Origin of the sequence: Streptomyces chattanoogensis (genome assembly GCF_001294335.1) — a bacterium.
In the GTDB taxonomy this organism is placed as follows: domain Bacteria; phylum Actinomycetota; class Actinomycetes; order Streptomycetales; family Streptomycetaceae; genus Streptomyces; species Streptomyces chattanoogensis.
The window spans coordinates 56,241-112,234 of the sequence record NZ_LGKG01000024.1 but is presented as its reverse complement, the minus strand read 5'-3'; the positions used below and the strand labels follow the sequence as shown (position 1 = coordinate 112,234).

Below are 55,994 nucleotides of genomic sequence, written 5' to 3'. Positions count from 1 at the left end.
GGGCCCCGCCCGTCTAGGCTGGCGGCGAGGGGGGTACCGCCCAGCGTCAGCTGGGGGAGGGTAAGGGGTTGAGAAAGCGATGTCGGCGATCCGGCTGTTGGTGTTGGGTGCCGTGCGGCAGCACGGGCGGGCGCACGGCTATCAGGTGCGCAACGACCTGGAGTACTGGGGCGCCCATGAGTGGTCCAACGCCAAGCCGGGCTCGATCTATCACGCGCTCAAGCAGATGGCGAAGCAAGGCATGCTGCTCGCCCATGACATCGCGCCCAGTACGGCCGGCGGTCCGCCCCGTACGGAATACGAGCTGACCGAGGCGGGCGAGGCGGAGTTCTTCGCGCTGCTGCGCGCGGCGCTCTCGCAGCACGACCAGAAGGCCGATGTGCTGAGCGCCGGTATCGGCTTCCTTCTCGATCTGCCGCGCACCGAGGCGGTGGCGCTGCTCAAGGAGCGGGTGCGGGGCCTGGAGGAGTGGCGGAGCGCGGTCACCGAGTACTACACCCCCGAGGGCGGGCCCGGTCAGCTCGGCCATATCGGCGAGATCATGAACATGTGGGTCCACTCCGCGGACAGCGGCGCGGAGTGGACCCGGGGGCTGATCGAGCGGATCGAAGGCGGGGCGTATGTCTTCGCGGGGGAGGGCGAGCCCTTCGTGGGGGTGCTGGCGGAGGGGCAGGAGAACCCGTACGCGACGAGGGCCGTGCATCCCGAGGATGACCGTTAATCAAGTTTGACTAGCGAGAGGAGCGGCGTTACCTTCGCTCGGCAAGTAGTCAAACTTGACTAGACTTCTGGAGGGGATGTCGTGAGGGACCGCGATCACGCGAAGCCCGCGATCGTCGTCGAAGAACTGCGCAAGAACTACGGCAGGAACAAGGGGGCCAAGGCGGCTCTGGACGGCCTTGATCTGACCGTCGGGTACGGCACCGTGCATGCCGTCCTCGGCCCCAACGGCGCCGGCAAGACCACCCTCGTACGGATCCTGACCACGCTGCTGCGGCACGACGGCGGCCGGGCCGAGGTCGCCGGATGCGATGTGCTGGGGCAGCCGGACGAGGTGCGGCGGCGGATCGGGCTGCTGGGGCAGCACGCCGCCGTCGACGAGGAGCTCAGCGGGCGGCAGAACCTGGAGATGTTCGGCCGGCTGTTCCACTTGGGCGCGCGCCGGGCGGGCGAGCGCGCGGAGGAGCTGCTGGCGCGCTTCGGGCTGGCCGATACGGGGCGCAAGGCAGTGGGCAAGTACAGCGGCGGGATGCGGCGCCGCCTCGACCTGGCGGCCGCGCTGGTGCTGGCGCCGCGGATCCTCTTCCTCGACGAGCCCACCACCGGGCTCGATCCGCGCGGCCGTACGGAGGTGTGGCAGGCGGTGCGGTCGCTGGTCGACGGCGGTACGACGGTGCTGCTGACCACGCAGTATCTGGAGGAGGCCGATCAGCTGGCCGACCGGATCTCCATGGTGGACGGCGGCCGGGTGGTCGCGGAGGGCACGGCCGACGAGCTGAAGAGCGCGACCGGCGGTGACCGGCTGGACGTGGTGCTGCGGGACGCCGCTCAACTGGGCGCCGCGGCCGGGATGCTGGGGTTCCTGCCCGCCGTCGTCGCGGCCGGCGGCGCGGTCGCGGTGGCCGCGGACGAGCGGCGGCTGAGCGCGCCGGTCGCGGACCGGATGGCCGCGCTGACCGAGGTCGTACGGGTGCTGGACGGGGCCGGGATCGAGGCGGCGGACATCGCGGTGCGGCGGCCGACGCTGGACGAGGTGTTCCTGCATCTGACGGGGCCGGAGGGCCGCAAGGACGCGGACACGGTGGCGGCGGACGAGGAAGGGGCGGCCGTATGACGGGCGTGATGTGGGCGGTGACCGATTCCTGGACGATGACGCGGCGCGGGCTGGCGCACTGGGCCCGGCGGCCGGGGCAGGTCGTGGTGGGCCTGGTCTTCCCGGTGATGATGCTGGTGATGTTCGCGTACTTCCTGGGCGGCGGGATGGCCGTACCGGGCGGCGGCGACTACAAGGAGTACCTGCTCCCGGGGATGTTCGCGCTGACCATGGCGTTCGGGCTGGAATCGACGATGGTCGCGGTCACCCAGGACCTGGGCAAGGGCGTCATCGACAGGTTCCGCTCGATGCCGATGGCCTCGTCCGCGGTGCTGGTCGGCCGGAGCGTGCTGGACATGCTGCAGTCCGCGCTGAGCCTGCTGGTGATGATCGGCGCCGGGCTGGCGATGGGCTGGCGCTGGCACGGCGGTACGGGTCAGGCGCTGGGTGCCGTGGGGCTGTTGCTTCTGCTGCGCTTCGCGATGCTGTGGATCGGCATCTATCTGGGGCTGGTTGCGGGCAGACCGGAGATGGTGCAGGCCGCGCAGATCCTGGTCTGGCCGGTCGGCTTTCTCTCCAACGCCTTTGTCTGGGCCGGGTCGATGCCCGGCTGGCTGGGCGCCGTCGCGGAGTGGAATCCGCTGTCGGCGACGGCGGGTGCGGTGCGGGAGCTGTTCGGCAACCCGCCTGTTACGGGCGGAAGTTGGGCGTCCGGGCACGCCGGGATGCTGGCGGTGGTGTGGCCGGTGCTGTTGCTGGCGGTGTTCTTCCCGTTGGCGGTGCGGAGGTACGGGCGGATGGGGCGGTAGAGGCTGTGAGGATGATCACGCGGGGGGCGTTTGTCCGGTGTGCAACCTTCGCGGGAATGCGCAGGTCACGTACGTGTACGCGTGCGGCTGTACCGCGCAGAACCCCTCGCGGTGGCCGCTTGGACTCCTGAGGAAGGCCTCAATGAAGCTTCACCGCACTCTGGCGACCGCAGTGGTCACGGCCGTCATCGGACCCGTGGCGCTGCTCGCGGCCCCCGCCGCATGGGCGGCGGGGGAGGCGCCGGCGGCCGGCGGCACCCCCGCCGCGTCCGCCGCCGCCACGCCGGGGGGCGAGCCGGCCGGGCCGAGCGCTCCGGAGGCGGGCGCACCGGCGGCTTCCGCATCGGCCACGCCGGCCGGCACCGAGTCGGCCGCGCCGAGCGGGACGCCGTCCCCCGCCTGGACCCGCCCGGCCTTCTGCTCCCCGGTCTTCGACGTGGACCGCGGCAAGACGGGGCTGCGCGGCCTCCCGAGCAAGATCGTCGCCGGTTCGGGCTGGCACGCGTTCGCCTACCGCGTGACCAACGTATCCAAGATCACGGTGATGGAGACCGACATCTCCCTCTCCCTCGGCACCGGCGACCCGAAGATCAAGGACGTCTCCGAACTGGCGGTCACGGTCCAGTGGTTCAACCCGGCGACCGGCAAGTGGAAGCCGATCGAGGGCGAAGGCGCCAAGTTCCAGGACAACGACGACTTCACCACCGTCAAGCGCCTCGCGCCGGGGGAGCACGCGGACGCCAGGATGCGGATCAAGATCGGCAAGAAGGCGAAGGCGGGAGCCGGTTACTTCTTCACGACGGGCTACTCGTACGCCGAGGACGGCACCTGCGGCTTCGACAAGATCAGCCAGTTCGACTTCAAGGTGCTGTCCGCGGGCAGCAAGCCCGGCAAGGTCGCGGACGCCAAGGGGAAGCCGGGCAAGCCGGGTACACCGGGAATGCCGAACAAGCCGGGGATGCACGGCGGTACGGGCGCCGCCGGGAACAAGCCCGCGGCGCAGGGCACTCACGACGCGGTCCCGGCCACCGGCAAGCTCGCCACGACCGGTTCCTCCTCCGCGCTGCCGACCGTCGCCGCCCTCGGTGGCGCCGCGGTCGTCGCAGGTGCCGGGGCGGTTTTCGTCGTGCGTCGGCGTAAGACCGGTTCCGGCGCGTAAGGCCGGAGGCGGGATCAGCGGGATCAGCGGGAGTCGCCGGTCCGGGCCCGACGGGCCCGGACCAGCAGCACGCCGGTCGCGCCCACCGCCAGCGCCCCGGCGCCGCCACTGATGACCGCCACGGCCGGAAAGCCCCCGTGATCGCCTTGCTGACCAGGCGTGTTGCCGTGGTGCCCCGGCGCCGCCGTCACCACGAGCCGACTGCTCCGCTTGACCCGCCCGTGGTGGCTGACGACCGTCACGGGGTAGCTTCCGCCGTCCAGGCCGGACCGGATCCTGGCCAGGCCGTAGTAGCGCGGGTCAGAGCCGTCGGCGGCCTTGCTGTCGTCCCGCTTCAGCCGTACCGGCTCCTCGAACGCCGGGGAGGTCGCGGTCAGCCGGTTCTCCTCCCCGGCGTCGGGCGTGGCGTCCTCCCACAGCACGTGCATCCGGCCGCCGGCCCTGACACGGAAGTGGGGCGTGGCGCCGAGGTCGCCGCGCTTCCCGAAGAACTCGGGGCCGTGCACCTTGCCCGTGTAGTCGTAGTCGCCGGGCCGGGAGGCCCGTACCGTGAGCCGGCGCTCGGCGATCCGCCGCCCGTCCGGGCCGGTCAGCACCACCTTGTACGTACCGTCCGCGGCGTCCGGCAGCACGCTCGGCACCGCCTCGAACATCCGGGGATTGTTCCAGTACCCGCCGTGGTCGTCGTGCCGGAGCGGGACCGGCGCCTTGAACGCCTTCGAGTGCACCGTGAAGGAGCTGCCGGTTTTCCCCGGATACAGGTCGTCGAAGGACAGCCCCACCGACTCACCGGGGCGCACACCCTCCACGGAACCGCTCACCTCGAACGACGGCCGCTGTGACGCCACCACACGGACCGTTCCCCGGTCCACGACGCGCCCGGCGATCTCGACCGTGAGCGGATACGAGCCGCGCCCGGCCTTCATCGAGATCGGGCCCCGTGCCTGGTAGCTGAGGCCCCAGGTGGGTTCCGCCATCGGGTCCCTTTCGTAGGCGAGGCGGACGGCGTGCGCGAAGGCCGGGGATTTCACGACGACCTTCTCGTGCCGCGTGGCGATGCCGATCACCTGGAGGCCGGCGAGCTGCCCCGGCCGCTCGCCGTCGGACTGGAACAGCAGCTGCGGCTTCTTCCTGGCGCGGCCGCCGTCGTCGGCCGCTGCGCTGCCGGACGCGCCGACGCCGCACACCACCATCCCGCCGCACACCGCGACGGCCGTGCCGATCGTGATACGTGACCAACCCACGGCGCTTCCCCCTTGACGGCCTTTATCGCAAAGAGGGGATTGGCGCCCGATGGGTTGCTTTGAGGCTGCCGTGCTTGCCGGTGGCGGGCGCTCAATGATGGAAGGCCGTCGCCACGCCTTCCGGCCGCTGCAAGGGGCCGGGCTGGTCGCGCAGTTCGGGCAGGAGTTGCTCCAGGTCGGTGAGGAACATGTCCGCGAGGTCGTGGGAGAAGCCGTTGCGGCAGACGATGCGCAGGACGGAGAGGTCCTCGCGGTGCGGCGGGAAGGTGTAGGCGGGGACCAGCCAGCCGTGCTCCTTCATCCTGCGCGACACGTCGAAGACGTCGAAGGCCTTCACGTCGTCCGCGGTCGTGAAGGCGAAGACCGGCAGCTCGTCGCCGCGGGTGAGGAGGCGGAAGTCGCCCAGCGCACCGATCCGTTCGGCCATGGTGCGGGCCACGTCGCGGGTCGCCTGCTGTACGGCGCGGAAACCGGCCCGGCCCAGCCGCAGGAAGGTGTAGTACTGGGCGGCGACCTGGGCGCCGGGGCGGGAGAAGTTGAGGGCGAAGGTCGGCATGTCGCCGCCCAGGTAGTTGACCCGGAAGACCAGCTCCTCGGGCAGCGCCTCCTGGTCGCGCCACAGCGCCCAGCCGACGCCGGGGTAGACCAGGCCGTACTTGTGCCCGGAGGTGTTGATGGAGGCGACGCGGGGCAGCCGGAAGTCCCACACCAGGTCCGGGTCGAGGAACGGCGCGATCATGGCACCGGACGCGCCGTCCACGTGCACCGGGACGTCCCAGCCCGTCCGTTCCTGCAGCGCGTCCAGCGCCGCGCAGATGCCGGCCACCGGCTCGTACGACCCGTCGAAGGTCGAGCCGAGCACGGCGACGACACCGATGGTGTTCTCGTCGCAGAGGCCGGCGGCCGATTCCGCGTCCAGGTGGAAGCGGTCGCCCTCCATCGGGACCAGACGCATCTCCACCTCCCAGAAATTGCAGAACTTCTCCCAGCAGACCTGGACGTTGGCCCCCATGACGAGGTTGGGCCGGGCCGCCCCCGGATACCGGTCGCCGTTCCGCTGCATCCAGCGCCGCTTCAGGGCCATCCCGGCCAGCATGCACGCCTCGCTCGACCCGGTGGTCGAACAGCCGACGGCCGACGACGGGTCGGGCGCGTGCCACAGGTCGGCGAGCATCGCCACACACCGCTTCTCCAGCTCCGCGGTGCGCGGGTACTCGTCCTTGTCGATCATGTTCTTGTCCCGGCACTCGGCCATCAGGACGCCGGCCTGCGGTTCCATCCAGGTGGTGACGAAGGTCGCCAGATTCAGCCGCGCATTTCCGTCGAGCATCAGCTCGTCGTGCACGAACTGGTAGGCGGTGTGCGGGGAGACCGGGCCGTCGGGCAGCGCATGCCGCGGGGGAGAGGAGGAAAGACCGGCGACCGGGTCGGCGTCCCCGTAGAAGGGGTTGACCGGGCGGCGGGCCTCCGCTCGCCGGTCGCCGTCGGGTGCCCCCTTGTGCAGCGTCATGAGTGCGTCGCCCTCCTCTCCTCAACCGGCCTGCGCCGGACCTGCCTTGATGGCCCTGGTGAATTTCACGACCCGCCGGGCCTGGACGCGGGCGGCGGTGCGCGCCTCGTCGTCCACCGGGGTGTCCGGCCCGCCGACGTGGGACGTCCCGTACGGATTCCCGTCGGTGAACTTCGACGGGTCGGTGTACCCGGGGGTCACGAGGATCCCGCCGAAGTGGTGAACGGTCTGATAGAGCGCGAGCAGGGTGGACTCCTGGCCGCCGTGTTTCGTGGCGCTGGCGGTGAAGCCGCTGTAGACCTTGTCCTGCAGATGGCCCGCCTGCCAGTGGCCGCCCAGGGTGTCGAGATACTGCTTGAGCTGCGAGGACACATTCCCGAAGCGGGTGGGTGTGCCGAGGATGACGGCGTCCGCCCAGAGCATGTCCTCGGCGGTCGCCTCCAGGATGTCGGCGGTCGCCGCGGCATTGGCCGCCCACGCCGGATTGGCGTCGATCGCCACCTGCGGCGCCAGCTCGGCCGCCCGCCGCAACCGGACCTCCGCCCCCTCGTGCTCTGCGGTGTCCGCGATCACCCGGGCGAGCTCGGCGATGGTGCCGGTCGACGAGTAGTAGATGACGGCTACGTGCACGGGCGGAGGGTGGGGCGGGGGCGGGTCTGGGGACATGGACGTACCTCCTCGCCGCCGACAATAGGGGCATAAGGGGTGTCGAGCCTCCGGGGTTCGGCCAGAGGGAGAGTCGGTTCCCTCCGTCGCGCATATGGACGGCGTCAGGGTTGGATCAAGCGCAGCAAAATTCGGCGATCTCCCCCGAGGGGGCCTCGTAGCGTTCCGCCCGTCGCTCATGTTTTCGAATGCAGTGCGGGCGATGACGACGATGCACAGATGGGGGAGTGGCATATGGCGGCCGGGCATTTTCAGGCGCATCCGGACGGATTACGAGAACTGGCAGCGGATTTTCAATCCGCCGCCGATGAACTCGCCGGGTGCATCAAGGACTTCCAGGGAAGCGTCATCGAGATCGGAGAGGCGTTCGGGCTGCTGGGTGCGTGCACTGGAGTGACCTCGCAGTACGTGGAGATGGTGGTCCACACCGGTGAAGGCCTGACCGAGCTCGCCCATCTGCTCTACGCCAACAGCTCCGGCGTGCACCAGTCCGCCGGCAACTACGAGGGCGTCGACCAGCACGTCAGCGCGACGATGGGGGCCTGACCGATGAGCGTCAACAGCTTCATCGTGGACAAGGTCGTCCCGGTCCTCGAACTTTTCCACATCCCCTGGCCCGGCGGTGACCCGGCCACCCTGCGCACCATCGCCGGCCGATGGCACAGCCTCGGCCAGGACCTCCACCAGACCGCCGAGCACCTGAACAACCGGGTCGACGCCGTCGTGGGCGTCACCTGGCGCGGCGATGCGGCCGACGCCTTCAAGGAGCACTGGAAGCAGCAGTACGACGCCTTCCAGGCCACCGCGAAGAACTTCGCCGAGGTACAGAAGGAGCTCGACGCCTACGCCGACGAGGCCGAGGAGATCGTCAAGGAGATCGTCGAGATCGCCCTGGAGATCGCGGAGACAGAACTCGCCGGCGCCGTGCTGTCGGTGGTCACGGCGGGCATCTCGGAACTGGTGGCAACGGCCGCCGCCGGAGCCCGGGTGGCGAAGCTCCTCACCTGGGTGGAGAAGTTCACGGCCCTTGCGGAGAAGGCCGAGAATGCCGTCCTCAAGCTGGTCAAGGGTTCCAGGACCCTGATGCGTATCGTCAAGGCGCTGTCCAAGCTGATTCAGGACGGTCTCAGGAACTCCGCGATGAACCTCTTGGGCACCGAAATCACCAAGCGGGCCACCGGCCAGGGTGACGTCGACATGCATGATGCGAGGAACGCGCTGATCGCCGGCGGCGTGGCGGCGGCTCCGGGAGCGCTGGGCAAGGGCCTGGGCTCGCTGGGCCGGCACGGTGCGCCCAACGCCTTCGAGAAGGTGCTGGCCGGCGACGGTCTGACGGGTGGCGCCAAGAAGGTCCAGAGTGTCGTCTCCGGTGCGGCTACCAGCGCGGCCGGTACATGGGCGGCCGAGCACGACGACCCGAATGCCTCGGTGGGTGCCGATACCGCGACCAGCTTCGTCACCGGCGGTGCGGGCGCGCACTACGCGGGTCGGTTCCGAGGCGAACACGTACCTGAGGCGGCGCGGCCGGCGATGCGTAACCTTCATGAGATCGGTGCGAACGGGGCCGTCTACGGGGTTGGCGGCATTCACGAGGGAACGGTCAAAGAGCATTGGCCGGAGGCGGGGGACGCCGTCACGGACGAAGACGGTGCGGTGCGGCTTCCCCGTGAATAGCCGTGGAGTCCCTCAGCCAGATCGCCTAGGGGGCGGCCGCGATGTGGCCTTTCGACGGTAAGAAATGGGAGGGCACGGGCCGTCGGAGGCGGCCCGCCGGGGATCCTCGGCCCGATCCGGTCACGCTCCGGGAGTCGGAGGAGGACTGGGACAACGTTCGTCCGGACTGGCGAGCGGTGCGGAAGTTCAACGCTCGCATAGACGTGAAACGACGGCTTCGCGGCCAGCCGGTGAGCGGTGGCGGAGTTTTCCGGTACGCCACCGTCGGCGAGCTGGCAGATCCGGGCGGCACTGATGAGCGCGCAGAGGTGGTGCTCTGGCATCTCAAGCAGTCGTTCCCCAGAGGCAACTCTTCCTACGAGGTCCTGTCGTCCGGGGTGGCCTTGTTCTTCCCCCGGACGCTTCCTCTCTTCGGCTTCTACCCCAAGAGCGAGCACTGGCAGGCGACACGGTGGGACTTCGCGTCGATCCCCAAGCCATGCTTCTGGTTGTCCCCCAGGGAGAAGCGTCGTCGCAGGCATCTCGTGCGCGAGTACCACGCGCTTGCGGCGCTCGGTCCGGACCACGGGGGAACGAGAGTGCTGGTCGCCGAAGATTGGGTTTTCTCCGCACTCGTCAGACCGGACGTACTCCAACGCGCCCAGCTGACCGGCAGGCACGTGCGTCTCGACGGCAACGTCGCGATCGCCTGGTCGGAGGGGCGCACCGCCCCCAAAATGCTCGAAGTGCTCGCCGTGGAGCTGTACGAACTGGTCAACCTGCTCCCCCGCGGCTGAGAGCGGGGGAGCGGGTCGGCTGTCCAACGAGTGTCAGGCGTCCGGCAGTTCGGCGTCCTTGACGGCGGTGACGAACGACGACCAGCTGGCGGCCGGGAAGACGAGCGCCGGGCCGTGCGGGTCCTTGCTGTCGCGGACGGGGACGAGGCCGGGGAGGTCGTCGCGGACCTCGATGCAGTTGGCGCCGTCGGGGTTGCTGTGGCTGCTCTTCCGCCAGGTGGCAGAGCTCAGGTCAAGCTTGTTCTTGGGCTTCATCTCTGTATCCCCTTGCGGCTTCCTCGATAAGGGCCAGGGACGCCTTGGGTGGCAGTGCGGCGGCCCTCAGCAGATCGTACGACCTCCGATGGTCCGTCACGAGGGGTGGATAGTCGATGGATTCGCCGTTGAATGTGCCTTCGACCCAGACCACCGGTGGGGCGTCCGAGAAGGTCATCACCCGCACTTCGCCGCCCATCATGAGGGGGTAGCCGATGGTTGTGTCCGGGAGGATCTGCAAAACGCTCTGCGTGGATCGGATCACTTCGACGATGTGCTTCAGCTGCTCGGCCATCTGCTCGGGAGGAAGCAGCGGTTTGCGGATCAGGTCCTCGCGAAGGATCACCCAGTACGTAGGGCGGACCTTGCTCTTCCAGAGCTTCGCGCGCTCTATGCGCGCACGAACCTTGTGTTCGGCATCCTCGGCCTCCTCCCACGGTTTCGCCACCCGGATGAGCTCCCGGATGTACGCCTCCGTCTGCAGCAGGCCCGGGATGACGAAGGGCGCTCACTCCTCGATCGTCGTCGCCTGTTTCTCCAGGTCCGGGATATCCGCGAAGTACGAGGGATGACCGGTCCGCCGTGCCTTCTACGCATCTTCACAGCGACGCTGGAAGAACCCGTTCGTCTTGAGCACCGTGTCGCAGTGGATGGCCAGATCCAGCGGCATTCCGCGCTCGCCCCGCTCGATCTGGCTGAGGAACGAGATGCCGCGAAAGCTGCCGTCCGCTAACTGTTCGAGAGTGAGGCCCGCTTCTTCCCTCAGGTAGCGCAACTCGGCGCCGTAGAAGCAGGGGACGCTTGCTGATGCGTCGGGATCTTTGCGAGGAGGCATGGTTCACCACCTGGTTTGCCGGATTGTCGTGCGCAACCCAATTGCCTTCCACGCTACGCCCGGTGACGTCACGCTGTGAGGGATTCGTCACCAAGCGCAAAGGAAGGCGTACGACACATGCCCGACCACCACGACGACGTACACGACAGCGCCGCCGCGCTGCACGCCGCGCTCCGGGCCAACGGCATCACCCTGCCGTCGCTCGGCGTCGACCTGCCGAGCTTCGCGGGCCGTTACGGCGTCCCGCTCGTCGCCCTCGGGAACTGCAACGTGGCCACCGCCCGGAAGCTGGCCACGGCGCTCCGCAAGGCAGCCGAGAAGAGTTGACGACGTGATCGGCCTGATCCAGATGATCTTCGAATCGCTGCTGCGATGGTTAATTCCCGGCCGTGGCCAGCATCGGGCACCGCTCAACGAGCCGACCACCGGCGCCACTTGGCGCGTAGCGGCGCCGAGCCCGCAGCGCCGCCACCTGGTGTGCGTACGCCGCGTACCGTCCGCCCTCCACCTGATGTGCAGCGCGGACGCCCGCGCCGTCAGGCCGTACGTCCTCACCCCGGAGGAATGGGCGGAGCGCCGGGCGGTCCACGCCCGGCGCGCGGCGCTGGCGGCGGACGTGCGGCGGCTGAACAGGTGGTCGTCCAGCGGGGGCGGCCGGCTCTGACGCGTCAGGAGGACTTGGCGCCGTCCTGGATCCGCGGCACCGTCTTCTTGATCGCGGCCGCCAGATCCATGAGAGCGCCCACGTCGCCGTACTTCGCGGGAAGGGTCAGCTCCACGTAGGCCTTGCGCAGCGCGGTGGTGCACCGGTGGCGGCCGTCCGGCGAAGTCTGCAGCAGCCACCGCACCCCGCGGATCTCGCCACCCGCCGCCTTGGTGTCGAGCATTTCCGCCGGGCGCGGTACACCGCAGCGGAGAACGATCGCGGAATCGCCCCATGCCGCGGTGAAGGGCGATGAGGGTTCCGTATCCCGTCGCTCGAGGCCGGCCACGGAATCGGGCAGGGCATCGGCAAGCGCGGTGCACATCCCGCGGACTTTCGCCTCCGGAGCGGGCGGTGCCACCTGCACCGCGTTTCCGGAGACGAGGAATGTCGCCGCGATGACCAGAAGAGCTACCACCGATACACCGGATACCGCGAGGCGACGAGGAGTCATGCAGGGACGATATCCCCCGGTCCGGAGGCCTAACTGCTCGCGCTCGCCAGCGACAGTTTCGCGGCGAAGCCGAGGAATGCCGCCCCGGCGCCCGCCGACAGACCGGCCGTCAGCTTGCGGCGGCGCCGGAAGGTGGCCGCCAGGAACGTACCGCTGAAGATCAGCACCGACAGATACGTGAAGCTGAAGAGCTGGGCCCAGGCGCCGAGGGTGACGAAGGACAGCACCGGATGGGCGTAGGACGGGTCCACGAACTGCACGAAGAAGGAGATGAAGAAGAGGATCGCCTTGGGGTTGAGGAGGCTGATCACCAGGGCCCGGCGGTACGGGCGCTCGACCGTCTCCCTGGGCTCGGCCGGCTCGCCCGCGGGCTCCGCCCGGCGGGCCTGGCGGCCGCGCCACAGGGACCAGGCACCGCGCAGCATGCCGATCGCCAGCCAGGTCAGATATCCCGCGCCGGCGAATTTCACGATGGCGAAGAGGATCGGGGTGGTCTGCAGCAGCGAGGCCACGCCGCCCGCCGACAGGGTCATCAGGACGGCGTCGCCGCAGAGCACGCCGAGCGCGGCGCGGTAGGCGACGCGCGGGCCGCGGCGGGCCGCCACGGAGACCACGTACAGCGAATTCGGTCCCGGCAGAAGAATGATCAGCGCGAGGCCCACCAGATAGGTGGACAGATCCGTTATCCCCAGCATGTGGGGAAGGGTCTCATCCGCCGGGAGACCCCTTCACGGGTTTTCACCATGCGGACATGTGCGCATGCGGACGTGTGCAGAAGAACGGTGCCTGCGGGCTTGCACCTCACGCGGCGTGAGGACACATCGTGGAGTGCGTACCGAAGAGGAAGGGCGCGGAAATGAGCTATTCGGTGGGACAGGTCGCCCGGTTCGCCGGTGTCACGGTGCGGACGCTGCACCACTACGACGAGATCGGGCTGCTGGTGCCCAGTGAGCGCAATCACGCCGGGCACCGCCGCTACGGCGACGACGACCTCGACCGGCTGCAGCAGATCCTGTTCTACCGGGAGCTCGGCTTTCCGCTCGACGAGGTCGCGGTCCTCCTGGACGATCCGGACGCGGACCCGCAGGAACATCTGCGGCGCCAGCACGACGTGCTGAAAGCGCGGATCGGCAAGCTCCAGGAGATGGCCGCCGCCGTCGCATACACGATGGAGGCACGCAGGATGAACGTACGGCTCACACCGGAGGAGAAGTTCGAGGTCTTCGGGGACTTCGACCCGGACGACTATGCGGCGGAGGCCGCGGAGCGCTGGGGCGGTTGCGACGCCTATAAGGAGTCGCAGCGGCGGACGGCCTCGTACACGAAGGAGGACTGGAAGCGGCTGATGGCGGAATTCGACGCCATTCACCGGAAGATGGCCGATCTGATGGCGCAGGGCGTGGCGGCGGATTCCGAGGCGGCGATGGACGTGGCCGAGGAGCACCGGCAGTTCATCAGCGGTGGCTACTACGACTGCAGCTACGAGATGCACACCGGGCTGGGGGAGATGTACGTGGCGGACGAGCGGTTCACGGCCACGTACGAGAAGATCCGGCCGGGGCTCGCGGTCTACATGCGGGACGCGATGCTGGCCAACGCCGTCCGGCAGGTGTGACGGCAGGTGTGACAGCGGGTGGGTACGGGGTCACGGGTCAGGCCTGCGGGACGAGGACCACGGCCGTTCCGTAGGCGCAGACCTCCGTACCCACGTCCGCGGCCTCCGTGACGTCGAAGCGGAACATCAGCACTCCGTTGGCGCCGCGTGCGCGGGCCTGCTCCACCAGCCGCTCCATGGCCTGGTTACGGGTCTGGACGAGGGTTTTGGTCAGGCCCCGCAGCTCGCCGCCGATCATCGACTTCAGGCCGGCGCCGATCTGGCTGCCGAGGTGCCGGGAGCGCACCGTCAGGCCGAAGACCTCGCCGATCACCCGTTCCACGTGAAACCCCGGAACGTCGTTGGTCGTGACCACCAGGACGTCGGACTGGGTGTGCTGTCCGCCGCCGTACTCCTCGATGCCCATAGGGGTGCACCTCCGGTAGCTCCTCGCCGCATGGCGCCTGCCGCATTTCTCCTGGTTTCTGTGGCCAGGATCACCCGGGGCGGGAGGGGCTGCCAGCCGTGGAACCATGACCGGGCACCCGCCGTTGATAGCTTTGGGCCGCACACAGCGCCTGCATCCCCGTCGTACCCCGTGCCGCGCACCCCGTGGCGCACCGCACGATCCGGCGCCCTCGACCCTGGAGCCTTCACCCCGTGAATACTCTCGCGCTCGGCCCGCAGTGGCTGGACCCGGACTTCCTGATCAAGACGTTCGGCCTGCTCGGCGTCCTGGTCATCGTCTTCGCCGAGTCCGGTCTGCTGATCGGCTTCTTCCTGCCGGGCGACGCCCTGCTGTTCACCACCGGGCTGCTGGTGACGACGGGCAAGATGGACCAGCCGCTGGCGCTGGTGTGCGGACTGATCTTCGTCGCCGCGGTGCTCGGCGACCAGGTGGGCTATCTCTTCGGCCGGAAGGTCGGGCCCTCGCTCTTCAAGCGCCCGGATTCGCGCCTGTTCAAGCAGGAGAACGTGGAGAAGGCGCATGAATTCTTCGAGAAGTACGGGCCCAAGTCGCTGATCCTGGCTCGTTTCGTGCCGATCGTGCGCACCTTCACGCCGATCATCGCGGGCGTGAGCCGGATGAACTACCGCTCCTTCATCACCTTCAACCTCATCGGCGGGCTGCTGTGGGGTGTCGGGGTGACGGTGGCCGGGGCGCTGCTGGGCAATATCGCGTTCGTCCACAAGAACGTCGAGGCGATCCTGATCGGCATCGTGCTGGTGTCCGTCGTGCCGATCGCCATCGAATACCTCCGCGCACGGGGCAAGGCCAAGAAGGAGGCCGCGGCGGGCGTGCCGCGGCCGGCCGCCGGACCGGTCGGGGAGCGGCCGCAGGGGGGCGGCGCGGAGGGGCGCCGGGGACGGCACGCCAAGCGCTGAGGCAGACCTCCGCGGGCTCCCGCTCACGGCATCAGGCATTGTGTCCCTGACGGTCGGCAGGAGGCGTAACGAGGAGCGTAGAGAGTGGCGTCGGACCCACAGCGTGGCCAGCGTGGCACGGACGGCCCGAAGGCCGGCGGCGGCAGCCGTACGGACCAGGGAGCGCCGGAGGAACGCAAACCGCAGTCGGACGAGGCGCACAGCGCCTTCACCCCGCCGCTGGGGGTGCCGTATCCGCCGCTCCCGGAGGATGAGCACCCGACCTCCGAGTTCGCGCTGCCGTCGGGGCTGAAACCGGAGGCGCCGCCCGAGCACGAGGGGTCGGCGTTCGCGCCGCCGGGCAGCACGACCGGGCAGACCCCGCTGCCCGTCGGCGCCACCGCCATGAGCGCCTTCACCCCGCCGCACGGCATACCCACCATCCACCTCACCAAGGAAGCCCCTTGGCAGGACCGGATGCGCACGATGCTGCGGATGCCGATCCATGAGCGGCCGGTGCCCGAGCGCATCGAGCGCGCCGACGAGGAGGCCGGCCCGGCCATTCCCCGTGTGCTCGACCTGACCCTGCGTATCGGCGAGATCCTGCTGGCCGGCGGCGAGGGGGCCGAGGACGTCGAGGCCGCGATGTTCGGCGTGGCGCATGCGTACGGGCTGGAGCGGGTCGAGCCGACCGTCACCTTCACGCTGCTGTCGATCTCGTACCAGCCGTCGCTGGTGGAGGACCCGGTCACGGCCAGCCGGACGGTACGGCGCCGGGGCGTCGACTACAACCGGCTCTCCGCCGTCTTCCGGCTCGTCGACGCCATCACCTCCGACGGCATCACCCTGGAGGAGGCCTACCGCGGCCTCGCCGAGATCCGCCGTAACCGGCACCCCTACCCGAGCTGGGGGCTGACGCTGGCCTCCGGGCTGCTGTCCGGTGCCGCCTCGATGCTGGTCGGCGGCGGGGCGCTGGTGTTCTTCGCGGCCGCGGTGGGCTCGATGCTGGGCGACCGGCTGGCGTGGCTGGCGTCCGGGCGCGGGCTGCCGGAGTTCTACCAGTTCGTGGTCGCGGCGATGCCGCCCGCAGCGGTGGGTCTCGCCTTCGGCCTGGCGCACTCCAACGTGCAGGCCTCCGCGGTGATCACCGGTGGGCTGTTCGCGCTGATCCCGGGGCGGGCGCTGGTCGCCGGCGTCCAGGACGGCCTGACCGGCTACTACATCACCGCCTCCGCCCGCCTTCTGGAGGTCGGCTACCTGGTCGTCGGCATCGTCGTCGGCGTGCTCTCCGTGCTCTACGTCGGGCTCCAGCTCAACCCCGCGCTCAAGCACGTCAACCCGGAACAGGCCTTCAAGCTCTACAACCAGCCGCCGGTGCAGATCATGGCGTCCATGCTGCTGGCGCTGGCGTTCTGTGTGCTGCTCCAGCAGGAACGTCACACCGTGGCCTTCGCGACGATAAACGGCGGGGTCGCCTGGGTCGTCTACGGAGCCCTCGCGGTCACCGCCGACTTCAACGAGGTGCCCTCCACCGCCATCGCCGCCGGTCTCGTCGGCCTCTTCGGCCAGCTGCTGTCCCGCTACCGCTATGCGTCCGCGCTGCCGTACGTCACCGCGGCCATCGGCCCGCTGCTGCCCGGTAGCGCCACCTACTTCGGCCTGCTGAACTTCGCCCAGGGCCATCTGATCGACGGCTTCTCGTCCCTGATCAAGGCGGCCTCGCTGGCGCTCGCCATCGCCGTCGGTGTGAACCTCGGCGGCGAGGTGGCCCGGCTGTTCCTGCGGGCGCCGGGCGCCGAGGAGGCGGGCGGCCGCCGGGCGGCCAAGCGGACGCGCGGGTTCTGACGCCCCGTCGTACGCGAACGGGCGGCACCCACTCACATGGGTGCCGCCCGTTCGTGTGTTTTCCGTACGACCTGCGGGTACGAAAATCAGGGCCTGACGGCAGGCGTACGAGGGCCCCGGAAGGGCCGCCGACGGCTACCTGCCGGACTGCCTCAGTGGGCGCCGCCCTGCGCCTCCAGGCGCTTGTACGAGGCCTCGATCTCGGCCTCGGCGTCCGCGCGGCCGACCCAGTCGGCACCCTCGACGGACTTGCCGGGCTCCAGGTCCTTGTAGACCTCGAAGAAGTGCTGGATCTCCAGGCGGTCGAACTCCGAGACGTGGTGGATGTCGCGCAGGTGCTCCACGCGCGGGTCGGACGCGGGCACGCACAGCAGCTTGTCGTCGCCGCCGGCCTCGTCCGTCATCCGGAACATACCGATGGCGCGGCACTTCACCAGGACACCCGGGAAGGTCGGCTCGTCGAGGAGGACGAGCGCGTCCAGCGGGTCGCCGTCCTCACCCAGCGTGCCTTCGACAAAGCCGTAGTCGGCCGGGTAGACGGTCGAGGTGAAAAGGTGGCGGTCCAGTCGGATGCGACCGGTCTCGTGGTCCACCTCGTACTTGTTCCGCGAACCCTTCGGGATCTCGATGCAGACGTCGAACTCCACGGGTGGCTCCTCCATGATCAGCACATACTTCTGGTGATTAAGTGTCCCTCACGCAGGTGTGTGATCGCGAAAGGGGCTGGTCCGAGGTGCCGGAGACCAGGTCGTGGCAGGTCAGGTGGGTCGGCTGGGGCCGGTCCGCGGTGCGCGGGGCAGCCGGCGCGGGGCGGGCTGCCGCGACGTTCGTGGCCGATGAATGGTTCTTCGCCCGCCAGTGGTGGCGGCGGATCCCGCTGCAGCGGCGGCGGACCTGGCAGCTGACGGCCGGTTCCGCCGTGGCCGGTCTCGCGGTCGCGGCCGGTGCGGTCGCGGTGGCCGGTCCCTGGGAGGCCGGCCAGCGTACGGCCGAGCGGACGCTCGCCGCCGCCGCGGACGGCGCGGGGGGCGAGACGCACGCCCCGGCCGCGCGGCCCGTGCCCCACGCGCCGCCCGTACTGCCCGCGCTAGGGGGCCCCGTGCCCTCCGGCCGCGGCGCCGCGCCCGCACCCACCGACGCCGGACTGGCCGACGCGCTCGCCCCCCTGCTCAAGTCCCCCGAACTCGGCCCGCTGCGCAGCGCCTCCGTCGTGGACGTCGCCTCCGGCGCCGAGGTCTTCGGCGCCAAGCAGGGCACGCCCACGACCCCCGCCTCCACCGTGAAGCTCGCCACCGCCGTGGCGGCGCTCTCCGTTCTGGGCCCCGACCACCGCATCGACACCACCGTCGTCGCCGACGGCAAGCGCATCGTCCTCGTCGGCGGCGGCGACCCCACCCTCACCGCACGCGCCCCCCGGCAGGGCCCCGGTGACCACCCCGCGAGCCTGCGCACCCTGGCCGACGAGACCGCCCGCGCCCTCAAGCACCGCAAGATCACCAAAGTCGCCCTCGGCTACGACACCTCGGCCTACTCCGGCCCGGCCCTGCACCCCATCGGCCGCAACGAGAACCTCGCCCCCGTCACCCCCCTGATGACGGACGAGGCCCGCCTGGACGCCTCCGACCACGGCACCGCCCCTCGCGCGAGCGACCCGGCAGCGGCCACCGCCCGTACCTTCGCGGGCCTCCTCCACACCCGCGGCATCACCGTCACCGGCACCCCCAGGTACGCCAAGGCCCCCAAGACGGCCGACCGGATCGCCACCGTCGCCTCCCTGCCCCTCGCCGGCCTGGTGGAGCGCATGCTCACCTACAGCGACAACGACATCGCCGAGGCCCTGGCCCGCCAGACCGCCCTCGCCGCCGGCCGGCCCGCGAGCTTCGCGGGCGCCGGCAAGGCCGTCCACGAGGCCCTCGCCGCCCAGCACCTCCCCGTCGCCGGCGCCGCCTTCAAGGACGGCAGCGGCCTCAACCGCGACGACAGGGTTTCCGCGCGTCTCCTGTCCCACCTCCTGCTGGCCGCCTCCGCCCCCGACAAGCCGACCCTGCGCCCCGTGGTCACCGGCCTCCCCGTGGCCGGTTTCACCGGCACCCTCAGCGGCCGCTACGCCCGGACCGCGGGAGCGGGCGCCGTACGCGCGAAAACCGGCACCCTGACCGGCGTGAACACCCTCGCCGGAACGGTCGTGGACGCCGACGGCCGCCTCCTGGTCTTCGCCTTCATGACCAGCGGAACCACCAACCCCCAGGGGGCGCAGCAGGCCCTCGACAGGCTGGCCTCGACGGTGGCGAACTGCGGGTGCCGCTGAGGCCCCCCGCCCGCCGCAGGCGCAACGGCGAGACGACACCGCGGCGCCGCAGACAACAACGTACGGAGAAACCCCAAGTCGGCTACCCCCAAGTGGAACGTCCCCGTACGGTGAACCCATGACGAGCATCGGTGGAACCGAGATGGTCGACTGGAATCTCGCGGTGTCGACCGCGACCCGCCTCGTACGCCCCGGCCCAGAGGTGAGCCGCGACGAGGCCCGTGCGATCGTCGCCGAACTACGCAGGCACGCCAAGTCCTCCGAACTGCACGTCCGGGAGTTCACACGCCTGGCACAGCCGGGCGCGGCCGACGGCGCGGCCGACGATGCGCCGCATGACACCCCGGTCCTGGTGGTGGACCGGCCCGGCTGGATCAAGGCGAACGTTGCCGGCTTCCGGGCGGTCCTCAAACCGCTTCTGGCCAAGATGGAGGACCGCCGCGCCACCGTCCCCGGCGGCGCCGTCCTCGGCGCGGTCGGCGGCAAGGTGACCGGTGTGGAGCTGGGCATGCTGCTGTCGTTCCTGGCGTCGCGGGTCCTCGGCCAGTACGAGACCTTCGCCCCGGCCTCCCGCGACCTGCCGGCCGCGGCGCAGGGCGGCCGGCTGCTGCTCGTCGCGCCGAACATCGTCCACGTGGAGCGGGAGCTCGAGGTGGACCCGCACGACTTCCGTCTGTGGGTCTGCCTCCACGAGGAGACCCACCGCACCCAGTTCACGGCGGTGCCCTGGCTGCGTGACCACATCGAGGGCGAGATCCAGTCGTTCCTCGGCGAGACCGACATCGACCCGGGCGCCCTCCTGGAGCGGCTGCGCGAGGCCGCCCAGTCGCTGGCCGGTGCCCGGCCCGAGGGCGAGGAGGGCGACGACGGCCACTCCCTCGTGGACCTCGTCCAGACCCCGGCCCAGCGCGAGATCCTCGGCCGGCTCACCGCCGTGATGTCGCTGCTGGAGGGCCACGCCGACTTCGTGATGGACGGCGTCGGACCGGACGTGGTGCCCTCGGTGGCCGAGATCCGCGAGAAGTTCCAGAAGCGCCGGGCCAGCGGCGCGGGCCGGCTCGACCAGGCGCTGCGTAAACTGCTGGGGCTGGACGCCAAGCTGCGCCAGTACCGCGACGGCGAGCGGTTCGTGCGCGCCGTCGTCGAGGAGGTCGGCATGGACGGTTTCAACCGCGTGTGGACGTCGCCCAACACCCTCCCCACCAAGCAGGAGATCGCCAAACCGGCGGACTGGATCGCGCGGGTGCATCGCAAGTCGGACGGGGCACCGTAGGCGAGCCGCGTCGGCCGGGCGCGCCGTGCGGCAGAAGAGCGCCCCTTCAATCACCCGTCTGAGGGACCGTGGTCCATGGATAGGCGTGCAATGCTCGGGGAACCTCCCGCCTCTGTCACCATCTAGGCACTCTGTGTGATGGCGACGGCGTGACCCACACCATGACGCCGCCGCCGTCCGCCTCCGAGGCTCCAGCTGAACGATTGGAAACGGACATGGGTCCCCATCCAGCGGTCGCCGCGATACGCCTGGCGGTCCGCCGCGTACTCCACGACGTACTGAACCACCACCTCGCGCAGGACCGGCACGACCCGCCGCTCGTGCTCGTCGCCTGCTCCGGCGGCGCCGACTCCATGGCGCTCGCCTCCGCCCTGGCCTTCGAAGCCCCCAAGCTGGGCGTACGGGCCGGGGGCGTCACCGTCGACCACGGCCTCCAGGAAGGCTCCGACCTCCGCGCCGCCGAGGTCGCCCTCCGCCTGCAGGCCCTGCGGCTCGATCCCGTAGAGACCCTCACCGTGCAGGTGGGCAAGGAGGGCGGGCCCGAGGCCGCCGCCCGTGATGCCCGCTACGCCGCGCTCGACGCCGCCGCGGAACGGCACGGCGCCGCCGCGATCCTGCTCGGCCACACCCGCGACGACCAGGCGGAAACGGTGCTGCTGGGGCTGGCCCGCGGCTCCGGAACCCGCTCGCTGTCGGGGATGGCCGCGACCAGCGGCACCGACGGCCGCTACCGCCGCCCGTTCCTCGACGTGGACCGCCAGACCGCCCGCAAGGCCTGCCTGATGCAGTCGCTGCCCGTCTGGGACGACCCGCACAACACCGACCCCGCCTACACCCGCTCGCGGCTGCGCCACGAAGGGCTGCCCGCGCTGGAGAAGGCGCTGGGCAAGGGCGTCGTGGAGGCCCTCGCCCGTACCGCCCAGCTCTCGAGGGACGACGCCGACGCCCTGGACGCCTGGGCCGCCGACGCCGAGGCCGCGGTGCTCGACGACGCCGGCACGCTGGACGTCGCCGCGCTCTACGCACTGCCCCCCGCCGTACGCCGCCGGGTGCTGCGCCGGGCCGTCGTCGCCGCCGGTGCGCCGGCCGGTTCGCTCTTCGCCCGCCACATCGAGGAAGTGGACCGGCTGATCACCGCCTGGCGGGGTCAGGGGGCCATCAATCTCCCCGGGCGGGTCGGTGTCCGGCGGCAGGGTGGCAGACTGGTCATCCGGCAGGGCTGAGCCGCAGCACGCTGCCCAGCTCCATCGGTCGCTGTATGAGCCGTACGACAGCCGTATGACGGCTGTTCGGCGGATCATCGACCGACGCAGGGACCGACCGGTCAGGAACACCGAACCGAGCGAGAGTGGCACGGGTGGACGACAAGGACATGGGCACCGACCTTCAGTCGGTACTCATCACCAAGGAAGAGATCGACGCGAAGCTGGCCGAGCTGGCCGCGAAGATCGACGCGGAGTACGCGGGCAAGGACCTGCTCATCATCGGTGTCCTCAAGGGCGCGGTGATGGTGATGGCGGATCTGGCGCGCGCGCTGTCCACCCCCGTCACGATGGACTGGATGGCCGTGTCCTCCTACGGCGCGGGCACCCAGTCCTCCGGCGTGGTCCGCATCCTCAAGGACCTCGACACCGACATCAAGGGCAAGCACGTCCTGATCGTCGAGGACATCATCGACTCCGGCCTGACGCTGTCGTGGCTGCTGTCGAACCTCGGCTCGCGCGAGCCGGCCTCCCTTGAGGTCTGCACGCTGCTGCGCAAGCCCGACGCGGCGAAGGTCGCCATCGATGTGAAGTGGATCGGCTTCGACATCCCCAACGAATTCGTCGTCGGTTATGGCCTCGATTTCGCGGAGAAGTACCGCAATCTGCCGTTCGTGGGTACCCTCGCGCCACACGTCTACGGCGGCTGATGCCGGCTCCCCTGGCCCGGCGGGAACCCTTCGGGGCCTCCCGCCGTTGGACCAGGGAGAACGGATTCCCCGGCCGCATGTTCACTGTCGGCGCAGGCGACGGGTGACAATGCTGGGGTACCGTCCGAAGGCAGTTCTTTTTCGGGCCAGTAATACACCGTACGCACGACCAGCCCTCCCGAGGGCGTTGTGCCTCACTGTGGCAGGAGGGACGGGGCCGCAAACGGCTCCGTATGGATGGACGTGAAGCGATACTTCCGTGGGCCGGTCATGTGGATCGTGCTGGCCGTCCTCGCCGTGGTCGTGTTGATGCAGGTCGTCGGCTCGTCCGGCGGCTACAAAACGGTGGACACCGGTCAGGTCGTCAAGGCGATCGCTGACAACAAGGTGAAGTCCGCCGAGCTGACGACCGGTGACGAGAACAAGATCAAGCTCGAGCTGTCGGGCTCCAACAAGATCGAGGGCTCCAACAAGATCCAGGCGAGCTACATCGGCGACCAGGGCGTCGATCTGGCGAAGAACCTGCAGGCCAAGTACCAGACTGGCGACATCAAGGACGGATACACGGTCTCCCCGGAGAAGCAGAATCCGTTCGTTTCGATGCTGATCTCCTTCGTCCCCTTCGTCGCCATCGTGGTGATCTTCCTGTTCCTGATGAACCAGGCGCAGGGCGGCGGCTCCCGGGTGATGAACTTCGGGAAGTCGAAGGCGAAGCTGATCACGAAGGACACCCCCAAGACGACCTTCTCGGACGTCGCGGGGTCGGATGAGGCGGTCGAGGAGCTCCAGGAGATCAAGGAGTTCCTGCAGGAGCCGGCGAAGTTCCAGGCCGTCGGCGCCAAGATCCCCAAGGGCGTGCTGCTCTACGGCCCGCCCGGCACCGGCAAGACGCTGCTCGCGCGCGCCGTCGCCGGTGAGGCGGGGGTCCCCTTCTACTCGATTTCCGGCTCCGACTTCGTCGAGATGTTCGTCGGTGTCGGTGCCTCCCGGGTCCGTGACCTCTTCGAGCAGGCCAAGGCGAACGCCCCGGCGATCGTCTTCGTCGACGAGATCGACGCGGTGGGCCGTCACCGCGGTGCCGGTCTCGGCGGTGGCCACGACGAGCGTGAGCAGACCCTCAACCAGCTGCTGGTCGAGATGGACGGCTTCGACGTCAAGGGCGGTGTGATTCTCATCGCCGCCACGAACCGTCCGGACATCCTCGACCCGGCGCTGCTGCGCCCCGGCCGTTTCGACCGGCAGATCGCCGTCGACCGCCCGGACATGCAGGGCCGTCTGGAGATCCTCAAGGTCCACCAGAAGGGCAAGCCGGTCGCCCCGGACGTCGACCTCACGGCCGTCGCCAAGCGCACCCCCGGCTTCACCGGTGCCGATCTGTCGAACGTCCTCAACGAGGCGGCGCTGCTGACGGCCCGCAGCGACTCGAAGCTGATCAACAACCACTTCCTGGACGAGGCGATCGACCGCGTCGTGGCCGGTCCGCAGAAGCGGACCCGGATCATGTCCGACAAGGAGAAGAAGATCACCGCGTACCACGAGGGCGGACACGCCCTGGTCGCGGCGGCTTCCCCGAACTCCGACCCGGTCCACAAGATCACGATCCTGTCCCGCGGCCGGGCCCTGGGCTACACCATGGTCCTGCCGGACGAGGACAAGTACTCCACCACCCGCAACGAGATGCTCGACCAGCTGGCGTACATGCTGGGCGGGCGCGCGGCGGAGGAGCTGGTCTTCCACGACCCGACCACCGGTGCCGCCAACGACATCGAGAAGGCCACCGCAACGGCCCGCGCGATGGTCACGCAGTACGGCATGACCGAGCGGCTCGGCGCGATCAAGTTCGGCTCCGACAACTCCGAGCCGTTCCTGGGCCGTGAGATGTCCCACCAGCGCGACTACTCCGAGGAGGTCGCCGCACTGGTCGACGAGGAGGTCAAGAAGCTCATCGAGACCGCCCACAACGAAGCGTGGGAGATCCTCGTCGAGAACCGCGACATCCTCGACAACCTCGTGCTGACGCTCCTGGAGAAGGAGACGCTCGGCAAGGAGGAGATCGCCGAGGTCTTCAAGCACGTGGTCAAGCGCCCGGCTCGCCCGGCGTGGACCGGTTCCTCGCGGCGTACGCCGTCCAGCCGTCCGCCGGTTCTCTCCCCCAGGGAGCTGGCCCCGGCCAACGGTTCCGTGCCGACCACCGCCACCGTCTCCACGGAGAAGGCAGTTTCCACGGAGAAGACGCAGAAGACGGAGACAGCCTCCGAGGACACCACCCCGGAGAGCTGACCGAAGGGCTCGGACGAGCCCCGGAATGAATGCCGCGTTCCGCAGGTTTTAGCCTGGGGGACGCGGCATTCCGCGTTTCGAGCGGGCGCCGAGCGGGCGCAGAGAGAACGAGGCACCAGATGACGGACCCCGTGACGCTGGACGGCGACGGCGTGATCGGCACCTTCGACGAGAAGCGCGCCGAGAACGCAGTACGCGAGCTGCTCATCGCGGTCGGCGAGGACCCGGACCGCGAGGGGCTGCTGGAGACCCCGGCGCGGGTGGCGCGGGCGTACAAGGAGATCTTCGCCGGGCTGTGGCAGAAGCCCGAGGATGTCCTGACGACGACGTTCGATCTCGGCCATGACGAAATGGTGCTGGTCAAGGACATCGAGCTGGTCAGCAGCTGCGAGCATCATCTGGTGCCGTTCGTGGGCGTGGCCCACGTCGGCTACATCCCCTCCGTGGAGGGAAAGATCACCGGGCTGTCGAAGCTGGCCCGGCTGGTCGATGTCTACGCCCGCCGGCCCCAGGTCCAGGAGCGGCTGACCACCCAGATCGCCGACTCCCTGATGGAGATCCTGGAGCCGCGCGGCGTGATCGTGGTCATCGAGTGCGAGCACATGTGCATGACCATGCGCGGGGTGCGGAAGCCGGGGGCCAAGACCACCACGTCGGCCGTCCGCGGGCAGCTGCGGGATCCGGCCACGCGGGCCGAGGCGATGAGCCTGATACTGGCTCGCTAGGCGCCGGTCCGCTGCGCTTTGCCTGGGCCGTACGTTGTCGTCTGCGGCACCGCGGTTTCTTCTCGCCGTTGCGCCTGCGGCGGGCTGGTTGCCGCTGCGCGGGGCTGTTCGGCAACGGCACCAGGCTTACGCGGCTTCGCCGCTACAGCCCGGCGCCTCCCGCGGGAGGTGGGGCAAGACAGGTGAGTGGGGGCCGGCGCCGTATTACGCAGCGCGGCGGTCGTCCGGCACAGGGCGGTCCGCCTTGCGGTGGTCCGGCTTGGGGTGGTCCGGCTTGGGATGGCGGTCCGGCTTCGGGGCGCTGGGGTTGTCGGCTCGGAGGTGGCCGCCCAGCCATTCCAGGGCGGCCGGGATTTCGCGGCGCCAGGTGTTGAAGTTGTGGCCGCCGCTGTCGAGGATGATCGACGCTATGCGGGTGGGCGACTTCGTCTGCTGTATGAAGCGCAGGGTCTTCTGGTAGTTGGTCTCGCCCTGCTTGCTGGTGGTGACCAGCAGGTTCACCGGCGGGGCGGGGCGGTGCTGCTGGCGCCACAGGAGGTTGTTCTCGCGGGCCAGCTGGGGGTCGCCGCCGAAGAGGTCGCCGGTCGTGGCGTCGATGGGGGCCTTGTAGGCGCCGGAGAGGGCGACGCCGGTGGAGAACGCTTCGGGGTGGCGCATGGTCATCTTCAGCGCGCAGTAGCCGCCGGTGGAGTCGCCGATGACGCCCCAGTTCTTGGCGTCGGTGCCGACGCGGTAGTGCTCGGAGATATTGGCGCGCAGGTCCCGGGTGAAGAACGTCTCGGCCTGCGGGCCGCCGGGGACGTCCACACACTCGGTGTCGCGGGGCGGCGCGACCGTCGGCCGCATCATGACCAGGATGGTCGGCTTCATTTTGTGCTGCTTGAGGAGCTTGTGCTGGGTCTGGGGGAAAGCCAGCTTTTTGTAGAGCGCCTCGGCGGTTCCGGGATAGCCGGTGAGGACGACCGCTGCCGGGAACTTCTTCTTCGCGTATTTCTCCTGGAAGTACTGGGGCGGCAGATAAACATAGGCCGGGCTGGTGAGGTTGGACTGCCCGCCGTGGACCATGACCTTCTCGACCCGGCCGGCCTTCGTGGGACGGGAGCCGCCGGGGATGCTGATCCGCTCGGTGCCGAGCATCTGGAGCTTGGTGCCGTTCGGCCCGGTCTGGTAATTCGTGACCACGCCCGGCGCCTGCTCCTGGCCGAAAAGGTCGGCCCAGGAGGCGTAGAAGCCGAAGGAGTTGTTGGCGACCAGGCCGATCGTGGCGAAGAGGGATATCTGGGTGGCCAGCAACAGACCTATTCGGCCGAGGACGGCGCGCCAGTTCCCCTTCGACAGACGCGGCCAGAGCCAGATGGTGAGGACGAAAAGTGCTACTGCTACGAAGACGGCAAGAAGCAGCACTTTCTTGCTGGTGAGGCCCATGAGGTGCTTTCTGCCGGGCGGCCGGTCCAGCCGGTCCGCTGGTGGAACCCCGAGCCCTGAAACGCCGTCATACAGGGCGCAAAAAGTCCAGAAGCTGCGACTAGGCTCGCACGTTCTCTCGACCGGGGCGACGGGAAAGTGATGTCTGACAGGCTAGATGGCGAAAAGTCGGAGACGGTTGCGTGGCGCACGCCACGCTGGCTCCGTGGCCCGCGGCCCGAGAGGGTCCCCGGCATCGTCGGGACGGCCGGCGTGGTCGTCGGACTGCTGAACCTGGCGGCCGGTGTCTTCCCGCGGTTCCGGCACAGCCGGATGCATGCGCTGGCGGAGGTGCTGCCGGGCGCGGTGAGCCCGCTGGCGGCCGCCGCGTCCATCGTCGTGGGCATCCTGCTGCTTCTGCTGGCCCATGGGCTCAAACGGCGCAAGCGCCGGGCCTGGGGCGCGGCCGTGGCACTGCTTCCGGTGGGGATCGCCGCTCAGCTCGTATACCGCCACTCCGTTTTCGGAGCGGTGCTCTCGCTGGCGCTGCTGGGGTTCCTGGTGTGGCATCGGAAGGAGTTCGCGGCCCTCCCGGACCCGCGCAGCCGCTGGAAGGCCCTCGCCAACCTCATCGTCCTCGGCGGCGTGAGCTTCGGCATCGGCATGGTGATCGTCAGCTCCCACCCCGACAAGACCGTCGGCTCGCCGTCGTTCTGGGACCGCACCCAGCACGTCCTGTGGGGCCTGTTCGGCTTCGAGGGCCCGGTGCGCTACACCCACGACATCGACTACACCGTCGGCTACTCCCTCGGCGCGCTCGGCCTGCTGACCGTCGCCACCACCGCCTACCTCGCCTTCCGCCCCGAGCACCCGGCCGCCCGCCTCACCGAGGACGACGAGGAGCGGCTGCGCGAGCTGCTCGCCAAGCACGGCGCCCGCGACTCGCTCGGCTACTTCGCGCTGCGCCGCGACAAGGGCGCCGTCTTCTCCCCGACCGGCAAGGCCGCCGTCTGCTACCGGGTGATCTCCGGCGTGATGCTCGCCAGCGGCGACCCGATCGGCGATGTCGAGGCCTGGCCGGGCGCCATCGAGCGGTTCATGGAGGAGGCCAGGGCGCACTCCTGGACCCCGGCGGTGCACGGTTGCAGCGAGACCGGCGGGCAGGTCTGGACCCGTGAGACCGGTATGGACGCGCTGGAGCTGGGCGACGAGGCGATCGTCGACGTCGCCGACTTCACGCTGTCCGGCCGCGCGATGCGCAACGTACGCCAGATGGTCAAGCGCATCGAGCGCAACGGATACACCACCCAGGTACGCCGGGTGCGCGATCTGGAGCCGGAGGAGCTGGAGCGCGTACAGAAGGCCGCCGACGCCTGGCGCGACACCGACGACGAGCGCGGCTTCTCCATGGCGCTGGGCCGTATCGACGCGGTCAAGGACAGCGACGCGGTGATCGCGACCGCCCATCTGGCCCCGGCGGAGGGCGAGGAGCCCGGCCCGTTCGGCGACCTGAAGGCGCTGCAGTACTTCGTGCCCTGGGGTCCGAACGGCATCTCGCTGGAGCGGATGCGGCGCGACCGCAGCGCCGATCCCGGCATGAACGAGCTGCTGATCGTCGCCGCGCTGCAGGCCGCGCCGGACCTGAAGATCGAACAGCTCTCGCTGAACTTCGCGGTCTTCCGTTCCGCCCTGGAGCGCGGCGAGAAGCTGGGCGCGGGACCGGTGACGCGCATCACGCGCGGGACGCTGCTCTTCCTGTCCCGCTGGTACCAGATCGAGTCGCTCTACAAGTTCAACGACAAGTTCCGCCCGCGCTGGGAGCCGCGCTTCGTGGTCTTCCGCAACACCCGGGACATCCCGCGCATCGGCCTGGCCACCATGCAGGCCGAGGGCTACCTGGAGCTGCCGCGGGTGCTGCGCCGCAAGAAGGCCGCCGAGCCACGCCCCTGCGCCCACACGACGGAACGCGTCAAGGCCCCCGGGGTGGTCGAGACCGCCGCCTGACGGTCGGCCCCGGGGCACCCGACGGCCGGCGCGGGGCCCGCTGCCGGCCGCTCCGCGCCAGGGCCGACGGCCACCATCCGGCCGGTCGGCACACGGCCTAGGCTGGTGTCATGAGTACCTTGCGTGGCCGGGTGGCCGGACTGCCGGACTGGGACCGCTGCGCGGTGATGGGCGTCGTGAATGTGACGCCCGATTCGTTCTCCGACGGCGGCGAGTGGTTCGACACCGAACTCGCCGTCAAACACGGTCTCGACCTGGTGGCACAGGGCGCCGACCTGGTGGACGTCGGCGGCGAGTCCACCCGGCCGGGCGCGGCGCGGGTGGACGAGGCCGAGGAACTGCGCCGCGTCGTCCCCGTCGTACGGGAACTGTCCGCGGCCGGCGCCGTGGTCTCCGTCGACACCATGCGCGCATCCGTCGCCGAGCAGGCGGTGGCGGCCGGGGCGCGGCTGGTCAACGACGTCAGCGCGGGCGGCGCCGACCCGGCGATGATCCCGGTGGTGGCCGCCTCCCGAGTCCCGTTCGTCGTCATGCACTGGCGCGGCCAGTCGATCGACATGAACAACCGGGCGGTCTACGGGGACGTGGTCCGCGAGGTCGTCGACGAGCTCGGGCAGTCCATGGAGCGTGCGGTGTCCGGCGGCATCGACCCGGAGCGGATCGTCATCGACCCGGGTCTGGGCTTCGCCAAGCAGGCGGGGCACGATCTGGCGCTGGTCGCCCAGCTGGCCCGGCTGCGGGCGCTGGGCCGTCCCCTTCTGGTGGCCGCTTCGAGGAAACGGTTCCTGGGCAGGGTGCTGGCGGGCGGTGCGGGAGCCGCCCCGCCGCCCGCGAGGGAGCGGGACGCGGCGACGGCCGCGGTGTCGGCGATCGTGGCGCGGGAGGGGGCCTGGGCGGTGCGGGTGCACGAGGTGCGGGCGAGCGCGGACGCGGTGCGGGTGGCCCGCGCGGTGGAGGCCGCGACGGCGCCGGCCGACGACGTGAGCGGTACGACGGCGAATGCGACGGGAGCGGTGTGAGCGGCTTGGGCCCACAGACGGACATCGAGCTGGTCGAGCAGGCGAACACGACCCTGTACGAGACCATCGAGCGCGGTGATCACGAGGCGCTGTCCGAGCTGTGGCTCGACGGTCAGGTGAGCGTGGTGCACCCGGGGTGGCCGGTGCTGCGTGGGCGCGGCGAGGTGCTGCGCTCGTATGCACTGATCATGGCGAACACCGAGTACATCCAGTTCTTCCTGACGGATGTGGAGATCGACGTCGTCGGGGACACCGCCCTGGTGACCTGCACCGAGAACATCCTCAGCGGCGGTCCGGCCGAGGACGACGGCACGGTGGGGCCGCTGATCGGCCAGCTCGTGGTGGCCACGAACGTCTTCAAGCGCACCGAGGACGGCTGGCGGGTGTGGTCGCACCACGGGTCGCCGGTGCTGGCGGACCGCGAGGACGAAGAAGGCGACGACGAGGACGCCGACGGGGACGAGAACGGCCCGGTGAGCGGGGTCTGAGCAGCTCGTGACCGCTGTGCGCAGGGTCTGCGCGCGGCTCCGGGCCCGGCGCCTCGGGGGCGTCAGCGAGACGGTCTGAGGGCACCCGTTCGAGCCAAGTGCGGTACGGGTAGGGGTGGGGCGCGGGCAAAGGGGTAAGACGTCGCGCGGATGACCTCTCACGGCCCGCCTAGCAGCAGGACGGGGACTTGTCCATAGCCCCCATGGGCGAGCGCTGTCAGTGCTCGAAGGTAGATTCGAGTGGGGCAGTGTTGCCGGAGGACTCCGGCGCCTGCCCGGATTCGATGATCGGTGGCGCCGGCGGTGCCAGTGGACCAGTGGGAGTGATTCGCGTGGATCGTGTCGCGCTGCGTGGGCTCAAGGCCCGAGGGCACCACGGGGTGTTTCCCCGGGAGCGCGAGGAAGGCCAGACCTTCATCGTCGACCTGGTGCTCAGCCTGGACACCCGCCCCGCCGCGGCATCCGACGACCTCGCGAAGACCGTGCACTACGGTGTCGTGGCCGAGGAGGTGGTGGCCGTCGTGGAGGGCGAGCCGGTCGACCTCATCGAGACCCTCGCGGAGCGGATCGCCGACCAGTGCCTCAAGCACGAGGGGGTCAAGGAGGTGGAGGTAGTGGTGCACAAGCCGGACGCCCCGATCACTGTCCCCTTCGACGACGTGACCATCACCATCACCCGGAGTGCCGTATGAACACCAGCAGTGACCCGACCGTACAGCCGGTGCCCGCCTCCGTCGTGGAGCAGGTGGACGCCGCGGATGTGACGCTGTCCAACCCCAAACGCGCCGTGATCTCGCTCGGCAGCAATCTCGGCAACCGCCTGGAGACCCTGCAGGGCGCCGTCGACGCACTGGAGGAGACCCCCGGCCTGCGGGTCAAGGCCGTCTCCCCGGTGTACGAGACCGCGCCGTGGGGCGTCGATCCCGCCTCCCAGCCCGCGTACTTCAACGCCGTGGTGCTGATCAAGACGACTCTGCCGCCGGACTCCCTTCTGGAGCGCGGCCATGCCATCGAGGAAGCCTTCGAGCGGGTGCGCGACGAGCGCTGGGGCCCGCGCACGATCGACGTCGACATCCTGGCGTACCAGGACGTCGTCTCCGACGACCCGCGGCTGACCCTGCCGCACCCGCGGGCCCACGAGCGCGCATTCGTGCTGGTCCCGTGGCATGACGTGGACCCGGAGGCGCAGGTCCCCGGGCGCGGCGCGGTGGCCGAACTGCTGTCGTCGGTGGGCAGCGAGGGCGTCCACCAGCGGACGGACCTGGAACTGCGGCTGCCGGAGTAGTCGTTAGGGTTGCGGGTCGGTCGCGCACGACGGGGAGGGCGCGCACCGGTGATCGCGTACGGCGCTGATCGCGTACGGGAGGATCACGTACAGGACGCTCACGTACGCGAGCCATGCGTAGACGTCGGATCCATATGGCATGGATCGGTACATACGACGGGAATGCGTGGAATCCGCGGACATGCGTAGGAAACGGACGGGACGGCCATGACGGCGCGAGGGGCGATGGCTCGGTGAAGCAGCTACACATCAAGGTGCTGGTCGGGCTGTTTCTGGCGGCAGGGGTGCTGGCCTGGGCCGGTGCGCGGCTGTGGGACTCGTTCGGCACGCTGCCGAGCGTGCCGGTGGCCGCGCCGGTCGTGCTGGCGCTGATCGCCGCCGTACTGGCCGCCACGGCGTTCAACCTCCGCTCGCGGCTGCGCGCCCAGCGCGAGCGGCGGCCGGACGCCAAGGGCGTCGATCCCCTGGTGGCCGCCCGCTCGGTGGTCTTCGGGCAGGCCAGCGCCCTCGTGGCGGCGCTGGTCGCCGGGCTGTACGGCGGAGTCGGCGTCTTCCTGCTGGCCTCCGGCATCGATGTCGCACCGCGCCGGGAACAGGCGATCAACGCCGGTTTCGCCGTCCTCGCGGGAGCGGCCGTGGTGGCCGCCGCGATCTTCCTGGAGCGGGTGTGCAAACTCCCGGAGGACGAGGACCATCCCGACCACCGGGGAGCGTCGCGGCCCTAGCGTCCTGAGCCGGTCAGCCCGGGCCGGCCGCTCGCGGCGCTGTGGCGGCGGGTGGTGACCGCGCTGCTGGTGCAGACGTCGGGCCGGGTGCAGCTCGCCTTCAACCTGGCGGCCCTCGCGGTCGTCGCGCCGCCGGCCGAACGCAGGCTGGGTGCCGTGTGGATGCCGGTGGTCTTCCTTCTGTCCGGCGCGGCGGCGCACGCGGTGAGCACGGCGGGCCGGAGTGTGCACGGCGGGGGTGACTCGGTGGGGAGCTGTGGTCTGGTCGGCGCACTCGCGACGTCCTACGCGCTGAGCGGTCGGCAACGGCCACTGCGGCTGCTGTCCGCGTTCGTGCCGGCCGCCGGCGCGGTGCCGGGAGCCGCCTTCGCGCTCGTGCCCCAGGGCACCGCGGGCAGGCTGTGGCCGTGTAGTCGGGAGACCTGCACACGACCGGGACTCACGCGGCCTTGCCGACCCTGATCCGCCGGACAAGGCCATGGCGGCGTGTCAGGCGTCGGGCACCGTGTCCACGGTGACCTTGCCGCGCGGGACGTTCGCGGCGTCCGCGGTGGTGGAGCGGCGCAGTGCCGTGTGCAACCGGGCGGGGGTCAGGACGCCCACATAGCGGTCGCCGTCCAGGACGGCGATCCAGCCGGCGTCGTGCTGCAGCATCGCGCTGAGGGCCTGGCGCAGCGGGGCGCCGAGCGGCAGCCGGGCATCCATCCGGCGGGCGTGTTCGCGGACCGTCGAGCCGCCGGAGCCCTTGGTGAGCGCGCCGGAGCCCTCGGCGAGCGCCTCGGCCGGGACCCAGCCGTACGGGGACCCGTCGCCGTCCAGGACGACCGCCCAGGGGGCGCCGTCGGCGCGGAGCCGGCCGGCGGCGCTCGCGGCCGTGTCGTCGAGGTGCACCACCGGGGGCTGTTCGAGGTCGCCGGTCTCCACAGGCGTGACGGACAGCCGCTTCAGCCCGCGGTCCGCGCCGACGAATTCCGCGGTGTAGTCGGTCGCGGGCGCGCCCAGCACCGTCGCGGGGGTGTCGAACTGCTCGATGCGCCCCGCTCCGTAGACGGCGATCCGGTCGCCGAGCCGGACCGCCTCCTCGATGTCGTGGGTGACGAAGAGGACCGTTTTGTGGAGCGTGGACTGCAGCCGCAGGAACTCGTTCTGGAGGTGCTCGCGGACCACCGGGTCGACCGCGCCGAACGGCTCGTCCATCAGGAGCACGGGCGGATCGGCGGCGAGCGCGCGGGCGACCCCGACGCGCTGGCGCTGGCCGCCGGAGAGCTGGTCGGGGTAGCGGTCGCCGTACGTCGACGGGTCCAGGCCGACCAGATCGAGGAGTTCGGCGGCGCGGGCCCGGGCCTCCTTCCGCGGCCGGCCCAGCAGATGCGGGACGGTGGCGGTGTTGTCCAGGACGGTCTTGTGCGGGAAGAGGCCGACCTGCTGGATGACATAGCCGATGCGGCGGCGCAGGCCGACGGGATCGATGGTCGAGATGTCCTCGCCGTCGAGCAGGATGCGGCCGCTGGTGGGCTCGATGAGCCGGTTCACCATCTTCATCGTCGTCGTCTTGCCGCAGCCCGACGGGCCGACGAGCGTGACGAGTTCACCCTTGGCGACCTCGAAGGAGAGGTCGTCGACGGCGGTGGTGCCGTCCGGGTAGCTCTTGGTGACGTGCTCAAAACGGATCATGGTTCCCCTGGGTCGACGGGCCCATTGTGCCGGGTTGCGGCCGGGTGGTCGTGAACGCGGTGTTGCGGATCGGTGGCGAAGTCGGCCCGGGGGCGGTGACGCCGGTCCGATTGTCAGTGGTGGGGGTTAGGGTCGCAGACAGTCACCGGAAGTGGCGGCGATCGGGCGGGGGAGGTGACGACGGGTGCAGGGGTCGGAGAACTGCCTGACGGCGAACGACTGGATCTGCGGTGAGTATGTCCGCACCCGCGGCCAGGAATTGATGGATGCGACGCTCCAGCACATCGGCATCACGGCGGTGTCCGTGCTCATCGGGCTGCTGGTCGCGTTTCCGCTGGCGTTGATCGCCCGGCGCTCGCGGGCCGCCGCCGGGCCGGTTCTGGGGCTGACGACGGTGCTCTACACCGTGCCGTCGCTGGCGATGTTCGCGCTGCTGACGCCGGTGTTCGGGGTCTCGGCCTCGGTGGTCGTCACGGGCCTGGTGCTGTATTCGCTGACTATCCTGGTGCGCAACATCCTCGCCGGTCTGCAGGCGGTGCCCGCCGAGGTGCGGGAGGCCGCCCGGGGGATGGGCTACGGCCCCGCGCGGCTGCTGTTCGAGGTGGAACTTCCGCTCGCGCTGCCCGCGTTGGTGGCCGGGCTCCGGATCGCCACGGTCTCCACGGTGGCGATGACCACCATCGGTTCCGTGGTCGGCTACGGCGGCCTGGGCAATCTCATAGCCAGCGGTATGGAGAGCCTGTTCAAGGCGGAGGTCCTGACGGCGTCGGTGCTGTGTGTGCTGCTGGCGCTGATAGCCGACGGACTGCTGATGGGGCTGCAGCGGCTGCTGACGCCCTGGACGCGGGCGCAGCGGCGGGCGGGGGCCGGAGCGCGGCGCGGGCTGCGCGCGGTGCGGGCCGGGGCCGAGTGAGGGGGGCCGGACGATGGAGGCGATAGCGGGCGCGTGGCAGTGGCTGACCACGGGCGCCAACTGGGCCGGGGAGAAGGGGGTGTGGCATCGCCTGAGCGAGCATCTGTGGCTCAGCGGGGTGTGCCTGGTCCTCGCCTGCCTGATAGCCCTGCCGGTGGCGCTGTGGCTGGGGCACCTGGGCAAGGGCGGGGCGCTGGCGGTCAATGTGTCCAACGTCGGGCGGGCGGTGCCGACCTATGCGGTCCTGGTGCTGCTGACGCTCAGTCCGCTGGGCAGCCAGGGGGACTGGCCGACCGTCATCGCGCTGGTGCTGTTCGCGGTGCCGCCGCTGCTGACCAACGCCTATCTGGGCATGCGGGAGGCGGACCGCAATGTGGTCGAGGCGGCGCGGGGGATGGGGATGTCGGGGCCGCAGCTCCTGCTGCGGGTCGAGATACCGCTCGCCTATCCGCTGATCATGACGGGCCTGCGGTCGGCCACGGTCCAGGTGGTGGCGACGGCGACGCTGGCCGCGCTGGCGGGCGGCGGCGGCCTGGGCCGGATCATCACCGCGGGCTTCGGCAACTACAACACCGCCCAGGTGGTCGCCGGTGCGCTGCTGGTGGCCGTGCTGGCGCTGCTGGTCGAGGGGGCGCTCGTCGTGGCGGACCGGGCCTTCGACCCGATGCGGGGGCAGCGGCGGGCGGGACGCGCGGGGCGTGGCAGCTCCCGTACGGGCGCCCGTACGGAATCGAGCACGGAATCGGGCACGGCAGCGGGCGCGGCACCGCGTACGGCTTCGGGCGCGGCGGCGGCAGAGGGGCAGGGTGACGATGTGGTCGCGGTACGGAAACTCACCTGACGGTGGGGCCTGGCCTTGCGATGCTGCCGCCGTACGCAACCGAGCGGACACCACCCGCCGGGTCCCGCCCGGACCCCCACCGTCATCCGACCCCATCCGACGCCACCCGACCCCATCCGACGCCACCCGACCCCATCCGACTCACCCGGCTCCACCCGACGTCATCCGGCATCCGGCCTCATCCGGCGTCACCCGATCTCATCCGAACGGACGGAATACGGAATGGTGAATTCCATGAGCAGCAAGTCGCGCGGGCCGCGCACCGCGCTTGTCGCGGGGACAGCGATCGCGCTGGCGGCCGGGCTGGCCGCCTGCACGGGGCAGAGCCTGGAGGACAAGGGCGGTAAGAACACCGGCGGCGGGAAGGGCGAGATCGTCGTCGGCTCGGCGGGTTTCACCGAGTCGAAGGTGCTCGCCGAGATGTATTCCAAGATCCTTAATGCCGCCGGATACTCGGCGCGGGTGCAGACGCTGTCCAATCGCGAGCTGTATGAACCGGCCCTGGAGAAGTCCCAGATCGATGTGGTGCCGGAATATGCCTCCACACTTGCCGAATTCCTCAACGCCAAGAAGAACGGCGCCAAGGCGAAGCCCGTCGCTTCCAGCGACATCGGCAAGACCGTGACGGCGCTCGAGAAGCTCGCCGGTTCCTACGGCCTCAAGGCGCTGCCGGCCGGACCGGCCACCGACCAGAACGCCTTCGCGGTCACCAGGAAATTCGCCGCCGAGCACAAGCTGAAGACGCTCTCCGACCTCGGCCGGTCGAAACAGAAGATCAAGCTCGCGGCGGGCGAGGAGTGCGAGACCCGGGTGTTCTGCAAGCCGGGCCTGGAGTCGCGGTACGGCATCGACATCACCGGCATCGACCCCAAGGGCGTAGGGACCCCGCAGGCCAAGCAGGCGGTCAAGGACGGCACCGACCAACTGGTGCTGACCACCACCACGGACGCCACGCTCGACAACTTCGGACTGGTGCTTCTGCAGGACGACAAGAAGCTGCAGAACGCCGACAATGTGCTGCCGGTGGTGAATGCCAAGAGCGCCGGCAGCAAGGAGATCGCCGGGCTGCTCGGCAAGCTCACACGCACCCTCACCACCCAGGACCTGATCAACTTGAACAGCAAGGTTGATGCCGAGCGGCTCAAGCCGGCGGATGTCGCGCAGACATATCTGGAGTCCAAGGGGCTGCTGAAGAAGTAACCAGCGAGAAACGGATTGGCGGGCGGGGCCCCATAGGCCCCGCACGCACGGTAAGTTTCTGGCCATGCCACGAGGACGCCACCGCCATTCACCACCCCTCCACCGGCTGCTTCCTCCGTCGACGGTCGCCGGTGCGTCAATCGCCTGCGCCGCGGGCGCGTGGTTTGTCGGCGACGATCTGGTGCAACGGATACTCGCCGCGGGCGCCGCTGCCGCCGCAATCGGCGGCGCGGTCCTGATGCGGACCTGGGACCGTAAAGCCGGTAAGAGGGTCGCCGAACTCACCCGCGCCCGAGTGCGCGACGAGTGGCGCACCGAGGAGCGGATAGCCGAGCTCGAAACGGATGTCGAGGAGTCCCGCGAGATCCGCACCGCACTGGATGCCAAATTGCGCGCCAAGCGCGCCGAATTGGCCCGGCTGCGCAGCGAACACGCCGAACTCCTGCGCCGTTACGCCACCGCGGAGACCGAGCGGGCCAGTGCCCTGGAGGGGCGGCGGCTGCTCGCCATCGAGGCGTCGGCGCCGGCGAAGGCCCTTCCGGTGGCCGCCGGCCGCCGCCCGGCGCAGCAGGCGGCATCCGCCCCGGTCCCGGCTCCTGCCGCCGCTCCGGCTCCCGCCACCGTCCCCGCCCCCGCCGTCGGCCCCGCCCTGTACGCCCGCGCGGACCAGGCGCTGCGGCAGCTGGCCCGTAACGCGGCCCGGCAGCGGGACGGCGGGCGCGGCGGTAACGGCCCGCGAGAGGGCGCCCAGGACGGTGAGACGGGCCGGGGGACGCCCGGGGCGGCCGTCGCACCCGCGCTCCGCCGGGTGCCGGCCGCCGCCGCTGTGGCCCCGTCCCGTCCCGCCGCGTCCCGCGCGCTGGGCGGCTTCGACTTCTTCGGCAACGCGGCCCCCGTACAGCCGCGGCAGCTGACCGCGCCCCTGGAGGACGATCTGGCGGACGTCGTCGGCGACGAGGCGGTGGCCGAGCAGTCGGCACATGCCGAGGCGCGGCGGGCGATCCCTGCCGGGACGGCCGACGGCGAGACGGCCGACGGCGAACCGGCCGAGGGCGCGGCAGCCGACGCCGAAGCGGCCGACGGTCAGGCGGCCGACGGTCAAGTGGCTGACGGTCAAGCGAGTGACCCTACGGCCCCCGGGGACGCCGCGCCTGACGGTGCGACGACCGACGGCGTGGGCGAGATCATCGACCTGACCGCGCACGACGAGACCGAGCAGCTCGACCTCGCCCCACTGCGCACGGCAATCTCCTAGGCGGCCTCGTAGGCGCCCGCCGACCGACCGGAACCGGCCCCACCGCGAAAGCAATGCGACACGTGGGCCGACACGGGTGACGTTCCGGCTCCGCTGAGATTCCGTCGCGGGCGCCGGGGTGGCAGGATGCGGCTCCCTTCACCACCGTTGTGCCACCACTGGTGCGTGACCGCCGTCGTGCCCGCTGCCGAGGCGTCCCCACCGGTGGGCGGCCATCCTGCGGACGGAGCGTCGATGAGGCTTTTCGGGGGCACTTTCGGGGGCAGTTTCGGGGGCAGTACGGTCCGGCGCAGGGGGGCCGGCGCGGCGCTGACCGCGGCCACGGCGGCGCTCGCCGTCATCCTTCCCGTGACCGATGCCCAGGCACTCCCTGCACCCAGCGGCCCGTCCGGAATCACGGCGAAGGGGGCCTACCTCCTGGACAGCGGGGCCGGCCGGGTGCTGTGGGGCCGGGCCGCGGACACCCGCCGGGAGATGGCCAGCACCACCAAGGTGATGACGGCCGTCGTGGTCCTCGAGACCCGCGGGGTGAACCTGAACAAGCGGGTCACCGTCAAACAGGCCTACCGCGACTACGTCGCCCGGTACGGCGCGAGCACCGCCGATCTGCGCACCGGCGACAAGCTGACGGTGCGCCAGCTGCTGTACGGGCTGATGCTCCCGTCCGGCTGCGACGCCGCCTACGCGCTCGCCGACACCCTCGGCAGCGGCGGAACGACGGCCGGGCGCACCCGGTCCTTCATCGCCCGGATGAACGCCCGGGCCAGGTCACTGGGGCTGACCCGCACCCACTACGACTCCTTCGACGGCATCTCCCACGGCCGCAACCAGACCACGCCCCGCGACCTGGTCCGGCTCGCCCGGCACGCGATGGGCAACCGCACCTTCGCCGCCGTCGTCAGGACGCCCCGCACCCGGCAGAAGGCGGTCAACGTCAACCGCACCTACACCTGGTACAACACCAACCGGCTGCTCGGCTCCTACCGGGGCGCCCTCGGCATAAAGACCGGCACCGGCAGGCGGGCGGGCCACTGCCTGGTCTTCGCGGCCAGGCGGGGCGGGCGCACCGTGGTGGGCGCCCTGCTCGGCGACAGCGCCGCGCGGCTCTACCCGGACGCGGCGAAGCTGCTCGACCACGCCTTCGGGCGGCGGACCGGCGCCTGAGGACGCGACGCCCCGCCCGCGCCTGCTTGCGGTTCCCCTGCTTGCCGTTCGCCTGCTCGCCGTTCGCCTACTTGTCGATGTCCCCGACGACGAAGAACAGCGAGCCGAGGATGGCCACCATGTCCGCGACCAGCGTCCCCGGCAGCAGCTCCACCAGCGCCTGGATGTTGTTGTACGACGCCGAGCGCAGCTTGAGGCGGTACGGCGTCTTCTCGCCCTTGGAGACGAGGTAGTAGCCGTTGATGCCCAGCGGGTTCTCGGTCCAGGCGTAGGTCGCGCCCTCCGGGGCCTTCAGGACCTTGGGCAGCCGCTGGTTGATCGGGCCCGGCGCCAGCTCCGCGAGGCGGTCCAGACAGGCGTCGGCGAGGTCGAGGGAGTTGTGGCTCTGCTCCAGGAGGCACTCGAAGCGGGCCAGGCAGTCGCCCTCCTGCCGGGTGACGACCTTGAGGGTGTCACCCAGCTCCCGGTACGCCAGGTACGGCTCGTCGCGCCGCAGGTCGAAGTCGACGCCGGAGGCGCGGGCGATCGGCCCCGAGACGCCGTACGCATGCACCGTCTCGGGTGCGAGCCGGCCGATACCGCGGGTGCGGCCGCGGAAGATCTCGTTGCCCAGGACCAGGTTGTCGAAGACGTCCATACGGGAGCGGACATCGGCGACGGCATGCCGGGCACGGCCCAGCCAGCCGGCCGGCAGGTCCTCCTTGAGGCCGCCGACGCGGTTGAACATGTAGTGCATCCGGCCGCCGGAGATCTCCTCCATGACGTTCTGGAGCTCCTCGCGCTCACGGAACGCATGGAAGACGGGCGTGATGCCGCCCAGCTCCAGCGGATACGAGCCGAGGAACATCAGATGGTTCAGGACGCGGTTCAGCTCGGCCAGGAGCGTACGCGTCCACACCGCGCGCTCGGGGACCTCCATGCCCAGCATCCGCTCGACGGCCATCACCACGCCGAGCTCGTTGGAGAACGCCGACAGCCAGTCGTGCCGGTTGGCGAGCATGATGATCTGGCGGTAGTCGCGCGCCTCGAAGAGCTTCTCGGCGCCGCGGTGCATATAGCCGATCACCGGCTCGGCGTGCTGGATGCGCTCGCCGTCCAGCACCAGGCGCAACCGCAGCACGCCGTGCGTGGAGGGGTGCTGCGGGCCGATGTTCAGCACCATGTCGGTGCTCTCCGCCGCGCCGCCGATGCCGACCGTCGTCTCCGTCATGGGGACAGTCTCGCAAAAGGCCGCCCCGGGGAACGCCCTGGCCCTCAGGCGTCCCACTCCTTGAACAGCGCCGCTTCTTCGAGGGCCCCCGCACAGGCCTCGCCCACCGGCTCCACCAGCCAGCCGAAGGCGCCCAGGCCCGCCGGGTCGGTCAGCTCGGCCGCGGCGCCCGCCGCGCTCAGGGCCCGTACGTACCCGGCGGGGTCGGTGGAGGCGAGGGCCAGCGGGGGGCGCCGGCCGGCCACGCCGAGGGCATGCAGCGCCGCCCGCTGGGTCAGCAGTACCGCCGACGGCCCGGCACACGCATCCAGCGCCACATGCGCCGTGATGTCGCAGCTGCCGTCCGGCACCGGCCGCACCTCCCGCCCCTCCCGGAACCCGGTCAGCGTCCCGAACGGCGGCCGGTCCGTCCGCCGGTGCGCGTAATCGGCCGCGACCGCGAGCCCGCCCCGCAGCGTACGGACGGCCCGCGCCCAGGCGGCGTCCCGCGGGCGGCCGATCTCCGCCCGCACCCCGGGGTGCCCGGCCGCTTCCCACCACCGCGCCAGCCACTCCGCGTCCGCCCCGTCCACCGGCCCGCCCAGCCGCTCCGTGCCGTCCGCCCGTACCCGAACCCGCCGGGGCACCCCGTCCGCATCCGTCTCGGCGACCTCGAGCGGCACATTGTCCAGCCACTCGTTCGCGAACAGCAGGCCCGTGAGCGAGCCCTCCGCGGGCAGCCCGGAGCGCCACACGATGCGCGGATCGAGGCCCTCGGGGCGGGCGGCCAGCTCGACGGCGTACGGACGGACCCGCGCCCCCACCGCCTCCGGCAGCCGCCCCAGCACCCCCGTCAGCAGCTCGCCGCGCCCCGCCCCCACATCGACCAGCGCCAGCTCGTCCGGGTGGCCCAGGGCGGCGTCCACCCGGCACAGCAGCGTGGCGACGGCTCCGGCGTACAGCGGGGAGACATGCACCGAGGTGCGGAAGTGGCCGGCCGGGCCGGGGCCACCGGGGCGGGTGTAGAAGCCGTCCGGGCCGTACAGCGCCCGGTCCATCGCATCCCGCCAGCCCTGCCAGTCGTTCGTCACCCGCCCCACGGTACGGGCGGCCGGGCGTAGTCCCCGGCTCCGGCCCCGGCACCGAACCCAGGGCCGACACGACGGCGTATACGGTCTCCACCTTGGGGAGTAGGGCCGGTTCTGAGGATCGCTCCTCCGGTTGACTCCTACACCTATCCGACCTGCCTACGCTGGGTTACGTGCAGCGCCTCTACGACTTTCTCCGCAGACACCCGACGGGAGTGGACAGCTTCTGGGCCGTCCTCCTCTTCGGGTTCAGCTGTCTGTGGATCGCGGCCGCTCTCCGAGGACCCCAACTGATCGCCGGCGCGCTCTTCGCCGTCGGCCTGTCCCTCGTCGTCGCGCTGCGCCGCAAGGCCCCCGAGAAGATGCTGCTGCTGACGGCCGCCATCGGCGTCGGCCAGCTGGTCTTCCGCGTCCAGGCCGGCATCCCGGACATCGCGATGTTCGCCATCGTCTACACCGTCGCCTCCGGCCCCGTCCGCTGGGCCTCCCGCTGTGCCCTCGCAGGTGCCCTCGTCGGGCCGGCCCTCTCCGTGTGGCGGTTCTCGGACATGCCCAGCGGCCAGCCGGCGTGGGAGGGAATGTTCTTCACCGCGCTGCTCACCGTCCCCTTCGTCCTCGCCTGGGTCCTCGGCGACTCCATCCGTACCCGCCGCGCCTACTGGGCACAGCTCGAGGAGAAGGCCGCCCGGCTCGAGAAGGAACGCGAGACGCAGTCCCGGATCGCGGTCGCGGCCGAGCGCGCCCGGATCGCCCGCGAGCTGCACGACGTCGTGGCGCACAACGTCTCGGTGATGGTGGTCCAGGCGGACGGCGCCGCATATGTCCTCGACGCCGCGCCCGACCAGGCGAAGCAGGCGCTGGAGACGATCTCCGGCACGGGCCGGCAGGCGCTGGCCGAGATGCGCCGCCTGCTGGGCGTGCTCCGTACCGGCGAACAGCCCGAGAGCGGCGAATACGTCCCGCAGCCGGGCGTCGAAGAGCTCGCCGACCTCATCGACCAGGTCCGCGGCGCCGGACTGCCCGTCGACTTCCGGATCGAGGGCGAGCCCCGCCCGCTGCCCAGCAGCATCGAGCTCACCGCGTACCGCATCGTCCAGGAGGCGCTCACCAACACCCGGAAGCACGGCGGCCCCGACGCCGGCGCCACCGTCCGCCTCGCGTACCGCGACAGCGAGCTCGATCTGCTCGTCGAGGACGACGGCAGGGGTGCGCAGCAGGAGCTCTACGAGGAGGGCGGCGCGGACGGCCTCGGGCACGGCCTGATCGGGATGCGCGAACGGGTCGGCATGGTGGGCGGCAGTCTGCACGCGGGACCGCGGCCGGGAGGCGGGTTCCGGATCAGCGCCGTGCTGCCGCTGAAACCGGAGGGGTGAGAGGGGGTGGGGGTCCTGCGCCCTTCCCATACGACTCCCGCCCATGCGGCTCCCGCCCATTCGGCTCCTGCCCGTACTGCCGTCCGCCCGGCCCGCTTCGTACCCTGTAGCCCCACCGTCCCTGTAGCCCCACTGCCCCTGCAGCCCCACCTTTGAAGGGTTCTCCCCGCCATGACCATCCGTGTGATGCTCGTCGACGACCAGGCGCTGCTGCGCACCGGATTCCGGATGGTGCTGGCCGCGCAGCCCGACATGGAGGTGGTCGCGGAGGCGGGCAACGGCGTGGAGGCGCTGGAGGTGCTGCGCTCCACCCAGGTCGATGTGATCCTCATGGACGTACGGATGCCGCATCTGGACGGGGTGGAGGCGACCCGGCGGATCTGCGAGGGCGGGCAGAAGGAAGACGCGCCGAAGGTGCTCATCCTCACCACCTTCGACCTCGACGAATACGCCTTCTCCGCGCTCAAGGCCGGGGCCAGCGGCTTCATGCTCAAGGACGTGCCGCCGGGCGAACTGCTCGCCGCGATCCGGGCGGTTCAGAGCGGCGACGCGGTCGTCGCACCGTCCACCACCCGCCGCCTCCTCGACCGCTTCACGCCGATGCTGCCCGCCACCTCCGCCGCGCCCGCGCGCCCCGAGCTGGAACGGCTGACGGAGCGGGAGCGGGAGGTGCTGCTGCTGGTCGCGCAGGGGCTGTCGAACGGCGAGATCGCGGCGCGGCTGGTGCTGTCGGAGGCCACGGTCAAGACGCATGTGGGCCGGATCCTGACAAAGCTGAGCCTGCGGGACCGGGTGCAGGCGGTGGTCCTCGCGTACGAGACGGGGCTGGTGCGGGCCGGGGGCGGCCCGGGGGCGTAGGGCGCCGTGGGCGGACGCCCCGCGCCTACCGCAGCACACCCTCCAGGAAGTCGCTGCCCAGCCGGGCCACCACCTGGAGGTCCAGCTGATGCAGCACATACCGGCCGCGGCGCCGCGTCTGGATCAGTCCGGCCTTCTTCAGCGTGGCGATGTGCCGCGACACCTCCGGCGGCGTGATGCCGAACGCCGTCGCCAGCTCGCCCGTCGAATGCGGCCCCCGGGACAGCGTGCGGCACAGGTTCATCCGCATCGGATGGGCGAGCGCTTCCAGCCGCTGCTGGATGAGTTCCAGTGTGGCCGGCGCCGGCAACTCGGGGCCGGCGACCGGGTACTGGAGCACGGGGCGCCACCCCGGGGCGTGACTGAACACCAGATGCGGCCAGCCGAACGACGTCGGCAGGAAGGTGATGCCGGGGTCGGCGGGGTTGGAGTACGCCGTCGTACGGCCGGTGGCCAGCTTGTCCACCAGGATGCGGGTGCCGGTGGCGCCGTCCTTGGCCTCGTCCAGGCTGAGCGCCGCCGAGGTCGCGGACAGCGTCTCGGCCAGGCCCTTGCGGCGCAGCAGCTCGGTCTTGTGCCGGGCGTCGGCGGCCAGTTGGATACCCACCCGGCGCCAGATGTCCCCGAAGAACGCGTCCTCGCAGTCCTCGAACAGGCGGCGCAGCCACACCCGCAGCCCGTCGGGGTCGGTCAGCATCCGGTCCGTGAACGCCGCCTGCCGCGGCCCGCGCGCCGCGGCCATCTCCCTCACCCGGGCCCGTTCGCCCGCATCGACCAGGGGCGACGGCGTGCACTGGGTGTACGTCGCAGAGCAGGTGATCTCGAACGCGGCGGCCACGAACCGCTCGTCATCGATCCGGTCCAGCTCGTCCAGATCCTCGGCCAGCGTCGCCCCGGGGCGGGTCGGCAGCAGGATGTCGGAACGCGAGGACCGCCACAGGAAATCCGCCTCGCACAGCCGGTCGGCGAGGTCGGTTTTCAGCCCCGCGTTGGTCGCGGTGACCCAGCCGTGCAGCCCCGGGTGATGCCCCGGCTCGGACAGCGCGTGCAGCGCGGCGCCCAGTTCCGCCAGGGGGGACGGGGAGAAGACGAGGCGCTCCGCCGGCAGCCCGGTGATGTCGATGACGTTGGCCATGCACCCATCATGCGCGAGGCCGCGACCTGCACGGCCGTCGATTGACGGCTCCCGTCAATCGACGCGCCACGGGCCCGGCGGCGGCTCCACAGTGAGGCCTATGAACGCCAGTCAGCAGCACATGTTCGATGCCTACCGCGCCGCCCAGCGGGGCGAGGCGGCACCCGTCGCACCAGGTGCCGAAACCGTTCGGACGATTCGCGAGATCCAGCAGTGGCGACGGTTCCAGGCCGTTGTCACGGACCCTGCCGAGCGCCTTTGGGAGCGGGTGCGGCGGGCGGTACGCGGCAGGGCAGGACAGCGGTACCGAGGCCTGGGGCCGGTCCGGTAGGCCGGGCGACCAGCAGAAACCATGCCTCCTGGGACAGCCGGTCGAGGCGCTCGCGCTGGGCCGGGGTCAGGTGGAGGCGGGCCGCGGCGAGGTTTTCCTCCAGGTGGTCGACCCGGGCGGTACCCGGGATCGGGAGGATGACCGGCGAGTGGCCGAGGAGCCAGGCAAGCGCGACCTGGGTGGGGGTGGCCCCGGCCTCGGCCGCCACGGCGGCGATCTCGGCCCGCGTGCCTGACGTTCCCGCCACGACAGGCCGCCAGGGCAGGAACGCGATCCCCGCCGCCTCGCAGGCCACGAGCACCGGCTCGTGCTCGCGGTCGAGCAGGTGGTAACGGTTCTGCACACTCGCTATGTCGGTGATCTGCCGTGCCTGGTCCAGCTCGGCGACGGTGACCTCGGACAGCCCGATCCGGCCGATCTTGCCTTCGGACCGGAGGTCCCGCAGCGTGCCGACCTGGTCGTCGACCGGCGTCTGCGGATCGATCCGGTGCAGCTGGAGCAGCTCGATCCGCTCGACGCGAAGCCGGCGCAGGGCCTGCTCGACCTGATCCCGCAGAACGTCCGGCCGTCCGTCCAGCCCCCACTCGCCAGTGGAACTCGACCGCGCCACGCCGACCTTGGTGGTAACGAGCAGATCGTCCGGGTAGGGGTACAGGGCCTCGGCGAGGAGTTCCTCGTTGGCTCCCCCGCCGTAGAGATGAGCGGTGTCGATCAGCGTGACGCCCAGTTCGACGGCCCGCCGAGCGACCTCGATGGACGCCGTGCGGGCGTCGACAGGCTCGGTCGGCAGGCGCATGGCCCCGAACCCGAGCCGCCGTACGTCCAGATCCCCGCCGATGGCAAAAGTGATCGATGTCATCTGCTGTTGCCATCCTCCCCGTTCAAGTTGCCCCGCTAGCAGTGGAGTTGGCCATCGGCGTTGGGTCGACGAGGGCCAACTCAGGCGGCGCGGAGCGTCCCGCCCTTGACGGCAGCAACGAAAGACGACCAGTCGGCGGCCGGGAAGACCAGGGTGGGGCCGTGCGGGTTCTTGCTGTCACGTACGGGGACGAGGCCGGGGATACCGGGGGCCACCTCGATGCAGTCGCCGCCGTCGCGGTCGCTGTAGCTGCTCTTTATCCAGGTCGCCGCGCTGAGATCGTGTCTGTCCATGGTGCCCGTACCCCTCCACTACATCGCTGATCAGAGCAGCAGACTCCCGGGCTGACAGGGCGTCCGCCCTGAGCACATCATAGGTCTGGCTGTGACGGGCATAGACGGCCGGATCGTCGTTGAGATGGCCTCGGTCCAGCGACTCCGAATAAGCCCACTGGCCTCCGTCGGGCAGCGTGATCAGTGACATGGAGGTCTTGGGGCGAATGATTCCGGGAAGAGCGGCCGGGGCGACCTGGATGCGCATGTTGGACCGCTGCCCGACCTCCAGCAGGTGCGCACACTGGCCATGCATGACGGCCGCGTTCCCCACCACGTTGCGCAGACAGCTCTCGTCCAGCACCGCGACGTACAGCGGGCCGTCCGGGGTCAGAAAGCGCTGTTGGCGGCTCAGTCGTGCTCTGACCAGCTTCTCCAACTCGTCGCCGCTTGCGATCGAGGAGAACATCGCCCACGCGTACTCCTCTGTCTGTAGCAGTCCCGGCACGACCTGGGTCTGATAGGCGCGCACGGCAACGGCTTCGGCATCCATCTCCGCGCGCCGCTCGAACCAATCCGGATGCTCAACCTCGGGATACCAGTCGATGCGGGCCCACAGGCGCAGTAACACCCCACCCGTGCCCAGCAGTTCGTCACACGCCTTGGCAAAGGTGTCCTGCGGTACACGGCCGCCCGCCTCGACGCGCGCCACGTGCGAGCGGTCGCACGGAACCTTGCGCGCCAAGGCGTCCTGGGTGAGGCCTGCTGCCTCCCGATGATGCTTCAGTACCTCGCCGAACACGGCGGCCGTGGTGGCCGCCGTTCCCCCTGTGGCGTTGCGCCGGTTCACGGCATCCCCTTTGTGACAGTTGGCAAATGTCACGCGCTCGGCGTTGTGACCGGACGTCTCGCTGAGCAACGATGAACACACCCAGAGTAATGGGCTGTTCGGCCGGTTTCGGCCTGTTTTGGGATGCCCGCACGAGAGGGCCACATGCAAACCCCCGCGACGTTGCTTTGAGCGGCGTACGTCCGGGGGCGTGGTCATCAACCCAGAGTGGAGATTGACAACATGCACCACGTTATCCGGCTCTTCGAGCCGTTGCTACGGCTCTTGCTGCCTGGGTCGGGGTGTCGCCGATCGGCAGGCGCATCGCCCGCCGGGGTGGACGCCGACGTACCGCCGATGCCCGAGCCTCGCTATGTGCCCGCCCGAGGGTGGGAGCCGCTGTGGGACGAGGACGCCGCCCTGGTCCGTCCGTACGTCCTGACGCCCGAGCAGCGGGAGAAACGCCGGGCGCAGCAGGGACAGTGGCGGCCGCTGTGGCTGGTCGTGCAGCGGTACGAGGCCGAGACGCGCTGGATCGACGCCTTGGAGGTGGCGAGTTGACGGACCGTATGGACCCCTCCGTTCACCTGGGAGAACCGGCATGGGAGCCCGAGCCGGTCGCCGGGTGCGATGTGTGCGGGGCCCTGGACCGGCAGCGCTCGGGGGCGTACGCCAGCGGGGACAGGTCGAGGGCGACCGACTGCAATGTCGAGATCCGGCGCCATCCCCATGCCGACCCGGCGGGGAAGCGGTGAGAGGCGGCCGGTGGTCGGCGGAGCGGTGGCGTCGGCGCGCCCAACTCGCCCGGACTGCACAGGCGTCCTTACGGCAGCGGCGTCAACTGGAGTGGGAGCTGCACGCGCTGTCCGCCGATCCGGCGTTTGCCGCGGAGTTCGTGGAGCGGTTGCGCCAGCTCTTTGGTCATGACGCTCACCTGGTGGCCGGTCAGCGTGGTGTGCCGGTCGTCGCCGAAGGCGACGACCAGGGCGATGCTGCCTGGGCCGTCGACCGCGAGAGCGACCGAGGCGACGTTGCTACTCGGGGCAGGGCACGGTGAAGCCGAAGCCGCAGCTCACCCCCCCCCGAGCGCCCCCACCCGCCCCGCGAACTCCGCCACCGCCGCCCGGACATCGGCGGCCGTCCACTCCATGGCCGCTGCCGCGACCGTCACCTCCGTCATCGACAGTCCGGGAGGCGCGGCGGCATCCGGCTCGAACCACTGCCGGAACAGCGTGGTCCCGGTGTCCTCGGCCAGTCGCACGCCCGCCTCGTTCAGGACCTCGGGAGGATGCGGCAGCCACACCTGGAACTCATGGGTGTGCGGGACCGCCGGATTCACCCGGAACCACGGCACGCCCGCCTCGGCCAGGCCGTCGCCGAGCGCTCGGGCGACGACCTTGGCGTGGGCCACGTACTCCGGCAGGCGCGGCAGTTCGCGGTCCAGTCCGACGAGGGCGGCCAGTGCGGCCGGCCACTGCTGGAACAGCTGGCCGCCGTAGCGGTGCCGCCAGGCGCGGGCCTCCTCGATGAAATCCTCCGGGCCCGCCAGGGCGGCGCCCGATATGCCGCCCAGCGATTTGTAGAACGAGACATAGACGCTGTCCGCGAGGGCGGCCGTCTCCGGGAGGGTGCGGCCGAAGTGCGGTCCGCACTCCCACAGTCTCGCGCCGTCGAAGTGCACCACCGCGTCGCGGTCCCGTGCGGCCGCCACGGTGGCCGTCAGATCCGCCCATTGCGGGAGCACGAACCCCGCCTCGCGCAGCGGAAGTTCGAGCGCGAGGGTGCCGAACGGCTCCTGGAGGTCGTATATCTCGCCGGCTGTCGGCAGCCGTGGTGCGCGCGTCGCGTGCACCATGCGCAGCCCGCTGACCACCGCATACGCGTCGCGCTCATGCACCTCCAGATGGGACAGGGGATGACCGGCGACCGTCGCGCTGCCCGTACGCCCCGCCCAGCAGCGCAGCGCCACCTGCTGCGCCATCGTCCCGGTCGGGAAGAAGGCCGCGGCCTCCATGCCCAGGAGCTCGGCGGTGCGGCGCTCCAGTTCGCCCACGATGCCGTCGTCGTTGCCGTAGACATCGGTCCACTTGTCCAGGTCGTATGCGGTGGGGGCGTCGGCCAGGAGACGGTCCAGCCGCTCGCGGAGGGTCACGCCCGACGGGCCGTCGACGAGTCTCCGCTCCGAGCCGCGCCACGCCGCGATCAGCCGCGCCCGCTCGACGGGACGGACTCCCGCCCCCGCGCCGCCGGACCCCGCCTCCTGCGCACCGGTACCCGCCGCCGGCTTCCGTGTGCCCTGCTCCACGGCCCCCACCTGCCCTTCCGTCCGTTCGCCGGCCGTTCGTTCCGGCGCATCGAGCATGGCCCAGCTGCGCGCCGACCCGCGACCCCTGTGGATAAAGTTGTGGATAACCCTGCGGGGCGGTGTGCGGAATGGCCTCCGTCTCACCTCTGTCCAGCCCCCAGGACCGCCGGAAACACTCGCGTAGCATGGCGAGGAATCGTCCGGTACCCCCCGCGGACTGGAACGGAAGGCCATCGCCGCGTGAACGCACACCCACCCTCCCCCAAGTTCTCGGCTCCGCTCGAGCAGGGGGGACCCCCCTCGGCCCAGGACCGCCCCGCCCGGCTCACCGTCGGAGTCGTCGGCGCGGGCCGAGTCGGGCCCGCCCTCGCCGCATCTCTGCAGCTCGCAGGGCATCGGCCGGTCGCCGTATCGGGAGTCTCCGACGCCTCCGTACGACGTGCCGCCGAGCTGCTCCCGGATGTCCCGCTGGTCGCCCCGGCCGAGGTGCTCGCCCGCGCCGACCTCGTGCTGCTGACCGTTCCCGACGACGCCCTCGCCGACCTGGTGCGCGGCCTCGCCGAGACCGGTGCCGTACGGCCGGGGCAGCTGCTGGTGCACACCTCGGGGCGCTATGGAACGGCCGTGCTCGATCCGGCCACGCGGGCCGGCGCGCTGCCGCTCGCGCTGCACCCGGCCATGACGTTCACCGGCACGTCCGTGGACGTCCAGCGGCTCGCCGGGTGCTCCTTCGGGGTGACCGCGCCAGAGGAGCTGCGGATGGCCGCCGAGGCGCTGGTCATCGAGATGGGCGGAGAGCCCGAGTGGATCGCGGAATCGGCTCGTCCGCTGTATCACGCGGCCCTCGCCATCGGTGCGAACTACCTGGTCACGCTGGTCGCCCAGTCGATGGAGCTGCTGCGGCAAGCGGGCGTCGAGGCACCGGACCGGATGCTCGGACCGCTGCTCGGCGCCGCCTTGGACAACGCCCTGCGGTCCGGTGACGCCGCCCTGACCGGGCCGGTCGCGCGCGGTGACGCGGGCACGGTCGCCGCGCACGTCGCGGAGCTGCGTCGGCATGCGCCGGGGAGCGTCGCCGGGTATCTCGCGATGGCCCGTGCGACCGCGGACCGGGCCCTGGCCCAGGGCCTCCTCAAGCCGGAACTGGCCGAGGACCTGCTCGGTGTGCTCGCCGGCCCGGCTCCCGACGCCGCCGAGGCGTCCCACGGCCCCGGCCCCGACACCCCGGGGAACGACACACCCGGGAACGACACCCCCCACCCCGACGACGACGGCCCCACCGGAGGCGACCGATGACCACCTCGCCCCCGCCGTCCGCCACCCGCCTCCTCCACACCGCCGCCGCCCTGCGCGACCTCCCGCGCGGCAGCGGCCCCCGCGCCGTCGTCATGACCATGGGCGCGCTGCACGAGGGCCACGCCACCCTGGTCCGCGCCGCCCGTGCCCGGGTCGGCGCGGAGGGTCAGGTCGTGGTCACGGTCTTCGTCAACCCGCTGCAGTTCGGGGCGGGCGAGGACCTCGACCGCTATCCCCGCACGCTGGACGCGGATGTGGTGCTGGCCGCCGAGGCGGGCGCCGATGTGGTGTTCGCGCCGTCCGTCGACGAGGTCTATCCGGGCGGCGAGCCGCAGATCCGGATCGCCGCCGGACCGATGGGCACCCTCCTGGAGGGCGCCAGCCGCCCCGGCCACTTCGACGGGGTCCTCACCGTAGTCGCCAAGCTGCTGCATCTGACGGCCCCGGACATCGCGTTCTACGGGGAGAAGGACGCCCAGCAGCTCGCGGTGATCACACGGATGGCCGCGGATCTGAACTTCCCCGTCGAGATCGTGGGCGTGCCGACGGTCCGCGAGGACGACGGCCTGGCCCGCTCCAGCCGTAACCGCTACCTCTCCGGCCGCGAACGCCGCACCGCGCTCGCCCTGTCCGCCGCCCTGTTCGCGGCCCGCGACCGGCTCGCGGCCGAGGAGGCGCTGCGCGCCCGCGCCGCCTCCGCGGGCCACCCCGTCCAGGACCGGGCCGCCGCGCTGGCCGCCCTCGGGGAGGACCGGGCCGCCGCCGACGCGCACGCCGTCGCCTGCGCCGCCGCCGGCCCGCCGCACGGCCCCTCCGTGGCCCGCGCCGCCGCCAAGGCGGTCCTGACGGACGCGGCCGCCCTCGACCCGCCGCTGGAACTGGACTACCTGGCGCTGGTCGATCCGTCCGACTTCACCGAGGTCCCGGACGCGTACGAGGGCGAGGCGGTCCTCGCGGTCGCCGCCAGGGTCGGCACCACGCGTCTCATCGACAACATCCGCCTCGTGTTCGGCCCGGTAGCAGGCACGGGGGACACCACCCCCACGCCGGCCCGCGCCACGACCGCACCCCCGCACCCCACCACCACTCCCCAAGGCCCCCTCGGAGCGCCCCGATGACCGCTACCGGAACAGGAACCGGCCCCGGCCGGGCGATAGCCCCCGCCGCCACCGCAGCCCCCGGCATACGCCTGACCGCCCCCGCCCCCGGCTGGTCCATCGACGCGGACGTCGTCGTGGTGGGCTCCGGCGTGGCCGGGCTGACCGCCGCTCTGCGCTGCGCCGCCGCCGGGCGCCGTACGGTCGTGGTCACCAAGGCCCGCCTGGACGACGGCTCCACCCGCTGGGCCCAGGGCGGCATCGCCGCGGCCCTCGGTGACGGCGACACCCCCGAGCAGCATCTGGCCGACACCCTCGTCGCGGGCGCCGGACTCTGCGACGAGGAGGCCGTACGGGCCCTGGTCACCGAAGGGCCGGACGCCGTGCACCGGCTGATCGAGGTCGGCGCCCGCTTCGACACCGCGCCCGGCAGCGAGGAGATCGCGCTCACCCGGGAGGGCGGCCACCACCGCAGCCGGATCGCGCACGCCGGCGGCGACGCCACCGGGGCCGAGATCTCCCGCGCCCTGGTCGAGGCGGTCCGCGCCGCCGGACTGCGCACGATCGAGAACGCCCTCGTCCTCGACCTGCTCACGGACGCGGAAGGCCGTACGTCCGGCGTCACCCTGCACGTCATGGGGGAGGGCCAGCACGACGGCGTCGGCGCCGTGCACGCCCCGAACGTGGTGCTCGCCACCGGGGGCATGGGCCAGGTCTTCTCCGCGACCACCAACCCGGCCGTCTCCACCGGCGACGGGGTGGCCCTTGCCCTGCGCGCCGGAGCCGAGGTCTCCGACCTCGAATTCGTGCAGTTCCACCCCACCGTCCTGTATTTGGGGCCGGACGCGGAGGGCCAGCAGCCGCTGATCTCCGAGGCCGTACGGGGCGAGGGTGCCCACCTGGTCGACGCCGAGGGCACCCGCTTCATGGTCGGCCAGCACGAACTCGCCGAGCTGGCCCCGCGCGACATCGTCGCCAAGGCGATCCTGCGGCGGGCGCTCGAACAGGGCGCCGACCACATGTACTTGGACGCCCGGCACTTCGGCGCCGAGATGTGGGAACACCGCTTCCCGACCATCCTCGCCGCCTGCCGCGCCCACGGCATCGACCCGGTCACGGAGCCGATCCCGGTCGCCCCGGCCGCCCACCACGCCTCCGGAGGCGTCCGCACCGATCTGCACGGGCGCACCACCGTGCCCGGCCTCTATGCCTGCGGTGAGGTCGCCTGCACCGGTGTCCACGGGGCCAACCGCCTGGCGTCCAACTCCCTCCTGGAGGGGCTGGTGTTCGCGGAGCGGATCGCCGAGGACATCGCCGCACGCCCGGCCGCCGGTGCCGCCGGCGCCCCCGAGTCGGCCGCCGGCGGCCCCGGGGCGGTCCCCCTCCCGCTCCTCGCGCCCGAAACCCGCATCACCGTCCAGCGGATCATGACGGCCGGCGCGGGCGTCCTGCGCAGCGCGGACGGCCTGGCGCACGCCGCGGCCGAACTCGACCGCATCCACCGCGAGGCCACGGAGGCCGCGGCGGGGACCGCGGGGACCGGCGGGGCCAAGGCCCCCGAACCGGGTGTGGAGGCATGGGAGGCCACCAACCTCCTCTGCGTCGCCCGGGTGCTGGTCGCCGCCGCGCAGCGCCGGGCGGAAACCCGCGGCTGCCATTGGCGCGAGGACCACCCCGACCGCGACGATGCCTCCTGGCGCCGCCACTTCCGCATCACCCTCGACGCGGACCGCGCGCTGAGCGTCCGCACGACGGACACGGCCGACTTCCCGCCGACCGCAGCCGTCACCCCGTAACCCCCAGACCGTCCCGCCCCTCTTCTCCCGCCACCCCGCCCCGACTTTCCCGATACGGAGCCACCCCCGTGAGCAGCACCCCCGACGACCTCCCCCTCCTCCAGATCGGCCGACCCTCCGACGCCCCCGCGGGCGGAGGCTGCGGTGACTCCTGCGGCTGCGTCGGCGGCGACGACAGTGCGTATGAACTCGATCCGCTGACCTGCGGCCTCGACCCGGACCTGGCCGCGCTCCTGGTGGACGCCGGGCTCGACCCCGTACAGGTCGAGGACATCGCGCACATGGCCGTCGAGGAGGACCTCGACCAGGGCGTGGACGTCACGACCGTGGCGACCATCCCCGAAGACGCCGTCGCCACCGGTGACTTCACCGCCCGCGAGGCCGGTACGGTCGCCGGGCTGCGGATCGCCGAGGCCGTGTTGTCCATCGTGTGCACCGACGAGTTCGCGGTCGAGCGGCACGTCGAGGACGGCGACCGGGTCGAGGCCGGGACCAAGCTGCTGTCCGTCACCACCCGCACCCGCGATCTGCTCACCGCCGAGCGCAGCGCGCTGAACATCCTGTGCCGGCTGTCGGGCATCGCCACCGCCACCCGCGCGTGGGCGGACGTCCTGGAGGGCACCAAGGCCAGGGTCCGCGACACCCGCAAGACGACCCCGGGGCTGCGTGCCCTGGAGAAGTTCGCGGTGCGCTGCGGCGGGGGCGTCAACCACCGGATGTCGCTGTCGGACGCGGCGCTGATCAAGGACAACCACGTCGTCGCGGCGGGCGGCGTGGCCGCGGCGTTCACGGCCGTACGGGACGAATTCCCGGGCCTGGCCATCGAGGTGGAGGTCGACCGGCTCGACCAGATCCCGCCGATCCTCGCCGAGGGCGCCGATCTGATCCTGCTGGACAACTTCACCCCGGAGCAGACCAGGGAGGCCGTGGAGCTGGTCGCGGGCCGCGCGATGCTGGAGTCCTCCGGCCGGCTCACCCTCGCCAACGCCCGCTCCTACGCGGAGACCGGCGTCGACTACCTGGCCGTCGGCGCGCTCACCCACTCCGCCCCGATCCTCGACATCGGCCTCGACCTGCGCGAGGAGTCCGAGGAGCCGCAGGAGGCGCAGGGCTGATGCTGCTGACCATCGACGTGGGCAACACGCACACCGTTCTCGGCCTCTTCGACGGCGAGGAGATCGTCGAGCACTGGCGGATCTCCACCGACGCCCGCCGCACCGCCGACGAGCTGGCGGTCCTCCTCCAGGGCCTGATGGGGATGCACCCCCTCCTCGGCGACGACCTGGGCGACGGCATCGAGGGCATCTCCATCTGCTCGACCGTCCCCTCCGTGCTGCACGAGCTGCGCGAGGTCACCCGCCGCTATTACGGCGACGTCCCGGCCGTGCTCGTCGAGCCAGGCGTGAAGACGGGCGTGCCGGTCCTGATGGACAACCCCAAAGAGGTCGGCGCCGACCGGATCATCAACTCCCTGGCGGCCGTCGAGCTCTACGGCGGTCCGGCGATCGTCGTGGACTTCGGTACGGCCACCACCTTCGACGCGGTCAGCGCACGCGGCGAGTACGTCGGTGGGGTGATCGCGCCGGGCATCGAGATCTCGGTGGACGCGCTGGGCGTCAAGGGCGCGCAGCTGCGCAAGATCGAGCTGGCCCGGCCGCGCAGCGTCATCGGCAAGAACACCGTCGAGGCGATGCAGTCCGGCATCCTCTACGGCTTCGCGGGCCAGGTCGACGGCGTGGTGCAGCGGATGGCGCGGGAGCTGGCCGACGACCCCGAGGACGTGACGGTGATCGCCACCGGCGGCCTCGCCCCGATGGTGCTCGGCGAGTCCTCGGTGATCGACGCCCACGAGCCCTGGCTCACCCTGATCGGGCTGCGGCTGGTCTACGAGCGGAACATCGGCCGGTCGTAGACGGCGGCTGCCGGGTCCGCGGGACGGGCCGCGCCACCGTAAGCGAATTAAGCGGCTTTTGTCTGAATTGGTCGTAAAGTCACCGCATGCCTATGCCATACGGATCCTGCGGCGGCATGACGTTCAGCGCCGATGAGCTGCGAGTGCTCCGTCGCGCTCTCGCCCATGCCCTCAAGTCGACGTCCCCCTCCGTCCCGCTCGGCGGCGCCGCCCTGCAGCGGCCGGAGGACATCCAGGAGTACCTCCGGCTGGCCGAGGCGGTGGACGAGGCGGTGCACGAGGGCGGGCGGCTGCACGCCTTCCTGCTCGCCGACCTCGCCCGCTACCGCGAAACCCTGCCCGGCTCGGCCGCCGGCTACCTCGCCCACCTCAAGGAGGCGCTGGCGGCCGGCTACGTCCCCGGGCCCGACGACCTCGCAGCCCTGCGCTCGCTCGTCGCGCGGCGCACCGGGGCGGCCGAGAGCGAGCGCCGCGCCACCTTG

The 55,994-nt window shown here is 71.1% G+C and carries 57 protein-coding genes and 1 pseudogene (1 of these 58 only partly in view); 40 read left to right on the top strand and 18 right to left on the bottom strand.

Translation table 11 applies throughout. From position 1 onward, the window contains the following. The first annotated feature begins 79 nt into the window (after positions 1–79). The 4 genes from ADL29_RS06210 to ADL29_RS06195 all read left to right on the top strand — a co-directional run bounded on the left by ADL29_RS06210 (position 80) and on the right by ADL29_RS06195 (position 3,781). Entirely contained in the window at positions 80–721 is a 642-nt protein-coding gene (locus tag ADL29_RS06210; RefSeq protein ID WP_053922722.1) for a PadR family transcriptional regulator, read from the top strand. Positions 722–802: 81 nt separating this feature from the next. Next, a complete protein-coding gene (locus tag ADL29_RS06205; RefSeq protein WP_053922721.1) occupies positions 803–1,834 on the top strand; it encodes an ATP-binding cassette domain-containing protein in 1,032 nt (343 codons plus the stop codon). After that, a complete protein-coding gene (locus ADL29_RS06200; RefSeq protein WP_053922720.1) occupies positions 1,831–2,622 on the top strand; it encodes an ABC transporter permease in 792 nt (263 codons plus the stop codon). Before ADL29_RS06205 ends, ADL29_RS06200 begins: the two co-directional genes overlap by 4 nt. Positions 2,623–2,764: 142 nt before the next feature. Continuing rightward, positions 2,765–3,781, top strand: coding sequence for an LPXTG cell wall anchor domain-containing protein (locus ADL29_RS06195; protein ID WP_053922719.1), 1,017 nt, complete (start codon positions 2,765–2,767; stop codon positions 3,779–3,781). Positions 3,782–3,804: 23 nt separating this feature from the next. On the opposite strand, the gene ADL29_RS06190 is transcribed toward ADL29_RS06195, so the two are convergent. From ADL29_RS06190 to wrbA, 3 genes are all read right to left on the bottom strand, one after another. Continuing rightward, entirely contained in the window at positions 3,805–5,025 is a 1,221-nt protein-coding gene (locus ADL29_RS06190; RefSeq protein WP_053922718.1) for a hypothetical protein, read from the bottom strand. A 91-nt stretch (positions 5,026–5,116) separates the two neighbouring features. Beyond that, complete coding sequence (gad, locus tag ADL29_RS06185) at positions 5,117–6,535, bottom strand: glutamate decarboxylase (RefSeq protein WP_053922717.1); 1,419 nt, start codon at positions 6,533–6,535, stop codon at positions 5,117–5,119. Positions 6,536–6,556: 21 nt separating this feature from the next. Further along, on the bottom strand, positions 6,557–7,201 hold the full coding sequence (wrbA, locus tag ADL29_RS06180; RefSeq protein WP_053922716.1) for an NAD(P)H:quinone oxidoreductase: 645 nt from the start codon (positions 7,199–7,201) through the stop codon (positions 6,557–6,559). Between the two features lie 219 nt (positions 7,202–7,420). Between wrbA and ADL29_RS06175 the strand changes: the two genes are divergently transcribed. The 3 genes from ADL29_RS06175 to ADL29_RS43350 are packed head-to-tail and all read left to right on the top strand — an operon-like array spanning position 7,421 to position 9,651. Beyond that, entirely contained in the window at positions 7,421–7,747 is a 327-nt protein-coding gene (locus tag ADL29_RS06175; RefSeq protein WP_107094905.1) for a WXG100 family type VII secretion target, read from the top strand. A 3-nt stretch (positions 7,748–7,750) separates the two neighbouring features. Continuing rightward, the gene (locus ADL29_RS06170) at positions 7,751–8,875 is read left to right on the top strand and encodes a WXG100 family type VII secretion target (RefSeq protein ID WP_053922714.1); all 1,125 of its coding nucleotides are present in this window, start codon (positions 7,751–7,753) and stop codon (positions 8,873–8,875) included. Positions 8,876–8,916: 41 nt separating this feature from the next. After that, positions 8,917–9,651: a hypothetical protein gene (locus ADL29_RS43350; protein ID WP_157878402.1), complete on the top strand. Its 735-nt coding sequence runs from the start codon at positions 8,917–8,919 to the stop codon at positions 9,649–9,651. Positions 9,652–9,684: 33 nt separating this feature from the next. On the opposite strand, the gene ADL29_RS06160 is transcribed toward ADL29_RS43350, so the two are convergent. Then, positions 9,685–9,906: a DUF397 domain-containing protein gene (locus ADL29_RS06160; protein ID WP_053922712.1), complete on the bottom strand. Its 222-nt coding sequence runs from the start codon at positions 9,904–9,906 to the stop codon at positions 9,685–9,687. Then, positions 9,884–10,741, bottom strand: a pseudogene (locus ADL29_RS06155) (helix-turn-helix domain-containing protein). The gene ADL29_RS06160 and the pseudogene ADL29_RS06155 overlap by 23 nt, the downstream one beginning before the upstream one ends. Positions 10,742–10,858: 117 nt before the next feature. Here ADL29_RS06155 and ADL29_RS06150 point away from each other — a divergent pair. Together ADL29_RS06150 and ADL29_RS06145 are read left to right on the top strand one after the other, a co-directional pair. Beyond that, positions 10,859–11,068: a hypothetical protein gene (locus ADL29_RS06150; RefSeq protein ID WP_053922711.1), complete on the top strand. Its 210-nt coding sequence runs from the start codon at positions 10,859–10,861 to the stop codon at positions 11,066–11,068. Positions 11,069–11,072: 4 nt separating this feature from the next. Then, the gene (locus ADL29_RS06145; protein WP_053922710.1) at positions 11,073–11,405 is read left to right on the top strand and encodes a hypothetical protein; all 333 of its coding nucleotides are present in this window, start codon (positions 11,073–11,075) and stop codon (positions 11,403–11,405) included. 4 nt (positions 11,406–11,409) lie between these two features. On the opposite strand, the gene ADL29_RS06140 is transcribed toward ADL29_RS06145, so the two are convergent. Together ADL29_RS06140 and leuE are read right to left on the bottom strand one after the other, a co-directional pair. Beyond that, the gene (locus ADL29_RS06140; protein ID WP_053922709.1) at positions 11,410–11,898 is read right to left on the bottom strand and encodes a DUF3515 domain-containing protein; all 489 of its coding nucleotides are present in this window, start codon (positions 11,896–11,898) and stop codon (positions 11,410–11,412) included. A 29-nt stretch (positions 11,899–11,927) separates the two neighbouring features. Then, the gene (gene leuE, locus ADL29_RS06135) at positions 11,928–12,593 is read right to left on the bottom strand and encodes a leucine efflux protein LeuE (protein ID WP_053922708.1); all 666 of its coding nucleotides are present in this window, start codon (positions 12,591–12,593) and stop codon (positions 11,928–11,930) included. 161 nt (positions 12,594–12,754) lie between these two features. Between leuE and ADL29_RS06130 the strand changes: the two genes are divergently transcribed. Next, positions 12,755–13,513 (top strand): MerR family transcriptional regulator, encoded by a 759-nt coding sequence (locus ADL29_RS06130; RefSeq protein ID WP_053922707.1) that lies wholly within the window; start codon positions 12,755–12,757, stop codon positions 13,511–13,513. Positions 13,514–13,550: 37 nt separating this feature from the next. Here ADL29_RS06130 and ADL29_RS06125 read toward each other — a convergent pair whose 3' ends face one another. Further along, positions 13,551–13,919, bottom strand: a complete 369-nt coding sequence (locus ADL29_RS06125) for a YbjQ family protein (RefSeq protein ID WP_046926764.1) — start codon at positions 13,917–13,919, stop codon at positions 13,551–13,553. A gap of 233 nt (positions 13,920–14,152) precedes the next feature. On the opposite strand from ADL29_RS06125, the gene ADL29_RS06120 reads away from it, so the two are divergent. Beyond that, the gene (locus ADL29_RS06120) at positions 14,153–14,878 is read left to right on the top strand and encodes a DedA family protein (RefSeq protein WP_053922706.1); all 726 of its coding nucleotides are present in this window, start codon (positions 14,153–14,155) and stop codon (positions 14,876–14,878) included. A gap of 84 nt (positions 14,879–14,962) precedes the next feature. Further along, entirely contained in the window at positions 14,963–16,702 is a 1,740-nt protein-coding gene (locus tag ADL29_RS06115; RefSeq protein WP_053922705.1) for a threonine/serine exporter family protein, read from the top strand. A gap of 152 nt (positions 16,703–16,854) precedes the next feature. Here the strand turns inward: ADL29_RS06115 and ADL29_RS06110 are convergent, their stop codons facing one another. Continuing rightward, the gene (locus ADL29_RS06110) at positions 16,855–17,349 is read right to left on the bottom strand and encodes an inorganic diphosphatase (protein WP_053922704.1); all 495 of its coding nucleotides are present in this window, start codon (positions 17,347–17,349) and stop codon (positions 16,855–16,857) included. Between the two features lie 86 nt (positions 17,350–17,435). On the opposite strand from ADL29_RS06110, the gene dacB reads away from it, so the two are divergent. The 6 genes from dacB (at position 17,436) to folE (ending at position 25,200) form a co-directional block, all read left to right on the top strand. Next, positions 17,436–19,010, top strand: coding sequence for a D-alanyl-D-alanine carboxypeptidase/D-alanyl-D-alanine endopeptidase (gene dacB / locus ADL29_RS06105; RefSeq protein ID WP_053922806.1), 1,575 nt, complete (start codon positions 17,436–17,438; stop codon positions 19,008–19,010). 118 nt (positions 19,011–19,128) lie between these two features. Next, entirely contained in the window at positions 19,129–20,283 is a 1,155-nt protein-coding gene (locus ADL29_RS06100; protein ID WP_053922703.1) for a zinc-dependent metalloprotease, read from the top strand. Between the two features lie 215 nt (positions 20,284–20,498). Further along, positions 20,499–21,506, top strand: a complete 1,008-nt coding sequence (gene tilS / locus ADL29_RS06095) for a tRNA lysidine(34) synthetase TilS (RefSeq protein WP_053922702.1) — start codon at positions 20,499–20,501, stop codon at positions 21,504–21,506. A 149-nt stretch (positions 21,507–21,655) separates the two neighbouring features. Further along, complete coding sequence (gene hpt, locus ADL29_RS06090; protein ID WP_053922805.1) at positions 21,656–22,195, top strand: hypoxanthine phosphoribosyltransferase; 540 nt, start codon at positions 21,656–21,658, stop codon at positions 22,193–22,195. Between the two features lie 237 nt (positions 22,196–22,432). Beyond that, positions 22,433–24,475, top strand: coding sequence for an ATP-dependent zinc metalloprotease FtsH (gene ftsH / locus ADL29_RS06085; RefSeq protein WP_053922701.1), 2,043 nt, complete (start codon positions 22,433–22,435; stop codon positions 24,473–24,475). Between the two features lie 119 nt (positions 24,476–24,594). Beyond that, positions 24,595–25,200, top strand: a complete 606-nt coding sequence (gene folE, locus ADL29_RS06080) for a GTP cyclohydrolase I FolE (protein WP_046926757.1) — start codon at positions 24,595–24,597, stop codon at positions 25,198–25,200. 204 nt (positions 25,201–25,404) lie between these two features. Here folE and ADL29_RS06075 read toward each other — a convergent pair whose 3' ends face one another. Then, complete coding sequence (locus ADL29_RS06075; protein ID WP_078970786.1) at positions 25,405–26,625, bottom strand: alpha/beta hydrolase; 1,221 nt, start codon at positions 26,623–26,625, stop codon at positions 25,405–25,407. Positions 26,626–26,766: 141 nt separating this feature from the next. Here ADL29_RS06075 and ADL29_RS06070 point away from each other — a divergent pair, with 141 nt between their 5' ends. The 7 genes from ADL29_RS06070 (at position 26,767) to ADL29_RS06040 (ending at position 32,587) form a co-directional block, all read left to right on the top strand. Further along, a complete protein-coding gene (locus tag ADL29_RS06070; protein ID WP_078970785.1) occupies positions 26,767–28,608 on the top strand; it encodes a phosphatidylglycerol lysyltransferase domain-containing protein in 1,842 nt (613 codons plus the stop codon). 110 nt (positions 28,609–28,718) lie between these two features. Then, positions 28,719–29,627: a dihydropteroate synthase gene (folP, locus tag ADL29_RS06065; protein WP_211274256.1), complete on the top strand. Its 909-nt coding sequence runs from the start codon at positions 28,719–28,721 to the stop codon at positions 29,625–29,627. Positions 29,628–29,632: 5 nt separating this feature from the next. Beyond that, positions 29,633–30,115 carry a nuclear transport factor 2 family protein gene (locus ADL29_RS06060; RefSeq protein WP_046930936.1) on the top strand — a complete coding sequence of 161 codons (483 nt, stop codon included), beginning with the start codon at positions 29,633–29,635 and terminating at the stop codon, positions 30,113–30,115. A gap of 332 nt (positions 30,116–30,447) precedes the next feature. After that, positions 30,448–30,807: a dihydroneopterin aldolase gene (folB, locus tag ADL29_RS06055; RefSeq protein WP_046926755.1), complete on the top strand. Its 360-nt coding sequence runs from the start codon at positions 30,448–30,450 to the stop codon at positions 30,805–30,807. Then, positions 30,804–31,400 carry a 2-amino-4-hydroxy-6-hydroxymethyldihydropteridine diphosphokinase gene (folK, locus tag ADL29_RS06050; protein ID WP_046926754.1) on the top strand — a complete coding sequence of 199 codons (597 nt, stop codon included), beginning with the start codon at positions 30,804–30,806 and terminating at the stop codon, positions 31,398–31,400. Before folB ends, folK begins: the two co-directional genes overlap by 4 nt. A 233-nt stretch (positions 31,401–31,633) precedes the next feature. Next, positions 31,634–32,125 (top strand): DUF3180 domain-containing protein, encoded by a 492-nt coding sequence (locus ADL29_RS06045; RefSeq protein ID WP_053922699.1) that lies wholly within the window; start codon positions 31,634–31,636, stop codon positions 32,123–32,125. 54 nt (positions 32,126–32,179) lie between these two features. Continuing rightward, the gene (locus tag ADL29_RS06040) at positions 32,180–32,587 is read left to right on the top strand and encodes a rhomboid family intramembrane serine protease (RefSeq protein WP_157878401.1); all 408 of its coding nucleotides are present in this window, start codon (positions 32,180–32,182) and stop codon (positions 32,585–32,587) included. A gap of 27 nt (positions 32,588–32,614) precedes the next feature. On the opposite strand, the gene ADL29_RS06035 is transcribed toward ADL29_RS06040, so the two are convergent. Beyond that, positions 32,615–33,799 (bottom strand): ABC transporter ATP-binding protein, encoded by a 1,185-nt coding sequence (locus tag ADL29_RS06035; RefSeq protein ID WP_053922697.1) that lies wholly within the window; start codon positions 33,797–33,799, stop codon positions 32,615–32,617. A gap of 184 nt (positions 33,800–33,983) precedes the next feature. Here ADL29_RS06035 and ADL29_RS06030 point away from each other — a divergent pair, with 184 nt between their 5' ends. The 5 genes from ADL29_RS06030 (at position 33,984) to ADL29_RS06010 (ending at position 39,172) form a co-directional block, all read left to right on the top strand. Continuing rightward, positions 33,984–34,712 carry an ABC transporter permease gene (locus ADL29_RS06030; RefSeq protein ID WP_053922696.1) on the top strand — a complete coding sequence of 243 codons (729 nt, stop codon included), beginning with the start codon at positions 33,984–33,986 and terminating at the stop codon, positions 34,710–34,712. Between the two features lie 13 nt (positions 34,713–34,725). Continuing rightward, positions 34,726–35,553, top strand: coding sequence for an ABC transporter permease (locus ADL29_RS06025; RefSeq protein ID WP_078970783.1), 828 nt, complete (start codon positions 34,726–34,728; stop codon positions 35,551–35,553). Positions 35,554–35,787: 234 nt separating this feature from the next. Then, complete coding sequence (locus ADL29_RS06020; RefSeq protein WP_053922803.1) at positions 35,788–36,753, top strand: ABC transporter substrate-binding protein; 966 nt, start codon at positions 35,788–35,790, stop codon at positions 36,751–36,753. A gap of 64 nt (positions 36,754–36,817) precedes the next feature. Next, positions 36,818–38,008 (top strand): hypothetical protein, encoded by a 1,191-nt coding sequence (locus ADL29_RS06015; protein WP_063788397.1) that lies wholly within the window; start codon positions 36,818–36,820, stop codon positions 38,006–38,008. Between the two features lie 234 nt (positions 38,009–38,242). Continuing rightward, on the top strand, positions 38,243–39,172 hold the full coding sequence (locus ADL29_RS06010) for a D-alanyl-D-alanine carboxypeptidase family protein (RefSeq protein WP_053922695.1): 930 nt from the start codon (positions 38,243–38,245) through the stop codon (positions 39,170–39,172). A gap of 67 nt (positions 39,173–39,239) precedes the next feature. On the opposite strand, the gene ADL29_RS06005 is transcribed toward ADL29_RS06010, so the two are convergent. Beyond that, entirely contained in the window at positions 39,240–40,382 is a 1,143-nt protein-coding gene (locus ADL29_RS06005) for an NADH-quinone oxidoreductase subunit D (RefSeq protein WP_053922694.1), read from the bottom strand. 44 nt (positions 40,383–40,426) lie between these two features. Beyond that, positions 40,427–41,452: an SAM-dependent methyltransferase gene (locus ADL29_RS06000; protein WP_053922801.1), complete on the bottom strand. Its 1,026-nt coding sequence runs from the start codon at positions 41,450–41,452 to the stop codon at positions 40,427–40,429. Between the two features lie 170 nt (positions 41,453–41,622). Here ADL29_RS06000 and ADL29_RS05995 point away from each other — a divergent pair, with 170 nt between their 5' ends. Next, the gene (locus tag ADL29_RS05995) at positions 41,623–42,822 is read left to right on the top strand and encodes a sensor histidine kinase (RefSeq protein ID WP_053922693.1); all 1,200 of its coding nucleotides are present in this window, start codon (positions 41,623–41,625) and stop codon (positions 42,820–42,822) included. A 171-nt stretch (positions 42,823–42,993) separates the two neighbouring features. Next, the gene (locus ADL29_RS05990; protein WP_053922692.1) at positions 42,994–43,680 is read left to right on the top strand and encodes a response regulator; all 687 of its coding nucleotides are present in this window, start codon (positions 42,994–42,996) and stop codon (positions 43,678–43,680) included. Between the two features lie 25 nt (positions 43,681–43,705). Here the strand turns inward: ADL29_RS05990 and ADL29_RS05985 are convergent, their stop codons facing one another. The 4 genes from ADL29_RS05985 to ADL29_RS05975 all read right to left on the bottom strand — a co-directional run bounded on the left by ADL29_RS05985 (position 43,706) and on the right by ADL29_RS05975 (position 47,127). Beyond that, a complete protein-coding gene (locus ADL29_RS05985) occupies positions 43,706–44,815 on the bottom strand; it encodes a DUF5937 family protein (RefSeq protein ID WP_046926742.1) in 1,110 nt (369 codons plus the stop codon). Between the two features lie 236 nt (positions 44,816–45,051). Then, positions 45,052–46,005, bottom strand: coding sequence for an aldo/keto reductase (locus ADL29_RS05980; protein ID WP_078970780.1), 954 nt, complete (start codon positions 46,003–46,005; stop codon positions 45,052–45,054). 80 nt (positions 46,006–46,085) lie between these two features. Then, positions 46,086–46,220 (bottom strand): DUF397 domain-containing protein, encoded by a 135-nt coding sequence (locus ADL29_RS44925; RefSeq protein WP_342671140.1) that lies wholly within the window; start codon positions 46,218–46,220, stop codon positions 46,086–46,088. Further along, entirely contained in the window at positions 46,183–47,127 is a 945-nt protein-coding gene (locus tag ADL29_RS05975) for a helix-turn-helix domain-containing protein (RefSeq protein WP_053922691.1), read from the bottom strand. The genes ADL29_RS44925 and ADL29_RS05975 overlap by 38 nt, the downstream gene beginning before the upstream one ends. A 336-nt stretch (positions 47,128–47,463) precedes the next feature. On the opposite strand from ADL29_RS05975, the gene ADL29_RS05970 reads away from it, so the two are divergent. Both ADL29_RS05970 and ADL29_RS40555 read left to right on the top strand, forming a co-directional pair. Next, positions 47,464–47,667, top strand: coding sequence for a hypothetical protein (locus ADL29_RS05970; RefSeq protein WP_053922800.1), 204 nt, complete (start codon positions 47,464–47,466; stop codon positions 47,665–47,667). Continuing rightward, the gene (locus ADL29_RS40555) at positions 47,664–47,861 is read left to right on the top strand and encodes a hypothetical protein (protein WP_425424205.1); all 198 of its coding nucleotides are present in this window, start codon (positions 47,664–47,666) and stop codon (positions 47,859–47,861) included. Before ADL29_RS05970 ends, ADL29_RS40555 begins: the two co-directional genes overlap by 4 nt. Positions 47,862–48,178: 317 nt before the next feature. On the opposite strand, the gene ADL29_RS05960 is transcribed toward ADL29_RS40555, so the two are convergent. After that, positions 48,179–49,411 (bottom strand): threonine aldolase family protein, encoded by a 1,233-nt coding sequence (locus ADL29_RS05960; RefSeq protein ID WP_245689168.1) that lies wholly within the window; start codon positions 49,409–49,411, stop codon positions 48,179–48,181. Between the two features lie 240 nt (positions 49,412–49,651). Here ADL29_RS05960 and ADL29_RS05955 point away from each other — a divergent pair, with 240 nt between their 5' ends. From ADL29_RS05955 to ADL29_RS05930, 6 genes are all read left to right on the top strand, one after another. Continuing rightward, entirely contained in the window at positions 49,652–50,707 is a 1,056-nt protein-coding gene (locus ADL29_RS05955; RefSeq protein ID WP_053922689.1) for a Rossmann-like and DUF2520 domain-containing protein, read from the top strand. Continuing rightward, a complete protein-coding gene (gene panC / locus ADL29_RS05950; protein WP_053922688.1) occupies positions 50,704–51,825 on the top strand; it encodes a pantoate--beta-alanine ligase in 1,122 nt (373 codons plus the stop codon). The genes ADL29_RS05955 and panC overlap by 4 nt, the downstream gene beginning before the upstream one ends. Next, positions 51,822–53,600, top strand: coding sequence for an L-aspartate oxidase (locus ADL29_RS05945; protein ID WP_053922687.1), 1,779 nt, complete (start codon positions 51,822–51,824; stop codon positions 53,598–53,600). Before panC ends, ADL29_RS05945 begins: the two co-directional genes overlap by 4 nt. A 68-nt stretch (positions 53,601–53,668) precedes the next feature. Next, positions 53,669–54,715: a carboxylating nicotinate-nucleotide diphosphorylase gene (nadC, locus tag ADL29_RS05940; RefSeq protein ID WP_053922686.1), complete on the top strand. Its 1,047-nt coding sequence runs from the start codon at positions 53,669–53,671 to the stop codon at positions 54,713–54,715. Continuing rightward, positions 54,715–55,512, top strand: a complete 798-nt coding sequence (locus ADL29_RS05935; RefSeq protein ID WP_053922685.1) for a type III pantothenate kinase — start codon at positions 54,715–54,717, stop codon at positions 55,510–55,512. The genes nadC and ADL29_RS05935 overlap by 1 nt, the downstream gene beginning before the upstream one ends. Positions 55,513–55,598: 86 nt before the next feature. Further along, positions 55,599–55,994 carry the 5' portion of a hypothetical protein gene (locus ADL29_RS05930; RefSeq protein WP_245689167.1) on the top strand. The gene runs 267 nt beyond the window's last position, so 396 of the gene's 663 nt are visible here — the first part of the coding sequence; its start codon is at positions 55,599–55,601; its stop codon lies off the right edge, out of view.

Coding starts and splice junctions, on each gene's coding strand:
- ADL29_RS05970 (WP_053922800.1), top strand. CDS start 47,464: ATGCCCGAGCCTCGCTATGTGCCCGCCCGAGGGTGGGAGCCGCTGTGG.
- ADL29_RS05990 (WP_053922692.1), top strand. CDS start 42,994: ATGACCATCCGTGTGATGCTCGTCGACGACCAGGCGCTGCTGCGCACC.
- ADL29_RS06210 (WP_053922722.1), top strand. CDS start 80: ATGTCGGCGATCCGGCTGTTGGTGTTGGGTGCCGTGCGGCAGCACGGG.
- folP (WP_211274256.1), top strand. CDS start 28,719: ATGAGTACCTTGCGTGGCCGGGTGGCCGGACTGCCGGACTGGGACCGC.
- tilS (WP_053922702.1), top strand. CDS start 20,499: ATGGGTCCCCATCCAGCGGTCGCCGCGATACGCCTGGCGGTCCGCCGC.
- ADL29_RS06075 (WP_078970786.1), bottom strand. CDS start 26,625: ATGGGCCTCACCAGCAAGAAAGTGCTGCTTCTTGCCGTCTTCGTAGCA.
- ADL29_RS05935 (WP_053922685.1), top strand. CDS start 54,715: ATGCTGCTGACCATCGACGTGGGCAACACGCACACCGTTCTCGGCCTC.
- ADL29_RS06195 (WP_053922719.1), top strand. CDS start 2,765: ATGAAGCTTCACCGCACTCTGGCGACCGCAGTGGTCACGGCCGTCATC.
- ADL29_RS06140 (WP_053922709.1), bottom strand. CDS start 11,898: ATGACTCCTCGTCGCCTCGCGGTATCCGGTGTATCGGTGGTAGCTCTT.
- ADL29_RS06200 (WP_053922720.1), top strand. CDS start 1,831: ATGACGGGCGTGATGTGGGCGGTGACCGATTCCTGGACGATGACGCGG.
- ADL29_RS06125 (WP_046926764.1), bottom strand. CDS start 13,919: ATGGGCATCGAGGAGTACGGCGGCGGACAGCACACCCAGTCCGACGTC.
- ADL29_RS43350 (WP_157878402.1), top strand. CDS start 8,917: ATGTGGCCTTTCGACGGTAAGAAATGGGAGGGCACGGGCCGTCGGAGG.
- wrbA (WP_053922716.1), bottom strand. CDS start 7,201: ATGTCCCCAGACCCGCCCCCGCCCCACCCTCCGCCCGTGCACGTAGCC.
- ADL29_RS05980 (WP_078970780.1), bottom strand. CDS start 46,005: ATGACATCGATCACTTTTGCCATCGGCGGGGATCTGGACGTACGGCGG.
- leuE (WP_053922708.1), bottom strand. CDS start 12,593: ATGCTGGGGATAACGGATCTGTCCACCTATCTGGTGGGCCTCGCGCTG.
- ADL29_RS06170 (WP_053922714.1), top strand. CDS start 7,751: ATGAGCGTCAACAGCTTCATCGTGGACAAGGTCGTCCCGGTCCTCGAA.
- ADL29_RS06130 (WP_053922707.1), top strand. CDS start 12,755: ATGAGCTATTCGGTGGGACAGGTCGCCCGGTTCGCCGGTGTCACGGTG.
- gad (WP_053922717.1), bottom strand. CDS start 6,535: ATGACGCTGCACAAGGGGGCACCCGACGGCGACCGGCGAGCGGAGGCC.
- ADL29_RS05945 (WP_053922687.1), top strand. CDS start 51,822: ATGACCGCTACCGGAACAGGAACCGGCCCCGGCCGGGCGATAGCCCCC.
- ADL29_RS06175 (WP_107094905.1), top strand. CDS start 7,421: ATGGGGGAGTGGCATATGGCGGCCGGGCATTTTCAGGCGCATCCGGAC.
- ADL29_RS06160 (WP_053922712.1), bottom strand. CDS start 9,906: ATGAAGCCCAAGAACAAGCTTGACCTGAGCTCTGCCACCTGGCGGAAG.
- ADL29_RS06015 (WP_063788397.1), top strand. CDS start 36,818: ATGCCACGAGGACGCCACCGCCATTCACCACCCCTCCACCGGCTGCTT.
- ftsH (WP_053922701.1), top strand. CDS start 22,433: ATGGACGTGAAGCGATACTTCCGTGGGCCGGTCATGTGGATCGTGCTG.
- ADL29_RS06035 (WP_053922697.1), bottom strand. CDS start 33,799: ATGATCCGTTTTGAGCACGTCACCAAGAGCTACCCGGACGGCACCACC.
- ADL29_RS06150 (WP_053922711.1), top strand. CDS start 10,859: ATGCCCGACCACCACGACGACGTACACGACAGCGCCGCCGCGCTGCAC.
- ADL29_RS06025 (WP_078970783.1), top strand. CDS start 34,726: ATGGAGGCGATAGCGGGCGCGTGGCAGTGGCTGACCACGGGCGCCAAC.
- ADL29_RS06020 (WP_053922803.1), top strand. CDS start 35,788: ATGAGCAGCAAGTCGCGCGGGCCGCGCACCGCGCTTGTCGCGGGGACA.
- panC (WP_053922688.1), top strand. CDS start 50,704: ATGACCACCTCGCCCCCGCCGTCCGCCACCCGCCTCCTCCACACCGCC.
- folK (WP_046926754.1), top strand. CDS start 30,804: ATGAACACCAGCAGTGACCCGACCGTACAGCCGGTGCCCGCCTCCGTC.
- ADL29_RS06070 (WP_078970785.1), top strand. CDS start 26,767: ATGTCTGACAGGCTAGATGGCGAAAAGTCGGAGACGGTTGCGTGGCGC.
- ADL29_RS06100 (WP_053922703.1), top strand. CDS start 19,129: ATGACGAGCATCGGTGGAACCGAGATGGTCGACTGGAATCTCGCGGTG.
- ADL29_RS06005 (WP_053922694.1), bottom strand. CDS start 40,382: ATGACGGAGACGACGGTCGGCATCGGCGGCGCGGCGGAGAGCACCGAC.
- folE (WP_046926757.1), top strand. CDS start 24,595: ATGACGGACCCCGTGACGCTGGACGGCGACGGCGTGATCGGCACCTTC.
- ADL29_RS05985 (WP_046926742.1), bottom strand. CDS start 44,815: ATGGCCAACGTCATCGACATCACCGGGCTGCCGGCGGAGCGCCTCGTC.
- hpt (WP_053922805.1), top strand. CDS start 21,656: ATGGGCACCGACCTTCAGTCGGTACTCATCACCAAGGAAGAGATCGAC.
- ADL29_RS06010 (WP_053922695.1), top strand. CDS start 38,243: ATGAGGCTTTTCGGGGGCACTTTCGGGGGCAGTTTCGGGGGCAGTACG.